The sequence below is a fragment of the Paenibacillus sp. ALE3 genome, assembly GCF_054113405.1.
Genome location: NZ_CM134214.1, coordinates 4,707,516 through 4,757,500 on the forward strand (window position 1 = coordinate 4,707,516; position 49,985 = coordinate 4,757,500).

The 49,985-nt window shown below is 46.1% G+C and carries 55 protein-coding genes, 18 tRNA genes and 2 rRNA genes (2 of these 75 cut by a window edge); 13 read left to right on the forward strand and 62 right to left on the reverse strand.

Annotated features, from left to right (window positions below; translation table 11 throughout):
• The 31 genes from ACXHJ2_RS20990 to ACXHJ2_RS21140 form a co-directional block, all read right to left on the reverse strand.
• Window positions 1-1,547, reverse strand: partial view of a DNA packaging protein gene (locus ACXHJ2_RS20990; RefSeq protein ID WP_165083411.1) — the 5' portion only. The gene continues 139 nt to the left of window position 1, outside the view; 1,547 of the gene's 1,686 nt are visible here — the first part of the coding sequence; it begins with the start codon at window positions 1,545-1,547; the stop codon falls past the left edge of the window.
• A complete protein-coding gene (locus ACXHJ2_RS20995) occupies window positions 1,541-2,425 on the reverse strand; it encodes a phage terminase small subunit-related protein (protein WP_165083409.1) in 885 nt (294 codons plus the stop codon). Before ACXHJ2_RS20995 ends, ACXHJ2_RS20990 begins: the two co-directional genes overlap by 7 nt.
• 66 nt (window positions 2,426-2,491) lie before the next feature.
• Window positions 2,492-2,992 (reverse strand): hypothetical protein, encoded by a 501-nt coding sequence (locus tag ACXHJ2_RS21000; RefSeq protein ID WP_165083407.1) that lies wholly within the window; start codon window positions 2,990-2,992, stop codon window positions 2,492-2,494.
• A 145-nt stretch (window positions 2,993-3,137) separates the two neighbouring features.
• A complete protein-coding gene (locus tag ACXHJ2_RS21005) occupies window positions 3,138-3,356 on the reverse strand; it encodes a hypothetical protein (RefSeq protein WP_102998310.1) in 219 nt (72 codons plus the stop codon).
• A gap of 136 nt (window positions 3,357-3,492) precedes the next feature.
• The gene (locus tag ACXHJ2_RS21010; protein WP_165083405.1) at window positions 3,493-4,797 is read right to left on the reverse strand and encodes a site-specific DNA-methyltransferase; all 1,305 of its coding nucleotides are present in this window, start codon (window positions 4,795-4,797) and stop codon (window positions 3,493-3,495) included.
• Window positions 4,798-5,211: 414 nt separating this feature from the next.
• The gene (gvpU, locus tag ACXHJ2_RS21015) at window positions 5,212-5,619 is read right to left on the reverse strand and encodes a gas vesicle accessory protein GvpU (RefSeq protein WP_165083403.1); all 408 of its coding nucleotides are present in this window, start codon (window positions 5,617-5,619) and stop codon (window positions 5,212-5,214) included.
• A 503-nt stretch (window positions 5,620-6,122) separates the two neighbouring features.
• The gene (locus ACXHJ2_RS21020) at window positions 6,123-6,713 is read right to left on the reverse strand and encodes a restriction endonuclease (protein WP_165083401.1); all 591 of its coding nucleotides are present in this window, start codon (window positions 6,711-6,713) and stop codon (window positions 6,123-6,125) included.
• Between the two features lie 13 nt (window positions 6,714-6,726).
• Window positions 6,727-6,972 carry a hypothetical protein gene (locus tag ACXHJ2_RS21025; RefSeq protein WP_457874339.1) on the reverse strand — a complete coding sequence of 82 codons (246 nt, stop codon included), beginning with the start codon at window positions 6,970-6,972 and terminating at the stop codon, window positions 6,727-6,729.
• A 496-nt stretch (window positions 6,973-7,468) separates the two neighbouring features.
• On the reverse strand, window positions 7,469-8,206 hold the full coding sequence (locus ACXHJ2_RS21030; RefSeq protein ID WP_165083399.1) for a DUF3800 domain-containing protein: 738 nt from the start codon (window positions 8,204-8,206) through the stop codon (window positions 7,469-7,471).
• A gap of 35 nt (window positions 8,207-8,241) precedes the next feature.
• On the reverse strand, window positions 8,242-8,643 hold the full coding sequence (locus tag ACXHJ2_RS21035) for a hypothetical protein (protein ID WP_165083397.1): 402 nt from the start codon (window positions 8,641-8,643) through the stop codon (window positions 8,242-8,244).
• Window positions 8,644-9,015: 372 nt separating this feature from the next.
• Window positions 9,016-9,507 carry a hypothetical protein gene (locus tag ACXHJ2_RS21040; protein WP_165083395.1) on the reverse strand — a complete coding sequence of 164 codons (492 nt, stop codon included), beginning with the start codon at window positions 9,505-9,507 and terminating at the stop codon, window positions 9,016-9,018.
• Window positions 9,508-9,627: 120 nt separating this feature from the next.
• Complete coding sequence (locus tag ACXHJ2_RS21045; RefSeq protein WP_165083393.1) at window positions 9,628-9,867, reverse strand: hypothetical protein; 240 nt, start codon at window positions 9,865-9,867, stop codon at window positions 9,628-9,630.
• A gap of 51 nt (window positions 9,868-9,918) precedes the next feature.
• Window positions 9,919-10,482, reverse strand: coding sequence for a hypothetical protein (locus ACXHJ2_RS21050; RefSeq protein ID WP_165083391.1), 564 nt, complete (start codon window positions 10,480-10,482; stop codon window positions 9,919-9,921).
• An 18-nt stretch (window positions 10,483-10,500) separates the two neighbouring features.
• Complete coding sequence (locus ACXHJ2_RS21055) at window positions 10,501-10,929, reverse strand: DUF5348 domain-containing protein (RefSeq protein ID WP_238791668.1); 429 nt, start codon at window positions 10,927-10,929, stop codon at window positions 10,501-10,503.
• 122 nt (window positions 10,930-11,051) lie between these two features.
• The gene (locus ACXHJ2_RS21060; RefSeq protein WP_165083388.1) at window positions 11,052-12,029 is read right to left on the reverse strand and encodes a hypothetical protein; all 978 of its coding nucleotides are present in this window, start codon (window positions 12,027-12,029) and stop codon (window positions 11,052-11,054) included.
• A 2-nt stretch (window positions 12,030-12,031) separates the two neighbouring features.
• A complete protein-coding gene (locus ACXHJ2_RS21065) occupies window positions 12,032-12,556 on the reverse strand; it encodes a crossover junction endodeoxyribonuclease RuvC (RefSeq protein WP_238791122.1) in 525 nt (174 codons plus the stop codon).
• 5 nt (window positions 12,557-12,561) lie between these two features.
• On the reverse strand, window positions 12,562-12,720 hold the full coding sequence (locus ACXHJ2_RS21070) for a hypothetical protein (protein ID WP_165083384.1): 159 nt from the start codon (window positions 12,718-12,720) through the stop codon (window positions 12,562-12,564).
• Window positions 12,705-12,872 carry a hypothetical protein gene (locus tag ACXHJ2_RS21075; protein ID WP_238791116.1) on the reverse strand — a complete coding sequence of 56 codons (168 nt, stop codon included), beginning with the start codon at window positions 12,870-12,872 and terminating at the stop codon, window positions 12,705-12,707. The genes ACXHJ2_RS21070 and ACXHJ2_RS21075 overlap by 16 nt, the downstream gene beginning before the upstream one ends.
• A 41-nt stretch (window positions 12,873-12,913) precedes the next feature.
• On the reverse strand, window positions 12,914-13,108 hold the full coding sequence (locus ACXHJ2_RS21080) for a DUF6906 family protein (protein WP_013372040.1): 195 nt from the start codon (window positions 13,106-13,108) through the stop codon (window positions 12,914-12,916).
• Window positions 13,109-13,121: 13 nt separating this feature from the next.
• Window positions 13,122-14,408, reverse strand: coding sequence for a replicative DNA helicase (locus ACXHJ2_RS21085; RefSeq protein ID WP_185156546.1), 1,287 nt, complete (start codon window positions 14,406-14,408; stop codon window positions 13,122-13,124).
• The gene (locus ACXHJ2_RS21090) at window positions 14,374-15,387 is read right to left on the reverse strand and encodes a replication protein (RefSeq protein ID WP_165083380.1); all 1,014 of its coding nucleotides are present in this window, start codon (window positions 15,385-15,387) and stop codon (window positions 14,374-14,376) included. The genes ACXHJ2_RS21085 and ACXHJ2_RS21090 overlap by 35 nt, the downstream gene beginning before the upstream one ends.
• A gap of 70 nt (window positions 15,388-15,457) precedes the next feature.
• Entirely contained in the window at window positions 15,458-15,661 is a 204-nt protein-coding gene (locus ACXHJ2_RS21095) for a hypothetical protein (RefSeq protein WP_165083378.1), read from the reverse strand.
• Complete coding sequence (gene recT / locus ACXHJ2_RS21100; RefSeq protein WP_165083376.1) at window positions 15,658-16,572, reverse strand: recombination protein RecT; 915 nt, start codon at window positions 16,570-16,572, stop codon at window positions 15,658-15,660. Before recT ends, ACXHJ2_RS21095 begins: the two co-directional genes overlap by 4 nt.
• A gap of 10 nt (window positions 16,573-16,582) precedes the next feature.
• Complete coding sequence (locus tag ACXHJ2_RS21105) at window positions 16,583-17,530, reverse strand: YqaJ viral recombinase family nuclease (RefSeq protein ID WP_165083374.1); 948 nt, start codon at window positions 17,528-17,530, stop codon at window positions 16,583-16,585.
• Between the two features lie 101 nt (window positions 17,531-17,631).
• Window positions 17,632-17,877, reverse strand: coding sequence for a hypothetical protein (locus ACXHJ2_RS21110; RefSeq protein ID WP_076294482.1), 246 nt, complete (start codon window positions 17,875-17,877; stop codon window positions 17,632-17,634).
• Window positions 17,874-18,125, reverse strand: a complete 252-nt coding sequence (locus ACXHJ2_RS21115; RefSeq protein WP_165083372.1) for a hypothetical protein — start codon at window positions 18,123-18,125, stop codon at window positions 17,874-17,876. The genes ACXHJ2_RS21110 and ACXHJ2_RS21115 overlap by 4 nt, the downstream gene beginning before the upstream one ends.
• Window positions 18,126-18,356: 231 nt before the next feature.
• Window positions 18,357-18,605: a hypothetical protein gene (locus ACXHJ2_RS21120; protein WP_165083370.1), complete on the reverse strand. Its 249-nt coding sequence runs from the start codon at window positions 18,603-18,605 to the stop codon at window positions 18,357-18,359.
• Entirely contained in the window at window positions 18,602-18,838 is a 237-nt protein-coding gene (locus ACXHJ2_RS21125; RefSeq protein ID WP_165083368.1) for a hypothetical protein, read from the reverse strand. Before ACXHJ2_RS21125 ends, ACXHJ2_RS21120 begins: the two co-directional genes overlap by 4 nt.
• A 9-nt stretch (window positions 18,839-18,847) precedes the next feature.
• The gene (locus ACXHJ2_RS21130) at window positions 18,848-19,363 is read right to left on the reverse strand and encodes a helix-turn-helix domain-containing protein (RefSeq protein ID WP_075153628.1); all 516 of its coding nucleotides are present in this window, start codon (window positions 19,361-19,363) and stop codon (window positions 18,848-18,850) included.
• A 134-nt stretch (window positions 19,364-19,497) separates the two neighbouring features.
• Window positions 19,498-19,692, reverse strand: coding sequence for a hypothetical protein (locus ACXHJ2_RS21135; protein ID WP_165083366.1), 195 nt, complete (start codon window positions 19,690-19,692; stop codon window positions 19,498-19,500).
• A 202-nt stretch (window positions 19,693-19,894) separates the two neighbouring features.
• Window positions 19,895-20,149, reverse strand: a complete 255-nt coding sequence (locus ACXHJ2_RS21140; protein ID WP_049817010.1) for a helix-turn-helix transcriptional regulator — start codon at window positions 20,147-20,149, stop codon at window positions 19,895-19,897.
• 170 nt (window positions 20,150-20,319) lie between these two features.
• Between ACXHJ2_RS21140 and ACXHJ2_RS21145 the strand changes: the two genes are divergently transcribed.
• The 3 genes from ACXHJ2_RS21145 to ACXHJ2_RS21155 all read left to right on the forward strand — a co-directional run bounded on the left by ACXHJ2_RS21145 (window position 20,320) and on the right by ACXHJ2_RS21155 (window position 22,858).
• The gene (locus tag ACXHJ2_RS21145; RefSeq protein ID WP_238791115.1) at window positions 20,320-20,688 is read left to right on the forward strand and encodes a helix-turn-helix domain-containing protein; all 369 of its coding nucleotides are present in this window, start codon (window positions 20,320-20,322) and stop codon (window positions 20,686-20,688) included.
• 361 nt (window positions 20,689-21,049) lie between these two features.
• Window positions 21,050-21,550: a hypothetical protein gene (locus tag ACXHJ2_RS21150; RefSeq protein ID WP_165083362.1), complete on the forward strand. Its 501-nt coding sequence runs from the start codon at window positions 21,050-21,052 to the stop codon at window positions 21,548-21,550.
• A gap of 135 nt (window positions 21,551-21,685) precedes the next feature.
• The gene (locus tag ACXHJ2_RS21155; RefSeq protein ID WP_165083360.1) at window positions 21,686-22,858 is read left to right on the forward strand and encodes a site-specific integrase; all 1,173 of its coding nucleotides are present in this window, start codon (window positions 21,686-21,688) and stop codon (window positions 22,856-22,858) included.
• A gap of 94 nt (window positions 22,859-22,952) precedes the next feature.
• Here the strand turns inward: ACXHJ2_RS21155 and ACXHJ2_RS21160 are convergent.
• Together ACXHJ2_RS21160 and ACXHJ2_RS21165 are read right to left on the reverse strand one after the other, a co-directional pair.
• Window positions 22,953-23,024 (reverse strand) — tRNA-Thr (locus tag ACXHJ2_RS21160).
• Window positions 23,025-23,097: 73 nt separating this feature from the next.
• Window positions 23,098-23,445, reverse strand: a complete 348-nt coding sequence (locus ACXHJ2_RS21165; RefSeq protein ID WP_040102273.1) for an MTH1187 family thiamine-binding protein — start codon at window positions 23,443-23,445, stop codon at window positions 23,098-23,100.
• 522 nt (window positions 23,446-23,967) lie between these two features.
• On the opposite strand from ACXHJ2_RS21165, the gene ACXHJ2_RS21170 reads away from it, so the two are divergent.
• The 4 genes from ACXHJ2_RS21170 to ACXHJ2_RS21185 all read left to right on the forward strand — a co-directional run bounded on the left by ACXHJ2_RS21170 (window position 23,968) and on the right by ACXHJ2_RS21185 (window position 29,278).
• On the forward strand, window positions 23,968-26,301 hold the full coding sequence (locus ACXHJ2_RS21170) for a ribonucleoside-diphosphate reductase subunit alpha (protein ID WP_165083358.1): 2,334 nt from the start codon (window positions 23,968-23,970) through the stop codon (window positions 26,299-26,301).
• Window positions 26,302-26,321: 20 nt separating this feature from the next.
• Window positions 26,322-27,353, forward strand: a complete 1,032-nt coding sequence (locus ACXHJ2_RS21175; RefSeq protein ID WP_165083356.1) for a ribonucleotide-diphosphate reductase subunit beta — start codon at window positions 26,322-26,324, stop codon at window positions 27,351-27,353.
• A 171-nt stretch (window positions 27,354-27,524) separates the two neighbouring features.
• The gene (locus ACXHJ2_RS21180; RefSeq protein WP_238791114.1) at window positions 27,525-28,049 is read left to right on the forward strand and encodes a hypothetical protein; all 525 of its coding nucleotides are present in this window, start codon (window positions 27,525-27,527) and stop codon (window positions 28,047-28,049) included.
• Window positions 28,001-29,278, forward strand: a complete 1,278-nt coding sequence (locus tag ACXHJ2_RS21185; protein WP_238791113.1) for a methyl-accepting chemotaxis protein — start codon at window positions 28,001-28,003, stop codon at window positions 29,276-29,278. The genes ACXHJ2_RS21180 and ACXHJ2_RS21185 overlap by 49 nt, the downstream gene beginning before the upstream one ends.
• A gap of 225 nt (window positions 29,279-29,503) precedes the next feature.
• Here the strand turns inward: ACXHJ2_RS21185 and ACXHJ2_RS21190 are convergent, their stop codons facing one another.
• Window positions 29,504-30,340: an HAD hydrolase-like protein gene (locus ACXHJ2_RS21190; RefSeq protein WP_165083354.1), complete on the reverse strand. Its 837-nt coding sequence runs from the start codon at window positions 30,338-30,340 to the stop codon at window positions 29,504-29,506.
• A gap of 170 nt (window positions 30,341-30,510) precedes the next feature.
• Between ACXHJ2_RS21190 and ACXHJ2_RS21195 the strand changes: the two genes are divergently transcribed.
• Window positions 30,511-31,005, forward strand: a complete 495-nt coding sequence (locus ACXHJ2_RS21195; protein WP_165083352.1) for a hypothetical protein — start codon at window positions 30,511-30,513, stop codon at window positions 31,003-31,005.
• Here ACXHJ2_RS21195 and ACXHJ2_RS21200 read toward each other — a convergent pair.
• The 3 genes from ACXHJ2_RS21200 to ACXHJ2_RS21210 all read right to left on the reverse strand — a co-directional run bounded on the left by ACXHJ2_RS21200 (window position 30,989) and on the right by ACXHJ2_RS21210 (window position 33,860).
• On the reverse strand, window positions 30,989-32,635 hold the full coding sequence (locus ACXHJ2_RS21200; RefSeq protein ID WP_165083350.1) for an NAD(P)H-hydrate dehydratase: 1,647 nt from the start codon (window positions 32,633-32,635) through the stop codon (window positions 30,989-30,991). The two genes, ACXHJ2_RS21195 and ACXHJ2_RS21200, sit on opposite strands and share 17 nt — an antisense overlap.
• A gap of 33 nt (window positions 32,636-32,668) precedes the next feature.
• Window positions 32,669-33,301 (reverse strand): NAD(P)-dependent oxidoreductase, encoded by a 633-nt coding sequence (locus ACXHJ2_RS21205; RefSeq protein ID WP_013369130.1) that lies wholly within the window; start codon window positions 33,299-33,301, stop codon window positions 32,669-32,671.
• Window positions 33,302-33,386: 85 nt separating this feature from the next.
• Window positions 33,387-33,860 (reverse strand): GNAT family N-acetyltransferase, encoded by a 474-nt coding sequence (locus ACXHJ2_RS21210; protein WP_165083348.1) that lies wholly within the window; start codon window positions 33,858-33,860, stop codon window positions 33,387-33,389.
• A gap of 143 nt (window positions 33,861-34,003) precedes the next feature.
• On the opposite strand from ACXHJ2_RS21210, the gene ACXHJ2_RS21215 reads away from it, so the two are divergent.
• Together ACXHJ2_RS21215 and ACXHJ2_RS21220 are read left to right on the forward strand one after the other, a co-directional pair.
• Window positions 34,004-34,972, forward strand: coding sequence for a FliJ family protein (locus ACXHJ2_RS21215; RefSeq protein WP_165083346.1), 969 nt, complete (start codon window positions 34,004-34,006; stop codon window positions 34,970-34,972).
• A gap of 275 nt (window positions 34,973-35,247) precedes the next feature.
• Window positions 35,248-36,204, forward strand: coding sequence for an ArsR/SmtB family transcription factor (locus ACXHJ2_RS21220; RefSeq protein WP_165083344.1), 957 nt, complete (start codon window positions 35,248-35,250; stop codon window positions 36,202-36,204).
• Between the two features lie 120 nt (window positions 36,205-36,324).
• Here the strand turns inward: ACXHJ2_RS21220 and ACXHJ2_RS21225 are convergent, their stop codons facing one another.
• The 4 genes from ACXHJ2_RS21225 to ACXHJ2_RS21240 all read right to left on the reverse strand — a co-directional run bounded on the left by ACXHJ2_RS21225 (window position 36,325) and on the right by ACXHJ2_RS21240 (window position 40,279).
• A complete protein-coding gene (locus tag ACXHJ2_RS21225; RefSeq protein WP_165083342.1) occupies window positions 36,325-37,377 on the reverse strand; it encodes a lactonase family protein in 1,053 nt (350 codons plus the stop codon).
• A gap of 224 nt (window positions 37,378-37,601) precedes the next feature.
• The gene (locus ACXHJ2_RS21230) at window positions 37,602-38,804 is read right to left on the reverse strand and encodes an MFS transporter (protein WP_013369125.1); all 1,203 of its coding nucleotides are present in this window, start codon (window positions 38,802-38,804) and stop codon (window positions 37,602-37,604) included.
• Between the two features lie 147 nt (window positions 38,805-38,951).
• Window positions 38,952-39,470, reverse strand: coding sequence for a GyrI-like domain-containing protein (locus ACXHJ2_RS21235; RefSeq protein WP_025676048.1), 519 nt, complete (start codon window positions 39,468-39,470; stop codon window positions 38,952-38,954).
• 47 nt (window positions 39,471-39,517) lie between these two features.
• Complete coding sequence (locus ACXHJ2_RS21240; RefSeq protein WP_025676049.1) at window positions 39,518-40,279, reverse strand: AAA family ATPase; 762 nt, start codon at window positions 40,277-40,279, stop codon at window positions 39,518-39,520.
• Window positions 40,280-40,490: 211 nt separating this feature from the next.
• Here ACXHJ2_RS21240 and mprF point away from each other — a divergent pair, with 211 nt between their 5' ends.
• Window positions 40,491-43,133, forward strand: coding sequence for a bifunctional lysylphosphatidylglycerol flippase/synthetase MprF (gene mprF, locus ACXHJ2_RS21245; RefSeq protein ID WP_165083340.1), 2,643 nt, complete (start codon window positions 40,491-40,493; stop codon window positions 43,131-43,133).
• 106 nt (window positions 43,134-43,239) lie between these two features.
• On the opposite strand, the gene ACXHJ2_RS21250 is transcribed toward mprF, so the two are convergent.
• Entirely contained in the window at window positions 43,240-43,866 is a 627-nt protein-coding gene (locus tag ACXHJ2_RS21250; protein ID WP_013369121.1) for a nitroreductase family protein, read from the reverse strand.
• 230 nt (window positions 43,867-44,096) lie between these two features.
• Between ACXHJ2_RS21250 and ACXHJ2_RS21255 the strand changes: the two genes are divergently transcribed.
• On the forward strand, window positions 44,097-44,573 hold the full coding sequence (locus ACXHJ2_RS21255) for a disulfide oxidoreductase (protein ID WP_058711011.1): 477 nt from the start codon (window positions 44,097-44,099) through the stop codon (window positions 44,571-44,573).
• A gap of 164 nt (window positions 44,574-44,737) precedes the next feature.
• Window positions 44,738-45,235, forward strand: a complete 498-nt coding sequence (locus tag ACXHJ2_RS21260) for a CcdC family protein (protein ID WP_040102282.1) — start codon at window positions 44,738-44,740, stop codon at window positions 45,233-45,235.
• A 230-nt stretch (window positions 45,236-45,465) separates the two neighbouring features.
• On the opposite strand, the gene ACXHJ2_RS21265 is transcribed toward ACXHJ2_RS21260, so the two are convergent.
• From ACXHJ2_RS21265 to ACXHJ2_RS21360, 20 genes are all read right to left on the reverse strand, one after another.
• The gene (locus tag ACXHJ2_RS21265; protein ID WP_090737175.1) at window positions 45,466-46,428 is read right to left on the reverse strand and encodes a glycoside hydrolase family 26 protein; all 963 of its coding nucleotides are present in this window, start codon (window positions 46,426-46,428) and stop codon (window positions 45,466-45,468) included.
• Between the two features lie 1,047 nt (window positions 46,429-47,475).
• Window positions 47,476-47,546 (reverse strand) — tRNA-Gly (locus ACXHJ2_RS21270).
• A 7-nt stretch (window positions 47,547-47,553) separates the two neighbouring features.
• A tRNA-Pro gene (locus tag ACXHJ2_RS21275) sits at window positions 47,554-47,630 on the reverse strand.
• A 7-nt stretch (window positions 47,631-47,637) separates the two neighbouring features.
• Window positions 47,638-47,717: transfer RNA gene (locus ACXHJ2_RS21280), tRNA-Leu, on the reverse strand.
• 12 nt (window positions 47,718-47,729) lie between these two features.
• Window positions 47,730-47,806, reverse strand: a tRNA-Arg gene (locus tag ACXHJ2_RS21285).
• A 5-nt stretch (window positions 47,807-47,811) separates the two neighbouring features.
• Window positions 47,812-47,886 (reverse strand) — tRNA-Gly (locus tag ACXHJ2_RS21290).
• Window positions 47,887-47,896: 10 nt separating this feature from the next.
• Window positions 47,897-47,977, reverse strand: a tRNA-Leu gene (locus ACXHJ2_RS21295).
• 12 nt (window positions 47,978-47,989) lie between these two features.
• Window positions 47,990-48,065, reverse strand: a tRNA-Lys gene (locus ACXHJ2_RS21300).
• 4 nt (window positions 48,066-48,069) lie between these two features.
• Window positions 48,070-48,144 (reverse strand) — tRNA-Gln (locus tag ACXHJ2_RS21305).
• Window positions 48,145-48,246: 102 nt separating this feature from the next.
• Window positions 48,247-48,332 (reverse strand) — tRNA-Tyr (locus ACXHJ2_RS21310).
• A gap of 4 nt (window positions 48,333-48,336) precedes the next feature.
• A tRNA-Thr gene (locus tag ACXHJ2_RS21315) sits at window positions 48,337-48,412 on the reverse strand.
• Between the two features lie 13 nt (window positions 48,413-48,425).
• Window positions 48,426-48,502, reverse strand: a tRNA-Asp gene (locus ACXHJ2_RS21320).
• Between the two features lie 25 nt (window positions 48,503-48,527).
• Window positions 48,528-48,601, reverse strand: a tRNA-Met gene (locus tag ACXHJ2_RS21325).
• 29 nt (window positions 48,602-48,630) lie between these two features.
• Window positions 48,631-48,706 (reverse strand) — tRNA-Val (locus ACXHJ2_RS21330).
• A 9-nt stretch (window positions 48,707-48,715) separates the two neighbouring features.
• Window positions 48,716-48,787 (reverse strand) — tRNA-Glu (locus ACXHJ2_RS21335).
• 19 nt (window positions 48,788-48,806) lie between these two features.
• A tRNA-Ser gene (locus ACXHJ2_RS21340) sits at window positions 48,807-48,898 on the reverse strand.
• A 3-nt stretch (window positions 48,899-48,901) separates the two neighbouring features.
• A tRNA-Asn gene (locus ACXHJ2_RS21345) sits at window positions 48,902-48,977 on the reverse strand.
• Between the two features lie 4 nt (window positions 48,978-48,981).
• Window positions 48,982-49,057 (reverse strand) — tRNA-Ala (locus tag ACXHJ2_RS21350).
• Window positions 49,058-49,139: 82 nt separating this feature from the next.
• Window positions 49,140-49,256: ribosomal RNA gene (gene rrf / locus ACXHJ2_RS21355) — 5S ribosomal RNA — on the reverse strand.
• Between the two features lie 77 nt (window positions 49,257-49,333).
• A 23S ribosomal RNA gene (locus ACXHJ2_RS21360) occupies window positions 49,334-49,985 on the reverse strand (it continues 2,276 nt past the right edge of the window).

Genomic DNA, 49,985 nt, shown 5'->3' on the forward strand with positions numbered 1-49,985 from the left:
TGGCACCCACTATCTGCCTCAGCTCTGCCGTTCTTGTCTATTAACGTCATGCACTCACCGTACAGTTCGGGACAATAGATATCATAAAGCTGGTCCCGGATCGCTTCCTTGAAGTCGCTGATCATCACTGGGCGCGTTGCCTGGTTGGTATTCCAGCCCAAACTCTTCTTATGCATAAACAACAGCGGGTAATGACAAGTATTGAACAGCGTATTCAGCACTGATTCCCCAGTGTTGTTGTTCTCCACGGCCAATAGTGCCGTGTTGTAATACAAACCAAGCGTGTTCATCTTTTTACCATACAAGTCGGTGTCCCATTTGCCGTGCAGAGCCGCACACATTTCCCCTGTGCGCTCCTCAATTACGTAAGCAGCATCATAGTCGCCGTCTTCCTTACCCTTAGCAGTATCAGCCGCTAGAATGTACCTTTTTCCTTGCTCCGGCTGCCGATAGATGACCAGCTCGCCAGCATGCGTCGGGATGATCTTGTCTTTAACAAAATCGATCTCGTATTGACTGCCAATGATACTGATTCCATCCCGCAATTGTTTGATAAATTTGTTATCAAAGATACCTTCACCGGATAACAGAAAGGCATCGTCCGGTGAAGAAGGATATTCTTGGTCAAACTGCCGCGGATCGCCACCGCAGTCGTTCCGAATGGTATATCGACGCCATTGCAATTGTTCATCGTCCAAACTATATTTTGCTTTTAGCTCCCGTTCTTCTCCGGTTAACTCAAAGCCTGGCGGAACTGGCTTACGATAGTCAGGCATTTCGAACCACGCAAAAAAGAGCGGAGTAAAATCACTCTCGCCCTTAACGGCTGCATCCCACATTTTTTTGAACTCTTCCATGCCATTGGCGGTAGATTCAATCACGCCCAAGCTTCCCGGTTCCTTGGACAAGGCTGCCAGTAGGGACAATAGATGCTTCTTTTTCTTCTTGGCTGGCCAGAACGCCACCTCTGAAGCATGAAGATAATGGATCGTGTCCGAACGGGCAAGCACCCGGCTTTCTGCAGTCTGTACAGTGATCTTCGATTTGAGCCCCGGATTCTTACGGCGATCCGCTGTCCGAATCGTTGGATTCTCGAAGGTGAGTTTCTTAGCATTGTTCTTTCGGCTCATCGGCTTGATGATTGCCGGAACCTTTTCATAATAGAACTGGAACATATCATAAAGGTTGCTGGAGGCATCAGAGGACTGCGCAACGATAAATGCGTTCTTGGCTTCCTGCAGGGACGTGAAATAATAGATCAGCGCTTCCGTAACAGTGGAAAAACCCATCTGCCGGGCTTTAAGAATGATAATACGGACAGGCTTGCCGGCTTCGATCTGCCTAAATACTTCACGGACGAATGTCCGTTGAGCATCATTGAGCGTCAGCGGCATAATGCGGCCGCTCTTCGTCTTGATCTTGAGCATTCGCCAGCAGAATTGTTCAAAGTCGGCTAGGATTCCTTTTAGCTCATCCAGTTTTTCAGGTCGATCCCTTAGCCGCCGCTTGGCTCTTTTTCGATGCTCCTTAGCAAGAGTAATTACCATTCGTCGTCATCTTCCTCATCGTCTTCATCGCCTTCATCCCCTTCCGTGCCGCCATAGCCTAACAACTTGCGTTTCTCCAGCTCCAGCCGTTCACGGGCTATCTCCAGCTTTTCTTCTTCCTGCTGCAAGCTGGCAATAAGGTTAATGACCCGAAGCTTTTTATCACGGGTTTTGACCAGTGCTTCTTCCTGTTTCAAAATCTTATCCAGCTTGGAGGTAGTGACGGTCGTAATTTCCGTGACCTTCATCCCTTCGGTTTCAACGGACAGATTGATCTGCTTCCCTGTCTTCGGGCTAGTGTAAGGAACTTTGTCTTTACGCTGGTGTAACTCCTGTTTGATCTTCTTTTCCTCGTCGGTCAGACCAGCTTCAAGCTGCTTGACTCGGCGCATGTGCCGTCGCTCTTGGATAGACAGCATAATAAGCTGTTCGTTGAGCTGTGCCAAAGGGGAAGTATCAATCTGATCAAACAACTCTTGCTCGTCTTCCTCCAAGGCATCCAGAAAGATAGTTTCATACATCCCTGTCTTGAGGGCCTTCTTGTTGCGATAGGGACCGCCCGGTCCACCACTATTCCCCTTGGCGTTTTGGTTACCTGGGGGAGCACCCCCGCGATTGCCGACAGCGTTTTTGTTCCCTTTGGGCGCTCCCCTTGGATTAGGAGCGTTCCCTTTCGTTCCATTTGGAACGTTCCCATTGGATGAATCAAAAACGTTCCCATTCAATTCATCCTGCCAGCGGTCCATAGACTTCCATTTGCGGACCCTTCCCTCAGGAATAGAAAGAGCGGCGGCGATGTCTTTTAGCTTCATCGTCCCGCCGCTCTCCAACCACATCTGTTTTGCTTTGTCCCGCTCAGGACTTCGCTCTCTTGCCATGCTACACAATCACCACCCCCAACAAAAAAAGCGAGCCTCATTGGCTCGCTTTCCCAGCAATTATATTTAAAAATTCGTATTAGTACTAGTCCGAACTCCGAGCTTTCCAGACATGGAGCCAGAACCACTACTTAAACTAACATAAAATTTCCCTGCGGACCACGCCTTGCTTGAATTTAATATTTCATCGAATGTTTTACCCGGTTTTACTGTTCCACTGTACTTTTCCGCACCAGATACACTTCCCTGATTTACGGTAAAGGAGATAGTAGTGTTTCCTGTATTTCTCAAGTACAGTCTTACATATCCATATCCTCCTTTAATGTCAAAATCAGCAGAATCATTAAATCCAGCTACTGGACGATCTACAATTTGTCCATCAGTAGCTTGTGGAGTAATTACATGGTCACCAGTAGGTGTAGTAGCTGGAGCTTGAGTCGCCGCAGACGATGTTGCAGAATCAGTTACAGCAGTTTCTGAATCTGCAAAAATCGCACTGGGTACAGCAATAGCTCCCCCAATTAGACCTAGTGCCAAGGCTGGTGCAATAAAATGTTTTTTCTTCAAAGCTTATTCCTCCTATATTTGTATATTAAACTACCTCCTCATACTACTAAAAGATTCCATGTTTTTAATTTTTCTTACAATATAATCATAATCTTGTTTAATAAATCCATATTTATTCATTAACTAGCAAGATTATTGTATGCTTTTACAAATCATCCTTTTGAAGCTTTATATCCAACTCAATTAGACGATCCAAGTCCTGGACCGTCTGCATTTTTATATTCCCAGCTTGCAGGTCTTTGACCCACTGAGCTATACCAGCTTTAACAATCTTGCGGTACTGCGCCTTGGATTCGAGGATTCCCTCGACGATCTCTATCTCACGTTGTAATAGTGCATCTTGGTGTTCGTTGTCTGTTCCCATTGTCGTATCCCTCGGCTTCCGTTATTATGGAATGCGAGATAGCGGATGTCTGCAAAATGCCACGCGTGGCGGGCCGCTATCTCAGCCGGGGGATACCCTGGGTGAATGGGAGGACGTTAGCGCGTCCTCCTTTTTCCTATGCTACGGGTTCAGCCCGATGCAACAGGACTGGCTCAATACCAGTGCTCTCCAGGAATCGTTTTTTGATCACATCGCAGAAGATCGGGTCCAGTTCCAATGTCCGGCATGTTCGGTCCATCTGTTCACAGGTCATAAGTGTGGAGCCGCTGCCGCCGAAGAAATCGACAACCTCGTCACCACGCTGGCTGCTGTTCCTGATTGGGATGGCCAACAGATCAAGAGGCTTTTGGGTGGGATGAACGTACTTGTTCACATCCCCCCTTGAAACCTCCCATACTGTCTCAGGCAGCGGGTCCTCAACAGGCAGACCAGCCTTCCAGACTGTTGTCTGTGTCCGATCACCGTACCAGTCAGGAGCTTTCCCCTTCATGTGAGCATAAAAGACCGGCTCATGTTTGAAGCGGTACTGTGCCCAGCCGAAGGAAGCCGCATTCTTTACCCAAATACATTGTGATCGGACGACTATTCCAGCAGCCTTCATCGCTTCTTCAAAGTCAATTTGATAGGAGGAAGGATGAAACACATAAATGGCTGCTGTAGGCTGCATCACCACTGCATAGTTTGAAAAAACGGCATACAAAAAGCCCGCGAATTCCTCAGCGGGCATGTTGTCGTTCATTATGCTGCTACGACCATCAGCGGCCAGACGCTCTGAAACACTCTCAACAGCCACATTATACGGCGGATCAGTAACGACCAGCGCTGCTTTGGCTCCATCCATCAAAAGTACAATATCATCAGGATTGGTTGCATCTCCACACACCAATCGATGCCGCCCTAGTTGCCACACATCCCCGCGCCTGGTCTCCGGCTCCTTGATTTCATCTAGAGCACGCTGGACGTCAAAGTCATCATCGGTAACCGGAAGGTCCAAATCTTCATCATGTGGCACAGCAAACTCTGCCGCCAGATCCTCGAACTCTTCCAAATTGAAGCCGGACAGGGCCAGATCAGCTCCACTCTGCTCCAGATCGTCAAGCAATCGATAAAGGGCTTCATCATCCCATCGACCGGAAACTTTGTTAAGCGCCAGATTGAGAAGCTTTTCCTGCTGATCGTCCAAGTCTACAACACTTACAGTCAGCTCCGTATGACCCAGCTCGTTAACCATGATCTTATAGCGTTGATGGCCTCCAACCATGTTTCCGGTGCGTTCATTCCAGATAATCGGATCGATGTATCCAAACTGCTCTATACTGCGTTTCAACTTCTCATATTCAACATCGCCCGGCTTCAGATCGACGCGAGGGTTGTATGCTGCTGCGTTGATTTGTTCGATTGGTAGGACTCTGATTTCCACGATGAACACCTCCAAATATTTTTTCGCAACAATTCTCCTAGATAGACCGATAGTTACGGCGAAGAACAAGAGAAGGGAGGAAGCTACATGCTTACGATTCTGTTGAGTGTAACAATACCAGCTATCTGTAAGGTCCTAATTGCTTACTACATCTATAAAGCAGCTGTAGTAAAAGCCAACAACTCAAGGTAAAACAAAGAGGGCAGACCATGACGGTTTGCCCTGTATTTGTGTTGAGTTGGTTTCCGTTATTCGGGTGGCAGGATAATAGGCTGTCAGACTGTGTGTATGCCCTCTCTCTGCTTTCTTATGCACTTCTTCCGGCATTCGTCCGTATAACAGGAAGAAGGCTCAGAATAGCTCACATATTGTAGAATGAGAGCAAAAGAAAAAGCCACCCGAAGGTGACTCTCATCACTTAATATACCCAAATGAATATCCATCGACTGCGTTAATTTTGCCACGCCATAAATCTACTTCAAGTCTCGTGGTTCCCTGCAGTATAATTGCATCTTTTAGGTGCAAGAACTCAACATCCCATTCCGATGCATCTTCAGATGCATAGATGGTATTCGCATAACTGCGATACATGGAAGCTAACGTCTCACCTTGTTCGTTTATATTCTCAAAGGTTTCAGTTATAGAGTTCATATACTCTTTTCCTGAAATCATATTTCCCGTTATAATGTTGCCACCTACGGTTAAAGTGATTCCAATAATAAGCCCCGCATTCACTATCCGAACCAAATTTTCTAAAGTGAAGTCCTTGTCCAAAGGCAATGCAGTAGCAGATTTGTCTGATACTTCAATTTCGTCGTTCATCCTCATCACCTCCCCTAACACTACAAAAACGCGTCAGGTACATTTTACCTCGTTTAAACATACTGGTCGAGAACAAAACTGTTTAACCCCATCCCATCTACCCCAAACACAACCTTTGCATTTCTTCGGCTGTTTTGGTGGTCCTTTCAGCGGGAGCAAAATTCCTTTCTTTTGCTTCTTCTTCAAGACTAAGATCCTTTCAAGGCAATAAAAAAAGCCACTCAAATGAGTGACTTCTGTCTGCCTATGTATTTATAGCACCAAAGTAACACAGGTGCTTATTTAAAAAACGATAACCACAACAGCAATTGAACCTATGCCCGCTAAGCGGGATGCAAAACGCTACGCTGTTGCACAAAATCTTTACGAACTTTGTAACTAGAGAGGAAGAACAAGACCATTTTACAAATTACCATAAATAGACGTCAAATGAGTCAAACAGAGAATACACTCGGAAATCGAACTCAGTTTACTCATTCTTTGTATTCCTCTCTTTCTCGCTTCTATCCTGCCTTCTTTGTTGTAGAATTCCTTTGCTTAACCTGCAGAATCATTTCAATAAGCTGCTCCCTGTTAATCAAACGAACGTTATTGGATCTTGCCAGTCTGTATGCTTGCTCTGTGTAATCGCTATTTGTCACGACCCATGCTGAAGATGCACGGTAATGAGCTACCGCACCGTAAACTTCCTGAACCGCTTTAAGCCCAACATTTTTACTGTACCGTTTCGCCTGAACTACGATACGCTGACCGTTCTTTGTAAGAACCAGATCGGCACCGTAATCCCCAGAAGCTTGTGTAACCTCAGCTTTGTATCCTTGAGCTCTGAATAAATGCCCTAAATATTTCTCGAATTGATGACCATCCATTTTATCAATTTCAGCAATCCCAGAGTTACGCAGTCTTGTTGCAGCAGCCATTTGACGATAGAAAATAAATGCTATGACTATTGCTACTGCCACAAAAGATGCAAAAACAGAGGTACCGATTGAACCCGTAACTGAGTAGATAAAGAAAAACGGGGCTATTAGTGCAATACCTGCAATAGCCTCTTCGATAGAATTTTTCTGCTTTCTTCTCCGTCTTCTAGCCATTAATAATTCCCCCTTATTCTGTATATATCGTCAATAAAGTAATTGGAATTAATAGGTAGAAGGGAGAAACGCTGCGAAATTGAACCGCACAAGGGTTCTGATCAGACTGTTCATGTTTCCGCTGGTTAACTGGTGCCATGCCGCCTGCGCGTGCCATGTGATTAGGAAGAGAGCAACAAAAAAGGACCGGCACATTCGCCAGCCCATCGTCTGTTTCCTTCATTTCCAGGCTATCAATATACCATGGGAAAACCGTCATGTGGTGCTCAACTTTTAGTCAATAAATGTTCATCCTATGCCCATTTTACAGTCAAAAAACACCGCTTCTATGAATAGAAGTTGCTAAGCAGACGACCAATGATACAGACAATCACTTCTGACTATAGTTGCGTTCTGGTAAATCATTTCATTTTATAAAATGTAAAAACAAAAAATTGAACCTTAATAAAAAACAGAATAAAGTTAGCGGAAACTAAAATTTAAAACCAAGAACTCTTAATAATACGAAAAGAAGCACCCCGAAGGATGCTTCTTTTGAGGAAAGAGCTTTCGCAGTTCCCTCAATTATTGATACAGAAGAGAGCTTTCGCAGTCTCCATGTATCATAGTATCAGTATCATCGACTTGCTCCAAAAAAATACATGTCTTTTAGTACTAAGAAGAGCTTTCGCAGTTCTTATCAAGAAATTTGTGAAGAAGGCTTTCGCAATCACCACAATTATATGGTACCCTTTTATAGCAATGAAGTCAATAATCTATGGTATAATCTTCAGTCCAAATCTGTCCTTTTTATTGCATCCCCCATCATATGCTTGCTTTTCTATGACATCAAGCAAACCATAAGTTCTTTGCGACTTACCGGAAAGTTTTCGATTCCATGTGTTAGGTAATAAATCTGCAATTTGTAGCCCAATGACGTTGTCTGGCTTTAAGCTAAAATTTATCGTACTGAGACGTTTCTGGACAGTTTTATTACTATAAAATAGAGTACCCTGAGCCATAAGGTAATGAAAATGATGTTGTAATTGTTGATCTTTCTGGTCCGGATCAGAATTGGTCGATTCCAAGTAAATAGAACCCTTTGCATCATTGAGTTCAAGAAAGTGAACGAAATTTTCCATAATTAATTGAAGCGCGATAAAATACTTATCCCGACCATTTTCATATAATTTTTTGCAGTTATCTTCATGAATGCTAACTCCGAATATAGGAATATCATATGAATTAAACATATTAGTGATATCATTCCAAAACTCTTGAAGTTTTTGCTTGTCTTGAAATACCTTAAATGGTGTTGCTGTCTTATGCCTATTTATATCCATTTCATGAATTATCACCTTATCATCACCAAAAAACTTCTTTTTCAACTCATTAACATAGGGTATTACTTTTTTTTCATAGTCTTCTTCAGCAATAGCAAGTCCCATTAAGCAAAAATGCTCAAAATGGCCACCAGTTAGAATTTCATCTAAATAAAGCGTATATCTCTTCATCTTTTTCTTTGACTCCCCTCGAATGCTTTCTATATTTAATAGAATTCAATTTCATTCCGCTTTAAATCACATGTAGCTAAATGGACATTAAGCTCTGCTTTTTTCAGTAATTCTTGAGCCTTAGGAATGTGCTCATTCAACCCAAACGTAAATGGAAGAACCATGTAAGTTCTAAATTCAGGATTTTGACTAAATAAACGTAGCTTTTCTATAACAAATCTGCTTTGATATGTGTCTTTTGTTTGTACTTCGTATATAATTGTCTCATAGGCATTAAAAGCGAAAATATCTGGGTGCTGTCCGTTTATAGGAAGTGGTCTACCATATGGCCAATCTATATGATCAGCTAACACGGAGTACCCACTATTAAGAAGTCTTTCAGAAATCAGTTTGATTATGTTCAAATGCTGATGCTCCTGCAAAGAATTCCTTTTCATATTTGTATTACTCCTCATATGTAATAATTGGATGATGTCTTGTGTTGATTATGATATTACAAGTTATCAACAATATCAACGGGAACAAACGTTCTATATTGTTGATAACTTCCACATATTATTAATCTATCCTCTATAGACTCTTTTGAGCTGATACTTCTTCGATTTTTTTCATCCCCCCCCTCCTTGTAATCAAAAAAAGCACCCACTCGAAATTAAGATTTCTCCATAAAATCGATTGATGCTTCTGTAAGTAATTGTTAATGTTCTAGCATTAATTAAACTTGATTGTTATAACTTATAGGATTAAAAAAGCATAATTCTTACTCTGCTCACTCAATTACGTCTTCTTTCACTCCATGGATAAATTACTTAAAGCTCCGTATTATTCATATCAAAGAATCCCATCAATTTCAATGTGTTTGCCATACTCTCAGTACCCTCACCAAGTTTACGTCGGATAGTGCTATCACTGAGACTGCGACGGAAGAAAAGCAGTGTCTCTTTATAGGTATAGCCCTGAATATATCGGTATTCTATCGCTTTACGAGCGTCATCATCCTTAATAAGACCGTGCGCCCGACGAAGCTGCCTCGTATAAAAATCATACCTGCTGTAGACCCAACGCTGCTTTTCAATCAGAATCGTGGCGTTGACTGTCTTGTCTGCATGCAAATCAGTCTGATCGATGCGGCGAGCTGCTTCGCCATCAATACCTACTTGCTGAAGCTCCTGCTCAAACTGCTCAAAGTCCTTCATAAGTGCAACCATATCTGTATATTTTTCGAGCAGGAACTTTGTCCGCTGGATCTCCTGTTTAGTTGCTTTTGCGAAGAGCTCCCCTTGCTCCCATACCATTGCCATTCCCCTCATTCCCCTTTGTCATATGATATAATGTCAGGAGGAATGATTTACTATTAGTGCCCCCGCGAGCCCGGTCAAGGAATGCGGGGGTGTTTGTATTTTTGTGGAGGAAGAATAGCATCACATCTCTTCCTTTGCAATTTTCATCGTTTCTTGCACCAATTGCTTCGCGTAGTCCTCATTTGGTCTCGGAGCATCCAACACATCGTATATATCCTGTAAATGAAGCAACACACGCTCGTTCGTCCCTGCTTGCTGACGGTTCGATGCTTCCGGGTCAAAACCGAGCAATCGTATCGTATCATCCAGCTCCAAACGCATATCCATGAGCTGCTCTATCGCTGCATTAACATTTGCCAAGGTTCACACCCTCCAAAGGGGAAAAGCCCCTATAATCTGACTCATACAAGCTCACCTTGGTCTCAACTCCAAAAACTGCAAATTAGACAGTTCTCCAATTCGATATTCAGCTTGAACCAAATTTAACAAGCCGAGTATTTGGAAGCTATGAGCTATCTTTTTTATCGCTGCCCTTCTGCGTTCAGCAAACGTACTCCCACTAATTGGGTACATGTCGTTCCGGTAACCTTTCCCCATATATGACTGCGCTACAAGGTACCTCGCACCTTTGATATACAAAAGTTCCAAAATGGTTCGCTCGTACGGATTAACTAAGTTGTTAATGGAACTCTGTATAATTTGAGAGAGCGTGTTATACAGGAAGTAAAGCTCCGGGCGCCTATATTTAAGGATCATAGCCTTTGTTTGCCTAACATGACCTTTCTCTCCCTCGTAACTTTTCAGAGAAATGCTGGACTTTACTGCAAATTGATAGTCTCTGACTATCCTTACTATTTGAGGATTTATTGAAAGCAGGTATTCTGTCTTTTTAAATTCTTCAGTTGACACACCAACTCGCTTACCTGCTACGTCCTTGAGGGCTCTATCTAATTCTGCAATTCTTATTTGAGCCAAGATCAACCTCCCCCCTTCTCAGCGTGCAATGTGTTTGTACCGAACGCGTAGCCCTTCAAGCGGTATGCTACAGTCATCGACTAAGTAGTAATCATATCCGTTGTGTTCGATACGCGAGAGTTCCCAGCAAACACCGTCGTCATTTTGGTCCTGATACTCAAGTGTTTGTCCAGAAGTGAACTCCCGTCCATGCAAAGCATATCGGCCGCCCACATTTTTAGTTAGTATACCCTCGTCTACTACCTCAGCAAAGGTCTGGTCAAGCAATCGTTTAGCATCATCCAGAAGGTTGCCTACCCGGCAAAACATCCCACGGAGGTACTGATCATCCGGATTTCCCCTGTTGTAATGTGCTGTCCAATTTTCCTCAGCAGTGACAATCATCTGACTAACGCGCTGCATTCGTGAAAGCAATGCCTCCAATTCTACGGTTATCTTATTTTTCATAGATCCATTCATAGATATCGTCCTTTCGAGTTGAAATAAGATCATACGTTCCGTTTTATAGGTGCAAGTGGCCGCCGTAGCCCGTGAGGGTAGGGGCCACGTTGCTTTATGAAAGGAACGCCTTACGCCGCTCCCCCGTTTCTCATTTGCTTGGCAACCATCTTCTTATAAGCTGTCCATTTGGTAGTGATCTGGCCACTGGTCAAGCCGATGCTTTTAGCAATCTGCATCCACGTCTTGCCTTCTTCACGGCGCTGTTGAAGCAAAGTAGGGAAATCAACAGGAATATCGTCAAAGGTAGGACGGACTTTCAGAATGTATTCTTCCAGCTCCTCCTTATCGACTGTCGTCTCGGAATCTGTGTCAGTAGCAGGATTTGAGTCATCCTTCGGCTTGTTGTCATTCTCAGATTCATTTTCTCCAGTCTGCTCGGACGGATCAGTATTAGCACCTTCTTGCTCTCCCGGCTGATCGCCATTTTGTTGTTCTTCTTGCTGACTGTTTACTGGCTCCCCATCTTTCGGCGGTACCGTATTGACTTGGCCTTTGCGCCATTCATCCCACTTTGCAGCCATTGGCGCGACCCGCTTACGGTACTCATCCACCATAACCACAAACACGCCCACACCCATACCAATATCGGCAGCTATTTTCAGATAGGTGTCCCCACTGGACAAGCGCTCTGTAATTTCCAAAAAGTCATACTGCATGTCGTCAAAGCGCGGCGCCAGCCCGCTAAGTATAAAGTCCTGAATAATTTCAAGGTCAATCTGCTCTGGATCAGCTTTAACCTCCACTTTCTCAGGAGGAAGCCCAAGATCCATGGAGAGCTGCTCTCCTTCCGGCTTCGCTATAGATACCACACCACCATCATCCACGGTGTATTTCGTGATTGGCTTGCCCGTTCTGGCATTCTTCAAAACTTTGTACGTGACAATCTGTGAATCCAGGCCTCCGATAACTTTAAGCTCCAACATGCTTTGAAGCGTATTATATTGGCCGTCCAGCTCAGAAGCTGGGATACTGATTGTAATTTCCGTTTCTTCCGATGACTTGAGATTGATCTTTTTAACCGTACCTTTGAAATTTATATAGCTCATCTTTAAGCCACTCCCTTAATGAAATTTTGATGATAGGCCCAGCAAAGTGCGATAGCGTCTGAAGGATCAAAAAGACGTTCCCTTATGTCCCCGATTTTGTACTTGCCCCGTGGATCGTTTTTCTTGTACAGGACAGGAATGGCGATCTCGTCATAGTCGAGGTCGAACAACATCTGCATTTCCATGGCGACTGTCTCTTTATCCGCATTCCCTTTACCTGTCTGAATTTTGAGCTCCGAAGGACGGATGCCCACAATCGGCTTGTCCAAATGCAGGGCAGCCAAGGAAACAGAAGTATACGCCCCGACAAGTGCTAGTACACTGTTGGCATTTTTAAAGTGAACTGGACGCTCCAGTACAATCAATTCCGGTTCTTCCTGCTCGATCAGTCGGAATGTGTCCTGATAGATGGCGTCCAAAACACTAGGCATTGTAATTGACGAAAAGTCCCTTAATCCAAAGTCTATCGGCTTACCATTTCGCATTGTGGCCCAACCAGCAAAATTCGTGCCATGGTCAATTCCCATAATCTTCAAATCTGCTTCCCCCTCTTTTTACGCTTACGCGACTGCTTGACCAGCAACATACTGTGTTCAAGGACAAATACCTCGCCTATCACCCTACCGCTTCGGTCTCGTACAGTTTGCTTTAACTGAGTTTGATACATCGGGTCCTTTATCTGGCGCTGCATGAGCTGTCACCTCCAGCGATGGGCCAGTCACCAAGAATCAGGCGAAATTCGGCCATCCCCTCAGACAGCTCGCTCCGATTGATGTCCGGCAGCTCCTCGAGTAATTCCGATTCATTCGGAACTTGTCCAGTACGGACAAACCGATGTTTCATGTACTCATAGACGCTCCAGCGCGTCCAGCATGACGGCTGCATTAGGCCCGTACCTTGTAAGGCTGCAATGCTCCATAGTGCTTATTTAGCAGCCACCGCTTTCCTGAGAATTTGTTTAGCAGCACGACCCCATCTGCTGTTTCCCGTTCTGAGACCCAGTTGTCCAGTGTCACACCTGGTCTGGCCTTTAACAATCCAATCTTTTGCTTTTTGGTGAGTCGTTTCCCCTGTTTCATGTCCGTTCCTCCCCTACGCGATTTGTTGTGTGTCTTTCTCAAATTTGAGTTTCACTACTCCAGTAGGACCATTACGTTGTTTTGCGAGGTTGATTTCCAAGATACCCGGGTCCGGTGTATCAGGATTGTAATATTCGTCCCTGTACAACAAGAGGATATCGTCAGCAACCGCGCTGATTGCGGCGCTGCCTGATAAGTCTGAAACGAATGGTCTTTTATTCTGCCGACTCTCCACATCCTGCTTGACCTGAGATAAGCCGATCAGTGCGCAGTCACAGTCTTTTGCCGCCTTCCGTAGCTTCTGACAAACCCGATGCAAGCCAGAACCACTGTTGTCGTTTCGTTCAGCAGGCTCAACCACTTCCTGTAAGTAATCTACAATGACCAAATCAAGTCCTTCTTGCCGCTTCAATCGGCGCATTTCGGAACAAATGTACTCCGCAGTCACGCCCCGGCTATCATCGATATGAATTTTCCGCAGAAACTCCATCTGCATAGAAATACGCTCGATCTGTTCCGGTTTCAGATGCCCTGAACGTATAGCTTGCAGAGGAATACTGCACAGATTAGCGATCATCCGGTTATAAATCTGCACCTTGGACATTTCCAAGCTAAAGTCCGCAACCTTATGTCCCCGCTGGGTGGCCCGCATCTTAATTTCATTGGCAACGGCTGATTTACCCATGCTAGTTCGAGCTCCAATGACAACCAGGTTAGTACGCTGGAACCCTAGCGTCAGTCGGTCCAATGCTGACCAGCCTGTCATAATACCAAGCGCTCGGGAAGGATCTTGCGTTTTAAGTACCAAGTCCTCATACCACTGGATGATGTCGTCAACCGCCGTATCCTTTTGCAATGCTTTAGGACGAATATCCAGTGAGCGTTGTTCAAACTCATCCAGTAATTCCTCAAACCCGCCTGACGACAAATCCAAAAATTTATCACGGTATTCACCGACCAAATCCAGCGCTTTACGACGAGCATCGGTTTCGATGAGCTGCCTGATATTCTGCTCCAGCATTGAAACTGCAACCGCAGAGCTGGCCAGTTTAGACAGGTAAGAAACTCCACCCACCTTTTCAAGATGCTTTTCGAATACCGTCACCAACATAGTCATGGACAGTTCCTGTTCAGTCCGATGTAGTTCTAGTATCATTTTCAGCAGATTACGATGCCAAGGTTGTGTAAATAAACTTGGTTCTAGTGTTACGGCGACTTCCCCAACAAGGGAGGGGTCTCGAAAAAAGGAACCTAATATTTCAGCCTCAAGTAACTCCGTATTCAGCAAGTCGCTGCTCATCTGCCTTTCTCATCAAGATCGTAATAGGGTCGTCTTCCCGAATTTCTGCTTCCGCCGGTGAAGCCCGATCCATTCGGCGTTCTGTTTCCGGTCCCCCGCGTTTACGGTATCCTTCCAGCGTTCCCCGGACGTAAGCCAAACTCTTTTTCTTCTGTCGAACGGCTTCCCTCATGGCTTTCATAAGCCATTCTCCACCGTAATCGTCGAAAAGGGCTCCCAAGTCTTCGGTTTCAAACGGGGTGACTTTCCCTGTATCTGCAAAATTGTTTTCGTAAGCGCGGTAGATATAGCCAAAGGAATGATTCGAAGGAAGCCCTCCTCCTCCTCCACTTTGCTCTGTATCTAATTCCTGTACAGTATCTAAAGATGTAGTAGTGGTTTTTTTAATAATTGCTTTAAATATTGTTTTAGAGAGCTGAAATCCCTTGGTATGACACCAAAAATCGCGCTTCACAGTTACCTTTTTAGTAACTGGCGAGTTACCTTTTTGGTAACTGAACAGTTGCCTTTTGTGTAACTGAGTTACCTTTTTAGTAACTCGGATCGGTTGCTTTTTTGGTAACTCAGTTACTTTTTTAGTAACTGGTTTGCCGAGATTTGGGGTATGAGTTTCAATGTTAATTTTGATTAAATCGTTCATCATTTTGGGGTCATATCGCTCCACCACATCGACAGTCCACATGTCATAGTACTTATTGATCTGGAACACATTCATGTGCTCGTCCCAAAACAGAACATGATTTTCAACCAGCTTTTTTAGTTCCTTTTTAATATGTTCCTTCCGAACACCACATAGCTCAAAATGTTTAAGCATAGGGATTTTAGCCGATGGCTTCCCGCATCCCCAGCTCAGCGTGAGGACAAAATCAATAATATCCCGCTGCCGCTGAGTAAACTTCCGCCGGATCAGCTCTCGATGTATTTCATGTGATATGCGTATATGTGCGTCCGTAGGCTGAGGATTTACATTGGAGTCCACCGGCTTCACCACCTAATCTCTTGCGTTTTATATATAAATACCGTTCGCTTCTTCACACCGCTTGAATCATTTACACACTCTGCTCCCTAGCATCCCGCAGAAATATATAAGGGTACTTAGCTCGAATCACTGTCCAACCTGGATAGCCCCGCGCGAAGTATTCTCGCACCTCGCGCTTAAAGGCTACAGGGTCGGACTCTTTAATCCGCCAAATGTGTTCACCGATCATGCTGCGTAACAGCGGTTTGCCAGTAATCTCATCTATAGAACTCATTCAAATTCCAGTTCGTCCTGACCTGATCCATCAGCAGGCTGCTGCGAATCAGTGTTATTTGGCTGAGTCGCATCACCTGACTGAGGTGTTTCACTGCCTTCAGATTCAGTTGGCATATCAAAAACAAAAGGTTCATCGTTTGGAGTGATATCCTTACGCACCGTTTCATCCTGAGTAACCGCAGAAGCAATCTCTACACTGATAGGAAGCCACTTCCAGCCTGCGCGAACAACGGTCTTTTTGCACATCTCCACATAATCCGTCACCCAAGGCCCGTTATTTGCAGACTTTGAACGCTTTTTATGAGCTTCAATTTCGCTTATCGGCATGTAATGAATGAAATGACCGCCATCGTTGAATATTGCCACCATGTAAGCACCGATAACCTTGCCGGATTCAGCGGGTTTCGCATCTCGACGAAAGAACCAAGGAACATGCTTCAGGTTTTCTTCCAGGCCGTAGGTTAACTCTATGAAGTCATTTTCATATACTTCATGAGCAACAATGGATCTAATGTTGCCTGAGCGACGGGCCAAATCAATCATGCCTTTATAGCCAATGATGAATTGAACTTCCGTTGTGTTCGTTTTGTTGTTTTTGAATGGAATTAGGTAACAGTGTCCCAATAATCCTGGCTCCAACCCCAACTGAGCAGACTGCATAACCGCTCCCATCAAAGATGCTATTGAGCATTCCAGCAGCTTGGGATTCGTGCGAATCGTCGTTAAGGCTATCCGGCTAAGGCGTTCAATGCTCATATGCTTTGGCATAGCCTCCGCAATTTGATATTTCATTTTGTCCATATAAGCTGCGATGGTCTGAGAAGGTGTAGGCGCATCGTTTTTTGCCCCAGCAGCCTTATTTTGAAGCTTTTTTTCAAGGGTTGCTCCGTTACTGCGTTGCCCTGCCATAATAGCCTCCTTACTTCACCAGAAAACGTCTTGAAGACGTGGTGTTTGCGTATTTTTCAAAGATGTGCGGCTGCTCCTGCTTCAAGCGCTTAGTGTCCAGGCGCGTTGTTTGACTAGACTTCCAAGTCACCAAGGGTTCCCCGTTATACGTAGCAACCTCATTTTCACCGATAGCTGCCTTCAGCTCATTTTCCAATCGCTTGACCTGTTCTTCAGCCACTTTCGCGTCTTCTTTGGCAGCAATGAGCTTGTCCACCAGCAATGCCTGATCTTTCCCCAGCGTAATTTCTGTTGCTGGCCGAGAAGCAGGATATAAGCGATTCAGTAGCTCAGTCGAAGCAGCGCTACCGTCTACCATTGGTGGAACCCGCGGAATTACATGCTTGTTCCAAAACTCGTCCTCAATTTGAATAAGGGATTCAATGATACCTTCGTTTCGCTCAACCAGCTTGTACTGAAATTTTTGACCACCGATCAGAACGGCAAAATATCCGTAATCCACACCAAGTACGGCCATGTAATGTTGGAGCTGAATGGCGTATTCATCAGGAACCTGATCGTCGGCCCATTCGCTCAGCTTATATGCGCTGGCTGTCTTGCACTCCAGGATTCCGATACCACGGCCACCCTTATCCATAATGAGCCTATCCACGTTACCAAGCATGAATGGATGATCTGGGTGCTGATACATCTTATTGCTGCGTTGCACACGTAACCCAGTTTGGTTCATAAACTCACGAGCGACTAAATCCTCTAACTGGTTCCCCCAATAAGCTGCTTCGCCTGGTTCGTCCGGCACAATCTGATCCGTTTTTTCTAAAAAGACACCAACGGGTGATTTATACCGATTCAACCCGGATACCGCAGATGCATCAGAACCACCAATGCCGCGTTTACGCAATTTCAACCATTCGTCACGTTCGATACCTTTTGTAACAGCAGTTACATTCATAGCCATATGACTATCGCTCCCTCTTGTTAGGAACAGCCACCCATGATAAGATGGCCGTATTCACATATTTAGTTTTCAAAAGATCAGTGATAGCCCGTTGCCGCGGGCTATTTTTTTATAATGAAAAAGCTAACTCGTTTCGGTACAACTTCGCTATTCGCTATCTTGAGGCCAGTATCAATGATGCTTTTGAACTGCTCTGTGACTTCTCGTTGTCCCACTGTCTTGATTTTCAGCGCAGTATAAAGCCCCACATTTAACGCGATAGCTTCTAAAAACTCAGTAGCATCCACAGATTCGTCGGTGCTAATTTTCGCAAAAAACTCCACCACTTTTTTATGAGTTGCGTTCATGCCGATTCTCCTTCCATGATTTCGTCATGCTCTGCAATCTGTCGATACTCGACGACCACCGGGGCATTTTCAATGCTTACGATAAGCACGTCATCTTCATCTAAAACATGGAATTCCGAATGGACACTATTTTCATACTCCGTACCGACTTGTTTAATCTCAATGACTTCGCAGCCATTTAGCTCCGTTCCAACTTCAAAAATCCTTGTTGGATTAGAGACAACGGTCAAACGTTGAATAACTTGCACAAAGTTTCCTCCTTCCGTATGTAATTTCAAGCAGACTGGATTCGAACCAGCAGTCAGGCGCGCTCCGTCGTTTTCCGCCTGATATTCTCACCATCGCGTGTACACGTACCATCGTGTCGCTGCTTTGTGTGATGCGTCAGCCGCATCTTCCGACGCCGAACGGGAGTAGGTTATGTTACCGTCCGACGCCGGAAGACAAGGCCGACATGGCCTGTCCGTTGCCAGCTTGTCCTATATCACTGGCGACATATTTCCGAAAAACTCCAACCGTTCTACTGCTGGCAGAAGATTTAGGCTCAGCAAGGCGTTATTCCATTGAAAGTAGGCTTCGTCCCGCTCCTGTAGTAGCTCCTGAAATTCAGATGAAAAAGCTGAACCGCCCGCTTGTAGAAAAGCTTCTATTGCATCCGTGTTGGCCTGCGTTCCTGCCTTCTTATCAAGAAAGTTTTGAATGAGACGTTCCTTTAACTGCTGCGTCACGCACCCTCACCCTTGCTTTCTCTCGCAGAAGGAGATAGAATAAGCAACACATGAGACTTTAATCGAGTTCTCAAACCAAGCGTTCGGCCCGCCAGCCGAGCGTTTTTCTTTTGTTCCAGCTCCATAATTTCCTTGTTCAGAAACCAATCCCATTTCCCATCCTCAATTTGTGTCTCCGATAAACGTTGGCGCATGGAAACTAACTCATCTATGCGTTGTTGTACTATGCTCATAGCTAAACCTCATTTCATATATTTTTTTGCCTTCAGGTCAGCTCGGTGTTCTTTCCAAGCACCCAACCAGGAAAACGAATACTCTTTACATAACACTGCCGCGAAATGCGTAAGAGCAGTAATAGCTTCAACCGTCTCCATCAGTAGACGTTTCATGTTCTGGCGCTCAGAATCAGTAAGTTGGTCAGCAGTTTTGCTAATTGGGACCTCAGCAGACAGAACAAGAACTTCCCTCATTTCTTCAACCGTCTTGAACAGTACACTTGCCCTATGTAGATCTACATTGTCCAGCCAGGGCGCAAAGGCACCGCCTGTCACTTCCCCAGCTGCTGCAATGTAAAGTTGGCCGTCATCATAATGCTCCGCCGCTTGTTGCATGAGCTCTTTCGATGGTTTGCGGGAGCCTTTGATGATCTTTCCAATTAATGAAGCATCCACATGGGTAACTTGTCCGGCTGCGTTACGCGTTTCCCCCCGTCGTTTCAGAACCTCTTGAAGATTGGGACCAAACTGTCCAATTGACATGTTTTTTTCCTCTCCTTTGTCCGAATGACACGTTTATTACGGACAGAGGGCTGATGTAGTATTAGGTTGTAAGTTCTTCCCCCCGTATCCCCTCAACCCGCTGGAGCCGGTACAGCCTGGCGGGTTTCTTCTATTCATATAGCCCCTGATTTTTTCTCTCTTAGCCATTCCAAAGGTTCCGGCCAGAGGACTCGTTTGCCGCGAGCACCGCCAATGTTATATATAGGAAAGCCTGGTTCCTCCACCATGTCATAAGCGGCCTGCTTTCGAATTTTCATCCGTCTTGCCATTTCAGGAACCGTGATAATCTCGCCAGAATGCCGATTCAATTTCTGCACCTCCTTTCCGTATCAAACAGACTTCTATGGAACGAATCCAGTAAAAACGCATAGCTTAAACTTCCTATGATGCTTTATCTTTTTTTGACTCGATATGTGCCGCTAATTCTCTACTGTATTTAATCCAGTAGCATGCCAGCCGTTTATGTGTCCGCCGCTAAGCTTTTTCACTCATAGTTGACGGTTTACTCATTTAGCCAGCCCCCTTTTGTGTTCTTGTACTTTTATTTTGGGATGTATACTGAACCTGTACTTTTAGTCCAAAAAAAAGATAGTTGATATCGGCTTTTAAGATTTCAGAAATTTTGAACGCATCTGTAAGGGAAGGATTAGAATAACCATTTTCCCAATTGCTTACCGTAGCCTTTGAATAACCAAGTTTAAATGCAAGTTCTTCTTGAGTTAGACCACTTTTTTTTCTAGCATCTGCTAGGGCATGATTTTTCAACTTTATCACCTCACTTGTACACCAACCTTGTACCCATGACTTTATTATAAGTACAAGATTGGTGTATGTCAACAATAAAATACAAGGTTAATGTACTTATTTTATATATAAGGCATTTTCGATGTACAATATACATGTACTTTTATAATTATTGTTTAGGGGGAAGTTGTGTGTTTCGCGGAGATAGAGTTGCGTATCGAAGAAAAAAGAAGAAGCTAACTCAAGAAGAATTAGCTTCAAAAGTTAACTTAACCAAGGCGGCTATAAGTAATTACGAGAATGGGCATAGCACCCCTTCAAATGAGACCTTGGTAGCTTTGGCGGACACCCTCGACGTTGATACGGATTATTTACTCGGGCGTACCGACACCCCTTGGAATGAACAAAGTGGCTCTAATTCTAAAAAGAATGATTTGTCTCAAGAGACTACAGACTATGTACTCAAGGAGTTGGTGAAGAAATACAATATTGATCTAACCGACCCACAAAATAAAGAAACATTGGAGAAGATGATTAAGTTGGTCTATGAAGACTTATAAGTGTCTATATAATCAAGCAATTTAGTTTCTATGAATGCATAGACTTCTTCCGGCTTTTCTCGTTCTAACTGTTCGATGTTCGACATCATTTTTTTGAATTCGTCAGTCATAGTTGCACTTCCATTCAATATCTGGATTAATTTCATGTTTTGCACAGTATAATTTTATACGTTAATTTCTATTCTATTGTTTCAAGAATATAGGAGATTGTGTTCATCAAACAATAGACAAATACTATTATATATCCATATGCCCTTCCCACGAAGAGTGACTTTTTAGCGAAGGATATTTTTGTATTTTTTCAACACTAATACAAATTAGCAAATTCCCCAGCCGATGGGATCACATGAGGATGGTTTTGGTGGTTATCATAATCGTAGTTATCCTTTTAGCCATATTGTTTGGGAAGGGAATTAGAAATCTATTTTCACTTGCTTTCATAGGTATATTAACTATTTTCTTATGGGAGATTGCTTGGTGGGGAAAAGTTATAGACTTAATTCTAGCTCTTATTTTTTTTGTCCCTATAATCAATGGTCTTATACAGGGATTCCATACACCAAAGGTTGTAGGTACAGTTCCCTCAAAACCCAGTGGCACAAGGCATGTTGCTAAAAGTGTCGAAGTGAAGCCACGTGAAAAAGCTCAGACTTCTTTTTTATCTGACTTCAATTTAATTGAGATAGCGGAGCCATATGGAGACATTGACCTAAGTAAAGTAAATGTCACGATGGTTTCCAGTACCTTGATGAAAAGGGTTCCTTATTTTAGAAAAATTCAGTTGCAAAATCGTGAGTACATACCTGCTCGTAAAGTTACTTCCTCAAATGAATCAGGTATTTCACTTACAAAGCAATCCTGAGTTGAATTAGAAGCTGTACGGAAAAATTTCCATACGCATGAAATTTCGGTACAATATAACCTAAAGCCCTTTTCGGGCTTTTCTTTTGGAACAAAAACAGAACATACATTCCCTATTTCAATTAGGAGGTTCGTCATGAGAGGACATATAGCCCAGAAAGGGAAGAAATACTACATCGTCGTGGATATGAAAGATGAAGTAACAGGAAAGCGTCGCAGGAAGTGGCTTACTGGCCCCACTGGAGGCTTCGATAAGAAAAGAGATGCTGAACGTGCAATGCCTGACATTCTCAGTGCTTTTAATAAAGGCACCTTTGTAGAACCGACCAAGAAAACTTTCGGTGAAATTATGGAGACCTGGCTCAAAGACAAAAAAACCTCTGTTAAACATGGTACTTGGAAGTCTTATGAGTGGCTTGTAAACACACACATTGTGCCGAATCTCGGGAAAGTGCAGATGACAAAATTAAAACCGCAGCACCTCCATAATTTATATCATGAATTACTCCTACCCAAGTTATCTGTAGCCTCCATCAAGAAAGCTCACGTCCTAATTTTAGATGCTTTAACCCGGGCAGTAGCCTGGGGAGTTATCACTCAGAATGTTGCCTCTTATGTAGAATTACCCCAAGGAAAAAAGAAAAAATTCGAGGTCTGGAATGAACATCAATTAAAAATCTTCCTAGATGCTGCATCTGAAGATCAATACTTCATGGCCTTCGAGCTCGCTGCCTCTACTGGCATGCGTCAAAGTGAAATACTTGCGCTACCCCGATCAGAGGTAGATTTAAAGAGGAAAACGGCTTCGGTTCGACAAGCTTATACCATTTCTGAAATAGGACATGATCTTGATGATACTAAGAATGATAGTAGCGTTCGCTCCATCGCACTGTTTGCTAATACCGTTAATTTTCTAGAAAATCACTTTAGAAAGCAAGAACATGAGCAAGCCAGAAATAAGCTATACAATGATTCAGGCTTAGTAATTCAAACGAGTGTGGGAACGCCTCTCGGCCCCCGCAATCTTATGAGACATTACTATCGTATTTTGGACAAAATTGTAAAGGAACATCCCGACTTTCCTCGGATTCGTTTCCACGATCTGCGACACACTCATGCAACACTACTTCTCAAAGCTGGTATCCATCCAAAGATCGTTCAAGAGCGACTTGGACATTCGTCTATCAATGTAACTCTGGATACCTATTCACATGTTCTTCCGAATCTCCAAGAAGCGGTGTTAAAAAACATTGGCGATTCAATCACAGGAGAGAGCATTAGCACCATAGAACCCACTTTACTAGACTAAAGGGTAGAAAAATGGTAGAAGAATGCTCAATTCAACAAAAAAAGCGCGACGTCCAAAAAGCTTGGAAGCCGCGCTGTGCTTGAGTTTTATAAGATGCTGGTGAAGGGAATTGAACCCCCGACCTACGCATTACGAGTGCGTTGCTCTACCCCTGAGCTACACCAGCAGGTCAGTATGACTGACAACAAAAACTATTATACTCTTAGTTACATAAAAATCAATCACTTACATCAACTTTATCAACTAGGATTTGGATTTAATTCTGTAACATTTCCTGTCGTGGTTCCGGATAGTTTATCTGCGACGGATCTGAGCTTTTGGCGACTGGATGAAGGCTTATCACGGCGATCATCAATTTTGACCGAGGTGGAAACACGTTTGGCTCCTGCCAGGAATGGCGCTTCGTGCAGCGCAGCAATAGCGGTGAACACATCATCCAACGACCCCTCAATAATCGTACTCATGGAGGTAAGCTCATAGGTAATTCCCTTTTGCGTCTTCAACACTTTTTGCATTTGAGCAACATAGTCGCTCAGGCTCGTACTCCCCGTTCCAATCGGGATCACAGTCACTTCTGCAATAGCCATCACCAAGTTCCTCCTTTAATTTAAAAAAATCTTCTTTTTTAAAATTCTAAAACCCAGTCCATAAAGCAACCTTGTTTTGCAAGAAAAGTTCCATATGTATACCGCTTGTTTCTGTAGGAAGCATCTATATTATTTATTGTACCGTCCACTCCGTCTCAATTCAAATACGGCTCGCGACTTCTCTGCATATTTTGATTTTCCATTCCTTTTCCTTTACGTATGGCTTCGAATGTTGCTATAATACTCCTTGCACTTATTTGAAATTTTAAGTTTATACACACAATATGTTGGGTTAAATATTCATAACACCTCTAAATATAGTGATGTAGCCGATAAATCCTACGGGAACCATCTTTTTCCCCTTCATTGGCAGACGCATCGCTATTTCTATGTTATTGGATTACATACAGCCCCAAAATGCTGTCTGACCATCGCTTTTTTCATCATTTTCTTTTCTCAGATCATTTTCATGCCTATTCCCTAAGTATGAATTCCAAATCAAGAAAGCGAGGAATTAATCCTATGCCACAACTCGTAACCAAACCAAACAATCGCCAGTTGGCTTTTGATGAAATACGTATATCCGTATATGCTGACCGTGTGCTCAGCGGGCTGGACAAGCTGGATAAAGATCGACTCATTCGCGGTGTAACCAGTAAGCTGCGCCGGGATGAAGTCACGGGGGATGAAATTAGCAACGCATTTGCAATGGCTGCCCTGGAACTGGTTAGCAAGGAAGAACCGGACTGGAAATTTGCTGCTGCGCGTGCTTTGCTCACTTCTTTATATAAAAAAGCAGCTACTCACCGCCGTTACAAATCGTATGCAGACGAGCCTTACGGCGCTTTTTACCCACTGATCACCGATTTAGTTCAAAAAGGAATCTACCGTCAAGAGCTGCTTGACTGCTACACCAAGGAGCAGATTGATGAACTCGGCGATTCCATATTGCCGCAGAATGACCTGCTGTTCGACTATATCGGACTGTTGACGCTGTCTGAGCGCTATTTGGCCAATGATTTTGACGGACGCGTGATGGAACTTCCGCAAGAACGCTACATGATTATCGCAATGTACCTGATGCATCAGGAGCCTGCCGACAAGCGTATGGAGCTGGTCAAGGAAGCATACTGGGCGATGAGCAACATGTACATGACAGCAGCTACACCAACCATGTCTAATGCCGGAAAAAAGGTGGCGGGACAGCTTTCCAGCTGCTTTATCGACACCGTAGACGACTCATTGGAAGGTATTTTCGATTCCAATACCGATGTAGCCCGTCTTAGCAAAATGGGTGGCGGCATCGGCGTATACCTCGGTAAAGTACGGGCACGCGGCTCCGATATCCGCGGACATAAAAATACAAGCTCTGGTGTTATTCCTTGGATTCGCCAGTTGAACAATACAGCTGTTAGCGTAGACCAACTGGGTACACGCAAAGGTGCAATTGCCGTTTATCTGGACGTATTCCACAAAGACATTCTGGCATTCCTGGACCTAAAGCTGAACAACGGTGATGAGCGGATGCGTGCGCATGACGTGTTCCACGGCGTATGTCTACCCGATCTGTTCATGGAGCGGGTCGAAGCACGGGGCGAATGGAACCTGTTCTGTCCGCATGAAGTGAAGAAGGTCATGAGCTGGAAAGATGACAAGGGTCGTCCACTGGGACTGGAAGATTTTTATGATGAAACCTTCGGTTCAGGCTCCTTCCGCGAGAAGTATGAGGAGGCGTCACAGCATCCGATCCTTTCTCGTATTACGGTGCCTGCCATTGACATCATGAAGCGTCTGATGAAATCACAGTTGGAAACAGGTACGCCGTACATGTTCTACCGCGATACGGTAAACCGGGCTAACCCGAACCGTGCCCATGGTATGGTGTATTCCTCCAACCTGTGTACGGAAATTATGCAAAATCAATCTGCAACGGTAGTAGAAAAAGAAGAACTGGTCACCAAGGACGGACAAACACGCATTGTTATTTCCAAAATTCCTGGCGACTTTGTGGTGTGCAACCTGAACTCCATTCATCTAGCTCGTGCTGTTCCGGCAGGTGTGCTGGATCGTCTCGTACCGATTCAGGTACGTATGCTGGATAATGTTATTGATATCAACAACATTGAGGTGCTGCAAGCACAATACACGAACAGCCAATATCGTGCAGTCGGCTTGGGTACATTTGGGCTGCATCATCTGCTCGCACTTGAGGGCATCCGCTGGGAGTCCGATGAAGCGGTAACCTATAACGATCATTTGTATGAAAAAATCAACTACCTGGCTGTAAAATCCAGCATGGAGCTAGCGAAAGAAAAAGGCCGTTATGCCAAATTCGAGGGTTCCGACTGGGCTACTGGGCATTATTTCACTTCCCGTGGCTATACAGATGGTACACGTGAAGGCAAATTCGTCACTACATCCGAGTGGAGCGAGCTTGCGGAAGAAGTCCAACAAAACGGTGTCCGTAACGCATGGCTGTTCGCCATCGCGCCTAATGGTTCCACGTCCATCATTGCAGGCTCTACCGCTAGCATTGATCCACTGTATGAGTTGCTTTCCTATGAAGAGAAAACAACCTACAAGATCGCTAACCCTGCACCAGACTTGAATGAAAAAACCATCTGGTACTACAAAACAGCTTTCTTGCTGGATCAACATGCTTCGATCAACATGGCTTCTGCACGTCAGCGTCATATTGACCAAGGTCAAAGCTTTAACCTGTATGTGCGCCCAGATATTAAAGCTACCGAATTTTTAGAGCTGCACATCCATGCTTGGAAATCAGGTATGAAGTCGACCTATTATGTACGCAGCCGCGCACTGACGATTGAAGAATGCGAAAGCTGCGCATCCTAAACTAAAGGAGAGAGGCTCTCATGCAGTTACAAAAGATTTTTAACACAGAAGCGCCTAACCGCTCTACCCGTATTATTGAAGGCGAAAACTCCGGTATTCTGAACTGGAATGATATTCGGATGCCGCATATGTACAAACTATATAAAGTACTGCTGCTGAACCACTGGATTCCGGATGAAATTCCGATGTCCAAGGATGCGTCCCAGTTCCCTATGCTGGATGCCGAAGAACAGCGCACCTTCAAAATTAACATCGGTCTGCTGGCTGTACTGGATTCCATGCAAACCATGTTTGTCGGAGATGTAAAACGATATTTTACGGATTCCTCGCTGGAAGCCATTTCGGCCATTATCGGACAACAGGAAGTCGTGCATAACCAGTCCTACTCTTACGTGCTATCTTCCTTGGTATCGGAACAGGAGCAGAAAGAAATTTTTGAATACTGGAAAAACGATCCTGTCCTGCTGGAGCGTAACACATTCATCTCGGACATTTATCAAGAGTTCCGCGATGAGCAGAACCCGCAAACCTTTTTCCAGGCAATAGTAGCCGATTTGATTTTGGAAGGCATTTTCTTTTACAGTACATTTGCTTTCTTTTACAATTTGGCCCGTGACCAAAAAATGATGGCCACCAGCCAGATGATCTCGTATATTCAGCGCGATGAAAATCAACATTGCTACTTCTTTGCCGAAGTGTTCAAGCAGCTTTTGGCTGATTTCCCTGAGCTGAACACGAAAGAGAACATGGACTACGTCTATCGTATGATCAACCGCGCTGTGGAACTGGAAACGAATTGGGCACATTACACGCTCAAAGAGGTTCGCGGCATTGACTTGAACGAGCTGAGCGATTATATCAAATACATGGCAAACATGCGCCTGAGACTTCTGGGTATGGACAAAGCATACGAAGGGGTAGATGTAAACTGTATGCCTTGGATCAAGCCATTCTCTGATGAAGCGCTGAATGCAACAAAAACGGACTTTTTTGAAGCAAAATCACGCAATTATGGCAAGGTCGGAGATGACAATGGATTTGACGATTTGTAAATCATAAGCTAAAAGCCTTAACTCGGTATTGCTGAGCTAAGGCTTTTTTCTATGGGGATGAAACTTGCGTAAATATGCAAAAAATTCATGAAACATATGAATTACTATTCATATTTTCCTACTTCAACACGATATTATATGAAGGCGAAATAATACAGTAAGGAGCATATTATGAAAAGCAAAGTCAAAAAAAGAATGGGATTACAAACCAAACTCTACTTCATCTTGCTCATTCCTTTAGTTGTGATTGGCGTCATGATTCTGTGGACGACCAAACTATCTATTCAGAATGCTTCTCTATCAACCATGCAGCTAAACAATGAAGCGTTGGCGGTGAATACGGCTAAGCTACTGGACAAATCAGCCGTCAAAAGCTTAAACACAAATCCATCCGAGCAGAGCAGTGAGTATAAAAAACTTCGGAACGAGTTAAATACGCTCAGGCTGCAAAGCGGAGTCCTGTATATGTATATGTACAATCGTGTTGGCGATGAGTGGAAGCTTACAGTGGACGGAGCTGCTTGGGACGACAAAGACTACAGTCCTTTTGGAAGCCCTGTTAGTTTCACCCGTAAAGAAACGGCAGATAGATTGAAACAAGGGGAGACGGTCACTCAGATATCACAACGGACCCTGATTGGGGAACGTTGTTTTCTTCCTTTACACCCATTAAGGATACAGATGGAACCATCATAGGCTATCTGGGAATTGACAGATCCCTTGCCTCTGTAACTGAAGTATACGAGAAAACCCTGCCTGAGGCCTACCGGCTAGTTATCCCTGTGGTCTCCATCATTCTGATCATTTCCATTGCGGCAATGGTGCTGGTAACCCGTCGAATACTGCGTCAGGTACGATTCATTAAAAATACACTGGAGCAAGTAGCCGACGGCAATCTTACGGTTACATCGCAGCAAGTTACGTATGATCAGCTAGGTGAAATCAGCGGCTTGACGAACCGAATGGTGGAAGCCATGTCCAATATGATTGTGGACATTCAAAGCAGTTCAAGTACACTTCAGCAAGCATCAGAGAATATCGTCGTGACAACAGAAGGAACACTCCATCAGACTGAGGAACTGTCCCGCACACTTCAGCAAATTGCCGATGTATCTACAAACCAAGCGGATCAAACGTTAGAATCGGTTCAGCAATCTGACCGCTTAGGGCAAACGCTGGATGAAGTCGGAAGCCATGTGCACCAGTTTACGGATACGGCGCGCCATCTCAATGAGGTCCGTAACCAGGTAGCCAGTGAACATGAACAGCTATTGGAGAAGGGACGAGAAAGCGCCCTGCGAATCAAGCAAATGCAGCGTATGTCACACGCACTAACTGAAAAATCCCGCGAAGCAGCTAACATCGGGCAGCAGGTACAGGGCATCGTAAAGCAGACGCAGATTTTATCCTTTAATGCCTCGATTGAGGCCTCGCGTGCAGGGGAAGCTGGTAAAGGCTTTTCTGTCGTAGCTCATGAGATGGGACAACTTGCCCAACAATCTGCCATGTCCATTCGTGAAATCGACCAAATCCTAAGCAGCTTTGTCGAGCAAATTGAGCAAATGGGCGATCAATTTGATCAAAATATAAACACTGTCAATGAACAAGAAAAACAAATTGCATTATGTTTACAGTCTGTTGACAAAGTCACCCAGGTTTCAGAGGAAGTTCAGGAACTTGCTGCACATTTGGCCCAATTGACGACAGAAATGCACGAGGTACGTCACAGCGTAGATCAACATCTGAATCACACAGCCAGCGCGGCGCAGCAAACTGCCGGAATGACGGAAGACGTATCCGCAAGCGCACAGAAGCAGGCTTTAGCGGTAAAAGAACTATCCGCAGTAGCACGTAATCTGACTACACTATCAAACAATCTACAGCGTCATGCTGATCAGTTCCGGGTAAAGAGTTCAGACCAATAATGATTTCGGTGAACTGTGCCCCGTAAGATGGACACTTGATCTAAAGTGTCCATCTTACGGGGCATTTTCCAAACGAAAGGGAGTACATTCAAAAGGAGCATTCGCTAACGTAGCGAATGCTCCTTTTGCGCTTAGAAAGCCGAGCTGAGTACACCTTTATCCAGGTAGATGCATACATATAACCTAAAGGTCTATATAAGCACTTAAGAGTTATAGCCGTTATGCTCACGATGGGGGAATCGCAACTGTTTTCATCGGCTTCATATAAGAAGGATAGCCTCCTGTATGCTGGAGCATTTCAATTTCACGCAAAATACGCGGTAAGTCAGCAACCGAGTTCATCACGATGTGAGCTCCTGCTCTTTTCAAGCCATATATACTTTGTCTGCGTCGTTCCTCGGCTACTCTATCGTCCATTTCATAGCTTGTAGTGTGACTCGCGGTCAAAGCACTCTCGTTATGGTTCAACACACCAATCGTCCAAACGCCCGCATTCCGTCCTTCTTGCATATCGGCTGCCGTGTCTCCTACCTTCACAATATCGCTAAGCGGGAATACCTGCAGGCGATGTGCAATTTCATAGATCATCCACGGATAAGGCCTCCCCTGCGAAACTTCACAAGGGGCTACCATACAATCCAGCGTATAGGGTGACTGTGCAGGCGTGAATACGTGACTCAGCATCTCCATCGGGCAGGATGCAGTAGCGCCTGACTGAATGTTGCGATCTTGAAGCTCCTGCAACGCCCTATCTATACCGACAGCAGTCTCAGCCCCTTGGATCAAAGAGCGAAGAACAGGGACAAGCTCAAGATAAATATGCTCAATATCCACTCTGCCAGGATGCGCACCAAAGCACTCCAACCATTTTCTACGAACCTCTGAAAGTCCGAGCACATTCGCAATATGATCCCGGATGGGCAGTCCCCGTCCATGAGATACCTGCTCTTCAGTCACCTGTATACCCTTCCATCTGAAGATGTCGCACATTCCCTGGATTAAGCCCCGACCTCCGGGGTCTAACAATGTACTTTCCAGATTAAAAATAACCGCCTGTATCATGCAATCCCCGCCTTTCCGTACCGCGGCTATCCGCAATCTTTATTCTGCTTAGGAACATGATACACAGCTAACGTAAACTCAAATGTCTCAAACGGTAAGCGGATTGTAATTGAGAATAAATTCCTTGAATGGTTTTGATTTACCGATTGAAATGAGGAGGGAGTCGCAATATGAGACAGCCTTGGAACGAATTTAATTCTAAAATGCCTTGGCGGATGGAGCTTGGTTGTTATGCGCTGAATAAGCTTGCCTGTGGAGGATTGGTTTTTGCTCTGTTATGGGTCTACTGCTATCTGACAGAGGAAATCACGGGATTGCCTGTGAGTATAGCAGGCAATAGCGGTGAACTGACCGCGCAGTTATGGGCCTATGGCTTTGCCCTTCCGGCAGCTCTTGCCGCTGATGCACTACGTGATCTTTTACCCTGGCTTCGCAAGCCTGAGCAGTTCACGCTATACCTTGCCGTAGGGCTCAGTGTCTTTCTTCTGCTAGGATCTTTGATGTCGCCTGCTGGAACGGGCATCTCGTGGAGCAACGGCATGGCAGGTGCAGGGATTACACTGCTCTATTATGGCGGAAGGCACTGGCTGAACCGTGAATATGGAGTACAGATCATGCTGGCCTTCCTCCTGCCACTGCTGCTATGGATTATAGGGCTTCAATGATGTCGCCTGCTACCACTGAGGCGGGATGCTGGCGATGGCGGGCGGCCGTTTCTCCAGCCGCACCATGCAGATACACGCCAAAGGCTGCTGCCTGCGAAGCGTTTAAGCCTTGGGCCAACAACCCTGCGATGATGCCTGTCAGCACATCGCCGGCACCGCCTGTCGCCATGCCGGCATGGCCTGTGGTATTGACGTAGGCCGTTCCATCGGGACACGCGATGACCGTGCGTGCTCCCTTGAGCACCAGCGTGACTCCGCGTGTCCGGGCGTATTCCCGGGCATGGCTAATTCGGTCACGCTGCACCTCTGCTGTCGGTATGCCCAGCAGACGAGCCATTTCACCGGGGTGCGGCGTTAGCACGACCGCCGCATCTCTCAACTTCCAGGCATCCAGCTCAGGCCCCGCCGAGGCAAGGATGTTCAAGGCGTCCGCATCAAGCACGAGCGGACCGCTGTATTGCTCCCACAGGCGGCGCAGCCAGCCAGTGTCCCCTGCGAAGCGGCCGAGGCCGGGCCCGACGGCCAGCACATCGCGCGCCTGCGCAAGCTGGAGCAGCTCAGCGGCAGAGTCAGCGTTCCATTCGCCGTCTCCGCCTGTTGCTGCGGCAGCGAGCATCAGCTCCGGCGCGGCACCAATGACGTGCGGAAGCAGTGCCTCGGGCACCGCCCACGTCACAAGGCCGCTGCCGATCCGCAAGGCGGCGCGTGCAGCCAGCAGGCCCGCACCGCTCATGCGCAGACTTCCTGCTGCGACCAGAACGTGGCCGTAGGTGCCCTTGTGCCCGTCTGGCACCCGGCTACGGCTGACATCCACGTCCAGCACGTCGCGCAGCGTATCGCTGGTCAGGAGCCGCAGCTGTACGCCGCGCTCACGGGCAAGGCTGGGCGGAATACCGATGTAGCGTACCACCACATCACCAGCGTTTCCGGCGCCCGGATATTGGGCGAGCCCACACTTCAAGTAGGCGAGGCATACGGTGACACGCGCATGAATGCACGGCTCGTGCAGTGCACCTGTGTCGGCGTCGAGGCCGCTAGGCACGTCTACCGACACGATTGGCGCGCCGCTGGCATTGGCCTCGCGGATTAGCGAGGCATAGGGTTCACGCGGTGGACCTTGCGTGCCTGTGCCCAGCAGGGCATCGACGATGCCCGAGGCACCGCACAGGTCGAGGTTATCCCGACCATAGAGGATAACCGGGATATCCAGCGCTGCGATGATGTCGCGCTGGTCAGCCGCTTCACCGCGTAGCGTTTCAGGCGGCTCGGCATACACAACAGTGACGCGCAGACCTGCATCGGTCAGATGGCGGGCTGCCACCAGTCCGTCACCGCCGTTGTTGCCTTTACCAACGAGGATATACCAGTGTGCTCGTTCACATACATCATATCGCCCTCGGCTCGATGAATCCGTCCGTATAACACTGCCATGTCCCGGTACATCCCCCGCTCCTGTGTGTGTAACCTCATTTATGCCACCGCTTTTTCCACGTCTCTCAGCACAAAGTTTCAGTACCTCGTCAGCTACTGCTCGCCCGGCATTTTCCATCAAGGTCAGGGCCGGGATCCCCAGCTTATCAATCGTGTACCGATCCAGTTGCCGCATTTGTTCGGCGGTCACCATATACATGCTTATTCGCCTCCCATATAGCCATCCCTGTGATTAATATCCGACGGTAAAGCGGGAATTGACAAATTCCCCTTCTACTAACTCATCAATCAGGGCTACCGCATAATCCTCTACAGAGATGCGACTATGGCCTAATTCGTCCACTACCAAATGATCCAAACCAATACGGAACTGCCCTGTACGTTTACCCGGTTCAATAATTCCGGCAGGACTACAATATGTCCAGTCTACATCCGCAGCACGGTACAACTCCAGTGCATCAGCGTGCGCCGCCGCCAGTGGCTTCACTTCCTCTGGAAACTCAGCGGTATCCATGAGACGCTCACCGTTTTCTGTTTTCAGACTACCCGCTCCGCCAACGACAAGTATGCGCTCCGCACCGGAACGCCGAGTTCCTTCCAGTAAAGAACGAGTCGCTTCGAGCAATTCTTCCTCAGCTCCAAACTTGGGACCATAGGCGCTAATGATAGCATCGTGCCCTTTGGCTACCTCCGTAACGGAATTCGGGTTTAGAATATCCGCCTGAACCACCGTCAAATATTCATTTTGCTCTGTCACTCGTTGCGGATCGCGCACTGCTGCCGTCACCTCATACTTACGCTTGATTGCTTCCTTTACTAACGCTTTGCCAATTGTTCCTGTTGCTCCGAAAATAATCACTTTCATAGTAACGTGCCTTCTTCCTATCTATAATTTTCTTACTTTTATTTATCCGTTTTATAACCAGCTCAAACTCGTGCAAGATTTCAGCTTACAGTCCTCCCGGCTGTCGCCAATACATCCCTTCCGACCTTGGACTGACCAGTTGGAAGCCAAACTGCGCATATAACCGGTCGGCTGGCTTATCCGCAATCAGCGTTGCAAAGCTGCCCGCCGGAACCTCCCGTTTCAAATACTCCATAATCTCTTCCATAAGCTTACGTCCATAGCCCTTCCCCTGATGGGAAGGCTTGACTGCAATATCCGTAACCAGAAAAAACACACCGCCATCACCGCTCACCCGGCCCATCCCGATCAATTCCTGTCCAAGCCGTAGCGTTACAGCAAATAGGCTGTTCGGCAAGCCCTTAGCTGCCGCTTCTTCCGTAATTTGCGACAAACCAGCCTCCTTGCGTAAAGCCTGATATTCCTCGACGGCTGGAATAGCGTAATCTACGCGAAGCAGCTCGTACGGTTGATTCGATGTCTCATGATGTTCTGTTGCAAAATCTATATTTTTATTCATGCCGAATCTCCCTTCCTGCTGTAATCTTGTCTATTTTACCAAAAAATACTTCATAGTTCTTGGTTTAGAGATATACAAGCCCTTGAAATGCCTGTGTGGTCTGTGCAATAGTGTAGAAAGAACAATGGAAGGAGGGATTGCGGGTGTCCCCGACGGACTTCGCGGCATTAGTCGCATATATCTCACCCGGTCTGATCGCCTTCCTGCTGGCGTTATCCTTGCTGGTATGGCTGTATGTTCATAGTGCAGCCCAGCTTCGCAATTCGCGTCAGCAGCGGCTCGAAGAATTACAGGAATCACTGCGTATCTATGGACGGTTAGCTGGTTATCTCCAGACTGCTACCCAGAACACGATCAACAACAGCGAAAAGCAGCAGCACCAGCATGGACTAATCCATGCTCTTCAGGAGGCTAAGGCCGCCCCCTATTTGACCCCTCACCTTCAAGAGCAGGTTCAAGCATCCCTTCGGGAATGTGATCCATTCCGCCGGGAATTGCTTCTCAAGTCACTGGAGCGTGAAATGAACAAACTGATCGAGGAACGGCGACTTGTTCTGCTGGAATCCCATGCTCCAGGCTGGGGAACAGCATTATGGAAGCTATTGCGCCCAGCGGCCGGTCCGCTGACGCTGGCGGGAATCGTCTGGTTGACCTCAAGACTGGTTGTGGAACTGATGACTTACAGTCATGTCGATGTTAGTCTACCCGACACCACACAATCTGTATCATGGCTTATAGGGTATGCATGGATAAGGTTCGTTTCTGGCTTGATCGCCTTGCTGTATGTCTATCGTCTGATGACCCTGCGTAGACAAAATGATCTGGACGTGACGGCATCCCATTTCCCAACAAGCCTGTTATGTATGGTCATTGCCGTTGTCGCCCTGTTTCAGTGGCTCGGGCCAGAAGCGTCTCCCTACATACTGGCTGCACAGCTTGTGCTGTTCTTGATTGGCTTCCGACTTACCCGAGGCCGCTCGCGAAGTGATCGTCCTTATGTGGGTCATCCCAGCTTGATGAAGGCTGATGCTTCGCAGCATCAGGAATTACACGCAACTGACAAAGATACAACCGCTGATTCTTCTTTGGCTGATGAACATATGCGGTCCTAAACACCCGTTGCGCCTGAAATTAGATCCCGTATACATCCCGCAAATCACATACCATCACAGGACATCCCAACACACAAAGAAAGAGTTCATGGGGTGTCCTGTTTTTTGAACAATTTTTGGCTTTTTACGGGGTTAGGCTTGTGCCAACGATCAAGGAAAGGGTATATTGTTTATATAAATGTAAATCATATCGTTTTATATGTATGAATATTGAAAAAAATCCATATATGTTAAACTACCATCAATTTATGATGTGCGTTAGAATTGGAGGAACTATGCAACTGGACATTTCTGAAAAATCACTTCCCGTTTATGAAGCGCTGGCCAGTGAGGTTCGGCTGAACATGATTGTTCTGCTTGCGGAGAAGCCTATGAATATACGTGAGCTGGCGGAAGCCCTGGGACTCAGTAGTGCGATTATGACCATGCATGTTAAGAAACTGGAGAGAGCATCCATTATTTCGACTAAAATGCTGCCCGGACGAGGTGGGGTTCAGAAGGTATGCTCATTGGCTACGGACAAAATTGAAATCGCCATGCCACGCTATCAGCAGGATGTACGGCAATTTCATCAGACGGAGATTTCCGTCGGACACTTTACAGATTTTGAAATTCAGGCAACCTGCGGCCTAGCCACCGTCGAAAAGATTATCGGAGAATTCGATGAGCCTCGTTCGTTCTTAGACCCTGAGCGCTTCAATTCCAAAATTCTGTGGTTTAGCCAAGGGTATATGGATTATAAAGTGCCGAATTTCCTATTGTCCAGTCAAAAAGCTGAGGAACTGGAAATTTCGATGGAATTATCATCGGAGGCCCCTTTTACCAATGATAATTGGCCTTCAGACATCACGTTTTTTCTAAATGATGTGAATTTGGGCACTTGGACCAGCCCGGGGGATTTCGGTGATAATCGTGGTAAATATACACCTTCATGGTGGCCTGATTTTATCAATCAATATGGTCTGCTTAAGAGACTTCGCGTTACATCCGAAGGTACCTTTATGGATGGCAAGCAGATATCCGATGTGACCCTAAGCGACGTGCTGATTGATCAGAAGCAATGGAAATTCCGTATTGCCATTTTGGATGATGCCCAGCATATTGGCGGGGTAACCCTGTTCGGTACTGGATTTGGTAACTACAACCAGGATATCCTGTTCCGCTTGTACTACAAACCTGCCGAAAACCATACCAAAACAGCAACGGTAGAAGCTGGCGATAGCAACAAGTAATAATTAGACCCCTTCAAAACCTGAACACGGCGTTTTGCCATGCCTTTCGTGGGAGACAAAACGCCGTGTTTTACTTTCTCTTCCTCTTTTACTGGCCTCTTTTTGCCATGCGCTGTGTAATTAGCGTACAGGTTCAATACAAACTGGTGAAGGAACCTCCAATACATGTCCCGTTCGGGTCAGCCTTCCATCATCCCCATGAATAGCAAAGGATACGACGTTGTTTCCCTCTTGATTCGCCACTAGCAAATAACCAGACAAGATGTTGAAGTTACGCGGCGTACTGCCGAAAGTCTCGACCCATTCAATCGTCTTCAGCTTGCCGCTGTCTAGATCGACATGGTAGAGTACGATGCTGTCATGTCCTCGATTGGATACATACAGAAAACGTCCACAGGGTGTAATCCGAATATCCGCTGCTGTATTTTCTACATCTATAATGCCTTCTGGCAGTGTGGACAGACTTTGCAGCAAGGTAAGCTTACCATTACGTTCGTTATAACCAAACACAGTAACGGTATTATTCAATTCATTGGCGACAAAGGCATATCGACCTGAGGAATGAAAAACCAGATGACGCGGGCCGGAACCAGGTGGAAAATCTGTCTCACGGTGGGTCACCAGTTTCCCATCCTCGGTCAAACGATATACTATAATCTGATCCAGCCCCAGATCACATACCATGGCATACTGTCCTGAAGGATCAGGAATAATCGAGTGTGGATGTGGCGCATCCTGGCGGTCCTGACGAATCCCTGACCCCGTATGCTGAACCTGCCCTGACATGTCTCCCAACCCTCCTGCTTCTGTCGCAGGGAATACAACGGCATTGCCCCCAGAATAGTTAGAAGCCAGCACATATTGTCCATCTGTTGTTACGGATACATGGCAAGTATGTGCGCCCTCCGTTCCTTTTCGATCCATAGGATGCAATTCCCCCGTCTGGGTGTTCACCTGATACGTGTACAGTTGGCCTGGTTCTGTTTCACTGGCAGCATACAACTCCGCCCCATTCGGATGCAGTGCCAGAAAAGAAGGTCTCTCGATTCCTTCCACACCTCCAACCATACGCAAATCACCATTGTCCGTATGCAAAGCTCCTATATAAATTCCTCTTTCCTCACGAGACGCATAAGTTCCTATATAAAATAACTGCTCATTCCGCTCTTTCATCCGATCTCAGCTCCTTTTAGCGTATTCCTCACAAGTTATCCGACTTTTAAGTTCTACTTTCTAACTGGTTATAAACTTATCATGCATTATTACCCAAGATTCTGCCGTTTCATTAACATTTGGCTATGTATGCAAAAAAATAGCCTCTTCCGCTGTAATCTGTAGTAGTTCATAAGAACGCCACAGTTCACACCAAAAGAGACTATTTTACAGAAAAAATAATATTAAACTGCTGTGGATTGCGTATCTCTGCTTTTCCATTTTACAGCCAGCCCCAAACTAAGCATGAGAATGACCGCTCCAAAAATGTACGGCAAATTGATATGCACCTCAAACAGTGTACCGGCGAGCGCAGGTCCCAGGATATTACCAATGCTCATATAAGCATTGTTCATCCCGGCTGCAACTCCCTGCTCATCCCCTGCCATTTTGGATAAAGCAGTATTAATGGCTGGTCGCAGCAACGACGTAGCGGTAAAGAAGATAAGCGATACTCCGAGTACATAATAGAAGTTCCCTGAGAGCAGCATAAGCACAAGGGAAATCGCGGAAAACAGAAAAGAACCGATAATCACACCTTTTTCACCAAAACGGTTCAACATCGGACTAATGACCACAGCTTGAATTATAGTTCCGACCAACGCACCTACGGTAATAATGATAGCAATATCACGTTCATTGTAATGAAACTTGCCTGTTACAAAGAACGGAAACATCGTTTCAAAATGCGTCAGGCCAAAGGTTAACGTGAATATCATAATCAACAGCATAAAGTACGGCTTGCGGAAAGACAGCGCAAACTGTTTAATCACATTGTCCCGTTTCACCTTAACATTTCGAAACTTCAACTGCTTCTCCAACGACAAGGTTTCGGGCAGTAAAATCAATGAAATCAGTGCCGCTAAACCTGATACCGCCGCCGAAACGTATAAGGGTGTACGAAGCGAGATATCTGCCAGCAAACCACCTACACCAGGACCTATCACAAAACCAAGCGACATCGCGGCCCCCAACAGCCCCATTCCTCTGCCCCGGTTATGGACTGTTGTGATGTCGGCAATATAAGCCATCATTGGAGGGATCATAAATGCCGCTCCTGCGCCTCCAAGCAAACGGGAAATATACAGCATCGTCAATGAGTGTCCAATTGCAAACAATACAGAAGACACCGTCATGATGACCAAACCGATAATAATCATTTTTTTACGTCCGTATTTATCGGACCATTCCCCCGCTAACGGCGAAAATATAAACTGGGTCAAGCCAAACACGGCAACCAGATAGCCTCCCGTTTCACCACTGCCTCCCAAGGAACCCATGAACTTGGGGAGGATTGGAATAATGAGTCCAATTCCCAGCATGGCAATAAACATATTAATCATCAAAATGACGAGCGGCCCCATTTTCAACTGTTGTGAATCCGACATGTTGCGTTTTGTCCTCCTCAGGTTCTTTATTTCGTATACGAAATTCTTATTTTGCAACCATTTCAGCAAAACTCTTCATTATATTAATAGAGCGGGAGGCAAATAACAATCATAAAATACTTCCGATACCCCTGAATGTTACCCCTGTTATTTTTGTACAATAGCAATCGCAATATCATAATCAAATTTCTGAATTTCTGCGGATGGAATATCAAAAGGATTCACCGGCTTTAGTCGATTCGACTCAATCCAATATACCCCCTCTGTCGTATTACGCTCATAGCCATTACGGTCCAACCAAGCAAATAGATCATCATAAATCGTATTTAATCGTTCTCGATCTCCCTGAAAACGGGTCACTGCATACTCTCCTTCGGGCACCTCGATGCGTTCAAGACTATCCGGTACTTCATTCCACGAGGACACTTTAACGCCCACCTTGACCGCAGTACTTCCGTTCTCCTCAACAACTGTCCATTGGGGAGTTAACACATAGCCCATATCCGCGTCCAGACGACCTGAGTGGTTCTCTGGGACGTTCTGTTGCACTTGTTGCCACTGTCTGCGTACCTCATCACCCAATTCGGCAAAAGGGGCTCGCGCAGTCAGCGCTGCTACCTTGAAAGCCGATATCCGCTGAATAACTACACCGAGATTTGAACTCATACGGTTTCCTCCTCATCAAAGTGAATACTACCAAACTTACTATATCCTTATGGTGAATCTTCGAATAGCTCCTGCAATAACCTTTCCTTGTTATTCAGAAATTGTTTGGTAATGATAAAATGATCGGTTTCCTCTAGCGTCCGTGTGTCGATCCCTTCATGTGTCAGATGATACAGGACCGAATCTGGATAAGACATCAAGATGGGGGAATGGGTAGAAATGATAAACTGTGATCCCTGTTGCACGAGCTCATGAATCCGGGCAAGCATGGCCATCTGACGCAAAGGCGATAGCGCTGCCTCTGGCTCATCCAAAATATACAATCCTTGTCCCCCAAACCGGTGCACAAATGCAGCAAAAAAAGACTCGCCATGTGACTGCTCATGCAGCGACTTCCCCCCGTACGAATCTCGAATAGGTCGCCCTCCTCCTTCTCGATCCAGCTCGTCGATATGAGTCGCCACATTATAGTAGCTCTCCGCCCGGAAAAAGAAGCCATCCCTCGGCTTTTCGATCCCTCTCACCAACCGGATATGCTCATGCAGCGCGGAATGCGTGGCTTGTGTAGAAAAGTTGAAATTTTTAGTGCCACCCTCTGGATTAAAACCCCACGCGACCGCGATTGCCTCCATAAGCGTCGATTTACCTACACCGTTTTCTCCAACAATATAGGTAACGGAAGGATGGAATTTGAGTTCGTTCCACTGTTGAAGAGCCTTTAAGTTAAAAGGGTATTGGCTCCTGTCTGCATCTGGAGGCCATAATAGCTCCAATCGACGTATAAAAAGATTACGATCCCATATACTCATGTCCAGTCAGCTCCATTGCCAAGCAATTTACTAGGTATTCCATCATTATATTGGAATTATTTACAGCAATCAATCTCAACTCCCATTTCGTAACCCTTCTGTTGTTATTCAAGCTATTATTACAGGTATAATATAACGAAGCCTTTTATTTGGGCAGGAAGTTTTCGCGCATTATCAGTCTCAATCTTATCCTTTTCAAGCAGGTGAATCTATGAATTCAAATCACAAATCGTTCCAATCCTTTAAAATCGTACAGTACATGATGACCATCTACAGGCAGCGATTGACGCGTATTTTGCTACCGCTGGCTGTACTGGCTTTTATTATATGGGAGGCTGGACGAGAGCTAAAAGACTTTAATCTGGCACGGATGCTTCATGAGCTGCGGCGAATGGATGCCACGTTTCTCATCGAAATTGGCTTGTTCTCCCTGGTAGCCGTGGCTGCTATGAGTGCTTACGATTATGTAATCAGGTATCATTTCAAGCTTCAAGTCAAGCCTGGAACGACATTTCGGTACGCCTGGATCTCCAATACCTTCAATAATGTCTTCGGCTTTGCAGGCTTTACAGGAGCTGGACTACGTACTGTACTGTATAAAAAGAGCGGTGTGCCATTGGGTGTCATCACCTCGGCAGTCGTATTTCTTTCGCCTGTCGTCATTACCGGACTATCTTTGCTAGCTTGGGGTGCTATTGTCCATTTGTATCCGGTGCAGCCTGTGCTTGATGCTCACCCATGGCTTCATTGGGCACTATGGGGAATGGCACTTTACCTGCCTCTATTTCTGATCATGCAGCGCTCCAAAAGGTATGCCACATGGTTCAACAAGGGAGAAGGACAGCTCTCCTGGTTCACCATCTCTGCCTCCATTGGCGCCTCTCTGCTGGAATGGCTGCTGGCTGGTCTTACCTTTGCATGGATCGGCTCGCACTTGCTCCATGAGCTGCCGCTCCATGCTGTGTTCGGTATTTATGTAATAGCCGCAATTGCGGGGTTAATCAGCCTTGCACCCGGAGGAGTCGGTGCATTCGATATTATCGCCCTGCTCGGGCTGCAAATGACAGGAGCCAACTCGGACCGGGCGCTGGCTGTGCTGCTGGTCTTTCGCGTCTTTTATTACATCATTCCGTGGCTCATCGGCTTGGTATTAGCCGCGCTGGAAATGATTCCGCGTAATGAGCGCTTGAGCCAGCTCGCTGAGACAGGCTGGGATTACTCCCTTAATGCCTGGCAGAAGGTATGGGGCTGGCCTGGTCAATTCCGGTTTTTGGCCGATCTGGGGGTATGGGCGCTTGGGAAACTGGTACTCATCTCCGGCGTGGTGCTTCTGTTGTCGGCAGCTACGCCTGGTCTGCTGTATAGGCTCCGTTTTGCTGAACATTTGCTCAGCCTGCCCGTTATGCGCTTATCGCACGAAATCTCGGTCATCATCGGAATTATGCTTGTCGTTCTGTCCCACGGAATCTCTCTGCGTATTCGCAGAGCATTGCGGCTGACCTTGATACTTCTGCTGACAGGAGCCATTTTCACCTTCACTAAAGGTCTGGATTTTGAGGAAGCCTTTTTCCTGCTGTTCGTGGCATTAATGCTGTGGATTTCGCGTTCAAGGTTTTATCGGGTCAGTGCGCCGCTGAATCGGCACAACATTTTAATATGGGGCGGATTATCTCTACTCGTAACCGGCGCTTATTTTATGATCGGGGCAGGCTCCAATACACCATTTATGCGTCATATACATGCCAAGGTCCATCTGGACTTTTTTATGAACCGCAGCGATTACGGAGTTACAGCCGTATTTAGTTTGATTTTGGCATGGGTATTCCTGACGGTGTATTTCTTTCTTCGTCCTCAGCGTAGCATCAGTAATCTACCCGACGCACAGGAGCTGGTTAAGCTAAAAGAATTTTTGGAACGACAGGGTGGTAACCTCGTTTCTCATATGCTTTTTCTGGGCGATAAATATCTGTATTGGACTAAGGACGAACAGGTGGTTCTCCCCTATGCTCGCAGCCGGGACAAACTGATTGTATTAGGTGACCCTCTCGGTCCAAAAGAACGTGTGAGTGAAGCCATTCAGGAATTCCAACGGTTCGCGGATCGATATGCATTGACGGCTGTATTTTACCAAGCATCACCGGAATATTTGTCCATCTATCACGAGAACGGCTATCGCTTTTTTAAATTGGGCGAGGAGGCGCTCGTGCCGCTCGAGTCCTTTACACTAACGGGCAAAAGCAATCAGGCGCTGCGCAGCGCCAAAAATCGCTTTGACCGCGAAGGCTATTCATTCGAAATGGTCCAGCCGCCTCTAGAGGCGTCATTAATTGAGGAGATGCGTCATATTTCGGATATTTGGCTGGATGGGCGCAAGGAGAAGGGATATTCTCTCGGCTGGTTCAAAGAATCTTACCTTCAGTTGGCTCCAATTGCATTGCTTAGAGACTCCGAAGGGAAGGTCATTGCTTTCGCTACGATGGCCCCAGCTTATGATCATGGGCAGACGGTCTCTATCGACCTGATGCGTCACCTGCCCGACACACCCAATGGAACGATGGATTACTTATTCACACGGGTCATTGAGTGGGCCAAGGAAAGTGGATATACGACATTTAACCTGGGCATGGCCCCGCTGTCCCAGGTAGGACAAAGCGAAAAGGCATTGCGCGAGGAAAAGCTGGCTCGACTCGTTTTTCAATACGGGGGACATTTTTACGGCTTCCAGGGGCTTCGACGCTTTAAGGATAAATTCAAGCCGCAGTGGGAGCCGCGCTATCTGGCCTATCCCGCTTCTGTTTTTCTGCCGATCCTGACGCTGGAGCTGGTATATCTCGTGTCCAAACGCTCGGACTAAACAAGGTACGATACAAAAGGATTTTGACAGTTTAAAACGATGTAAAAAAGGGTGTTCCCCGCCACAAATGGTTGCAGGAACACCCTTTTCATATTCACTATTTTTCTTAGAAGCTGCCTTTTACAACAACGTCAGACAGTGGGAAACGTCCTGATGGACGTGCTGGCACTTGTGCCTTACCTACACTAATGAGCATGGTTGGCAGGTATCGTGCTGGAATATTGAATTGCTCGATCAATTGTGCTGGAATAAATCCGCCCATTGCGCAAGTATCGTAGCCCAAAGATTTAGCAGCCAGCATAATGTTTTGTGCTGCAAGAGCAGAGTTCAGGATCGCTGCATCGCGAGCTACCTGCGGGTTTTGATAAGCACCATTGATTTGACCTACCAATGCGTCACGGATTTCCGCTGGCAATGCGCCTGCTTCTACCGCTTGATCATAAATGACAGCATTGCGGTTGGCTTCCAAATCACCCAGTACGGCAATCGTAACAGAGCTCTCTGCTACTTGACCTTGGTTGTAGGCGATAGGCAGCAATTTTTGTTTGTCCGCTTCACTTTCGATAACAAGGAATTTCCAATGTTGAAGGTTCCAAGCGGAAGGAGCTTCTACCGCGGCAGTCAAGATAGCTTCTAGATCTTCCTCTGGCATTTTAAAATCCTTTACATAGCTTTTTACCGCGTGTCTTTCACTAATAACAGATAAGGTTTCATTTTTCCGGCTGCTCGACATTCTGGGCACACTCCTAATTTCTTAATATATATCTTGAATCTTTATTAACTTCCCAAACTACTGCAATTATAAAAATGATAGTGAATGATGTCAATATGTTTAAGTATGACCCCGCACTCAAAATACAGTACAATACGGATAAAGACATGCATATCGGCAAATGCCTGCCGATGGGACAAGACACGATGAGTTCATACTATTCTCATTTGAATTTAAAAAGGAGCGTTACTATGATCGGATCGTTTAAAAAAACGGATATTGCTTTATTTGCCGCCTGGGTAGTAGCTTGTGTGGCGACATTGGGCAGTCTGTATCTCAGCGAGATCTTGGGATATGAGCCTTGTAAGCTGTGCTGGTTTCAGCGCATTCTAATGTATCCCCTGACCCTTCTGCTCGGAATCGCATATTTTCGAGGCGATACGAAAATACGTGTTTACGTTATGCCATTAGCTGTCATCGGTGGTGCGATTTCGGCCTATCATTTTATTATTCAGCGCATCCATGCAGCCGCCAAAGCAGCCACACAAACTTCAACGGCCTGCGGCAGAGTATCCTGTGAACAGGATTACCTGAACTGGTTGGATTTCATCACCATTCCGTTGCTCGCACTCATTGCTTTTATCCTTATTATTGCAGCGATGGTTTATATCATGCGCCAAGAGAAAAAATCAACCGCAGGTGAGGTACAAGCACAAGAACTCGCATAAGATGAAAGAGACCCGATTATAGGGCCGGTTACCACCAAAAGGCGTATAATCCGCTTGCCGGAGGAAAGACTGTAACTAAATATATCCATTGCATATGTGCTATAATGTAAAAGGTTTGCAGTCTGCCCAATAACGCTTATATTCCTTATAGAGGGGGCCAGTCCATGTTTCATATCAGCACCCCATTGCTGCAATATGGCGCAACTTTCGGTATGATCTTAATCGCTATATCGGCTATTTTCATCCGTATGAAGACAGGTCATCGCCCGATTAATGCCAAAAAAATCATCATTCCTCCGCTCGGCATGAGCACTGGCTTTATGATGTTTGTGGTGCCAGAAGTACGGGTTCCCTGGCTTTGGGCGCTGGGCGCTTTTCTGATCGGCTGGTTTATTTTTTCCTACCCGTTGATCCGCAGCACCAAATTTGAGTTACAAGAAGGGCTGGTTTTCGTGCAACGCTCGCGCACCTTCTTTTTTATCCTGATCAGCCTGCTGATCGTCCGATTGCTGCTGCATGAATTTATTCAGCATTACATTACCATCCCGCAAACAGCAGGGCTATTTTTCATACTAGCCTTCGGGACGTTGTTACACTGGCGGCTCCGTATGTATTTTCAATATCGTCAGTTCGTTCCGGATGAGACGGAAGTCCGCATCTGACCAACCGATATTTAACGTGCATACTCGCATGTTGCTGTGTAGACCCAAAAGACCCGTTCTCCTAACAGGAGGTCGTGTCTTTTGGGTCTTTTTAGTCTATCAGGGGCCAATTCATTAAGGTGGTGCTTTTTGTTGTCGTTCTTGAAAACGTCCCACTCTCCCAAGGCTCTGCGGTCAGCTTGGGATTAACGCCTTGATGCCGTGCTGCCTGGACGCCGGGCGCTAGGCACTTACTGGGAGCTCTCCTTTGTAAACAGCACGCTGCCGTTTGTGTTATTCTGCGGGGCATAAGCGCCATCCCAGGTGATAAAGAAGCTTGCTCCAGTGTAGACTTCATTCAGGGCGTTGTTCCAAAGCGAATAATCGAATTCCTTGAGCTGATTATTGTTGCGATCCACATGGTCGCCACCCACGGCTGGTCCAATTTCGCAAAAGCCGTAAGTTTTGCCAAGTCCTTTGATGTCATTGTAAGCCATCTTGATTTCATTGTCATTTGACGGATCATCGCTGTAAGCATCGATGCCAATCCATGTGACATAGCTAGAGCCGGGGTAATAAGCAGCCGCGTTAGCTCCTTTATTTGGGGCATAGACAAAATTGACGTTGGACATACCATTGGTCGTCACGATGTAATTGTACAGATTGATGTACAGGTTCTTATAGTCTGTCGTATTCTTGTTTCCCCACCAGAACCAGCCTCCGTTCATTTCATGGAAGGGTCTGTAGTAAACGGGGGATGAGTTAAACTTTTGCAGACCGGTCACAACATTGTCAACCTGGGCCTTATAATTTTGTAGCCATGCGGGGCTGGACGAATTGATGGATGAAATGTCTGTATTGGCCAAGATATTAAAATCGGAATCAGACATTGGGGCGTTTACATTTCCACCCTGAGGATTGGGCATGTGGGTGGAAACGGTGACAATTTTCCCTAGGTCTTGGATGACGGAGGCGCTATTAGAGGTAATGGAGGCTGCATCGGTGCCCCCCTGGTTCCAGTTCAGCAGATCATAGGAGACAATGTCAGGGTTATAGGTCCAAACAGGGCTGGTGTTTACACTTCCGTCATAACCCAGGAACATGCCTGTATAGTTGATATTGCTCTCCGCGCCTGCCGTCATTGGTAGCGAGAATAATAGTGCAGCCCCGGTCAGGGCGCTGATCAAGCTCTTCGTTTTCTTGAATGAATTCATATTGGTTATCCTCCTAATGTTTATATCTTGCTGCTTGTAATCGTAAGGCTTATGGTCAATCACTTCATCCAGCAACTTTTATCATTCTTTTTGTCCATAACATAACCTCCGTTTTTCCTCAATTCTGAGTTCCGTAATGAGTCTTTTTTCTAGTACACCCCTCCTGTTCAATAAGACAATTCTGATTCGCAACCTACATATTTTTCGTTTTAGCGAGTTGATCTCCATTTGCCTAAAGGAATACACTTTTGTGACCCTCAATTATATCGACATCAAGGGAAAAGGTTGAAATAGTTCTATTAGATCAAAAAATAATTCATATAACAATAAACAAACAACCTTCGCAAAGTGTGGTAGAGACTAAGTGTGTAATAAAAGAAATACTTTTATTTCACTCTTGTGAATTCAGATTCAAATTATTGCTATTTTTGGACTATGTAGAAGATTCATAATCACACACTTAACGTATCCTGTTATCAGTAGTCTAGAGAATAAACACACGTGCAGAATAGTTAGCAACGGTGGATCACTAGCGTTTATCAGAACTAAACTGATCACTCTGAAAACATAGCGTTTATTTTCTTTAAAATGTTGGCTTGGCACTCATGAAACAAAAAAACCGATATTCGGCCTTTGGGCCAAATTCGGTTTTTAGAGGTGAAACAACCAAACAATCAGGAAATGGTCTAACAAAGCTTGTACTCACCAACTCTATTCAAAGTGGGACGGATCCAAAGAAATCAAATCTTCAGAGAAATCATACAACTACAATCGTGCTATCGAGTTATGAGATTGGAGCTCCGAGCGACTTGAATTAGAAAAGGAGGTTTAAAATAGCGGGGAAACCTAACAGGTCATGTCAGCTTAGTAAGGACGATGAGTAGCCAGTCTGTGTAAATCCATGAAGTATAATAACAATTGCAATTTCAGAACCATCATCGATTTAGACTATAATGTTCTAACTCTTGAGCTTTATTGATTAAGGACACGATGGTTTAAAAGCAAAAAAAGAGATGGCATAAGCCGTCTCTTTTTTCATCTATATAAAGCGGGTGATGGGAATCGAACCCACGCTACCAGCTTGGAAGGCTGGAGTTCTACCATTGAACTACACCCGCAAAAAAATGGTCGGGATGACACGATTTGAACATGCGACCCCCTGGTCCCAAACCAGGTGCTCTACCAAGCTGAGCTACATCCCGAAATAGATGCCGGTGAGAGGACTCGAACCTCCACGGTTTCCCTCACGATTTTGAGTCGCGCGCGTCTGCCAATTCCGCCACACCGGCTTATGAAATTAATGGCGCGCCCTGAGAGATTCGAACTCCCGGCCTTTTGATTCGTAGTCAAACGCTCTATCCAGCTGAGCTAAGGGCGCAAATATGGAGCGGACGACGGGAATCGAACCCGCGACCCTCGCCTTGGCAAGGCGATGCTCTACCGCTGAGCCACGTCCGCAAAAACAATATGCGCGTGGAGGGACTTGAACCCCCACGTCAAAGACGCTAGATCCTAAGTCTAGTGCGTCTGCCAATTCCGCCACACGCGCATACAATGATAATGGTGAGCCATGAAGGACTCGAACCTTCGACACCCTGATTAAAAGTCAGGTGCTCTACCAACTGAGCTAATGGCTCTTAATGGCTGGGGATATAGGATTTGAACCTATGCATGACGGAGTCAAAGTCCGTTGCCTTACCGCTTGGCTAATCCCCATTATGTATTTAACAGGGCGATCAATGGGCCTTGGACCCACGAATGCCGTAGCCACAATTCGGTACGTTAATCCATTCGTCACGACCACCATAATAATAAAACTGGTGGAGGATGATGGATTCGAACCACCGAACCCGTAAGGGAGCAGATTTACAGTCTGATGCGTTTGGCCACTTCGCTAATCCTCCAAAATGGTGCCGGCGAGAGGACTTGAACCCCCAACCTACTGATTACAAGTCAGTTGCTCTACCAGTTGAGCTACACCGGCATATTAAGTTAAATGGCGGAACTGACGGGATTCGAACCCGCGATCTCCTGCGTGACAGGCAGGCATGTTAGGCCTCTACACCACAGTTCCAGAGGCATTTCCATCAGGAAATTAATTGCGGGGGCAGGATTTGAACCTACGACCTTCGGGTTATGAGCCCGACGAGCTACCGAACTGCTCCACCCCGCGACATTGAAGGTACTTCTCAATATTATTAATGGTGGAGGCTGAGGGGATCGAACCCCCGACCCTCTGCTTGTAAGGCAGATGCTCTCCCAGCTGAGCTAAGCCTCCATACTACTATGACCCGTAGGGGATTCGAACCCCTGTTACCTCCGTGAAAGGGAGGTGTCTTAACCCCTTGACCAACGGGCCAAATATCTATTATAAGAGCTGGCGGAGAGAGAGGGATTCGAACCCTCGAGACGCTTTTGGCGCCTACACGATTTCCAATCGTGCTCCTTCGGCCAACTCGGACACCTCTCCATATGGCTCCCCGAACAGGACTCGAACCTGTGACAACTCGATTAACAGTCGAGTGCTCTACCAACTGAGCTATCAGGGAATATTGGTGGAGCCAAGGGGGATCGAACCCCTGACCTCCTGCGTGCAAGGCAGGCGCTCTCCCAGCTGAGCTATAGCCCCATCTTAGAAATAACCATTAAAATTCTGATTATGTAGAGGTTAGTCTTACAGGCGAAAAAAAATCCCCAGAGAAGGGGCTTATGCTTGGCGGCGTCCTACTCTCCCAGGACCCTGCGGTCCAAGTACCATCGGCGCTGGAGGGCTTAACGGTCGTGTTCGGGATGGGTACGTGTGGAACCCCTCCGCTATCGCCACCAAACATGAATTTGCCTCGCAAATTCTAACTTCAAGGTTACACCCTGAAAACTGGATCCGAAACTCATTGCGCTTTATCTTTAGGATAAGCCCTCGACCGATTAGTATTGGTCAGCTCCATGCATTACTGCACTTCCACCCCCAACCTATCTACCTCGTCGTCTTCAAGGGGTCTTACATACTGGGAAATCTCATCTTGAGGGGGGCTTCACGCTTAGATGCTTTCAGCGCTTATCCCTTCCGTACATAGCTACCCAGCGGTGCTCCTGGCGGAACAACTGGTACACCAGCGGTACGTCCATCCCGGTCCTCTCGTACTAAGGACAGCTCCTCTCAAATTTCCTACGCCCACGACAGATAGGGACCGAACTGTCTCACGACGTTCTGAACCCAGCTCGCGTACCGCTTTAATGGGCGAACAGCCCAACCCTTGGGACCTACTTCAGCCCCAGGATGCGATGAGCCGACATCGAGGTGCCAAACCTCCCCGTCGATGTGGACTCTTGGGGGAGATAAGCCTGTTATCCCCAGGGTAGCTTTTATCCGTTGAGCGATGGCCCTTCCATGCGGTACCACCGGATCACTAAGCCCGACTTTCGTCCCTGCTCGACTTGTAGGTCTCGCAGTCAAGCTCCCTTCTGCCTTTGCACTCTTCGAATGATTTCCAACCATTCTGAGGGAACCTTGGGGCGCCTCCGTTACTCTTTAGGAGGCGACCGCCCCAGTCAAACTG

Excerpts from the sequence above, each read along its gene's own strand:
- recT (WP_165083376.1), bottom strand. The coding sequence starts at position 16,572 with ATGGCAGGGCAACGCAGTAACGGAGCAACCCTTGAAAAAAAGCTTCAA.
- ACXHJ2_RS21255 (WP_058711011.1), top strand. The coding sequence starts at position 44,097 with ATGATCGGATCGTTTAAAAAAACGGATATTGCTTTATTTGCCGCCTGG.
- ACXHJ2_RS21085 (WP_185156546.1), bottom strand. The coding sequence starts at position 14,408 with ATGAGCAGCGACTTGCTGAATACGGAGTTACTTGAGGCTGAAATATTA.
- ACXHJ2_RS21035 (WP_165083397.1), bottom strand. The coding sequence starts at position 8,643 with ATGAAAAGGAATTCTTTGCAGGAGCATCAGCATTTGAACATAATCAAA.
- mprF (WP_165083340.1), top strand. The coding sequence starts at position 40,491 with ATGAATTCAAATCACAAATCGTTCCAATCCTTTAAAATCGTACAGTAC.
- ACXHJ2_RS21125 (WP_165083368.1), bottom strand. The coding sequence starts at position 18,838 with ATGAGCATAGTACAACAACGCATAGATGAGTTAGTTTCCATGCGCCAA.
- ACXHJ2_RS21070 (WP_165083384.1), bottom strand. The coding sequence starts at position 12,720 with ATGCAGCGCCAGATAAAGGACCCGATGTATCAAACTCAGTTAAAGCAA.
- ACXHJ2_RS21130 (WP_075153628.1), bottom strand. The coding sequence starts at position 19,363 with ATGTCAATTGGACAGTTTGGTCCCAATCTTCAAGAGGTTCTGAAACGA.
- ACXHJ2_RS21005 (WP_102998310.1), bottom strand. The coding sequence starts at position 3,356 with ATGGGAACAGACAACGAACACCAAGATGCACTATTACAACGTGAGATA.
- ACXHJ2_RS21235 (WP_025676048.1), bottom strand. The coding sequence starts at position 39,470 with ATGAGTTCAAATCTCGGTGTAGTTATTCAGCGGATATCGGCTTTCAAG.
- ACXHJ2_RS21030 (WP_165083399.1), bottom strand. The coding sequence starts at position 8,206 with ATGAAGAGATATACGCTTTATTTAGATGAAATTCTAACTGGTGGCCAT.
- ACXHJ2_RS21240 (WP_025676049.1), bottom strand. The coding sequence starts at position 40,279 with ATGAGTATATGGGATCGTAATCTTTTTATACGTCGATTGGAGCTATTA.
- ACXHJ2_RS21040 (WP_165083395.1), bottom strand. The coding sequence starts at position 9,507 with ATGGCAATGGTATGGGAGCAAGGGGAGCTCTTCGCAAAAGCAACTAAA.
- ACXHJ2_RS21250 (WP_013369121.1), bottom strand. The coding sequence starts at position 43,866 with ATGTCGAGCAGCCGGAAAAATGAAACCTTATCTGTTATTAGTGAAAGA.
- ACXHJ2_RS21220 (WP_165083344.1), top strand. The coding sequence starts at position 35,248 with ATGCAACTGGACATTTCTGAAAAATCACTTCCCGTTTATGAAGCGCTG.
- ACXHJ2_RS21195 (WP_165083352.1), top strand. The coding sequence starts at position 30,511 with ATGAGACAGCCTTGGAACGAATTTAATTCTAAAATGCCTTGGCGGATG.
- gvpU (WP_165083403.1), bottom strand. The coding sequence starts at position 5,619 with ATGAACGACGAAATTGAAGTATCAGACAAATCTGCTACTGCATTGCCT.
- ACXHJ2_RS21105 (WP_165083374.1), bottom strand. The coding sequence starts at position 17,530 with ATGGCTATGAATGTAACTGCTGTTACAAAAGGTATCGAACGTGACGAA.
- ACXHJ2_RS21155 (WP_165083360.1), top strand. The coding sequence starts at position 21,686 with ATGAGAGGACATATAGCCCAGAAAGGGAAGAAATACTACATCGTCGTG.
- ACXHJ2_RS21200 (WP_165083350.1), bottom strand. The coding sequence starts at position 32,635 with ATGTATATGGTGACCGCCGAACAAATGCGGCAACTGGATCGGTACACG.
- ACXHJ2_RS21025 (WP_457874339.1), bottom strand. The coding sequence starts at position 6,972 with ATGACGGTTTTCCCATGGTATATTGATAGCCTGGAAATGAAGGAAACA.
- ACXHJ2_RS21095 (WP_165083378.1), bottom strand. The coding sequence starts at position 15,661 with ATGAGTTCTATAGATGAGATTACTGGCAAACCGCTGTTACGCAGCATG.
- ACXHJ2_RS21225 (WP_165083342.1), bottom strand. The coding sequence starts at position 37,377 with ATGAAAGAGCGGAATGAGCAGTTATTTTATATAGGAACTTATGCGTCT.
- ACXHJ2_RS21020 (WP_165083401.1), bottom strand. The coding sequence starts at position 6,713 with ATGGCTAGAAGACGGAGAAGAAAGCAGAAAAATTCTATCGAAGAGGCT.
- ACXHJ2_RS21060 (WP_165083388.1), bottom strand. The coding sequence starts at position 12,029 with ATGAGCTATATAAATTTCAAAGGTACGGTTAAAAAGATCAATCTCAAG.
- ACXHJ2_RS21110 (WP_076294482.1), bottom strand. The coding sequence starts at position 17,877 with ATGAACGCAACTCATAAAAAAGTGGTGGAGTTTTTTGCGAAAATTAGC.
- ACXHJ2_RS21165 (WP_040102273.1), bottom strand. The coding sequence starts at position 23,445 with ATGGCTATTGCAGAAGTGACTGTGATCCCGATTGGAACGGGGAGTACG.
- ACXHJ2_RS21180 (WP_238791114.1), top strand. The coding sequence starts at position 27,525 with ATGAAAAGCAAAGTCAAAAAAAGAATGGGATTACAAACCAAACTCTAC.
- ACXHJ2_RS21205 (WP_013369130.1), bottom strand. The coding sequence starts at position 33,301 with ATGAAAGTGATTATTTTCGGAGCAACAGGAACAATTGGCAAAGCGTTA.
- ACXHJ2_RS21055 (WP_238791668.1), bottom strand. The coding sequence starts at position 10,929 with ATGAAAAATAAGATAACCGTAGAATTGGAGGCATTGCTTTCACGAATG.
- ACXHJ2_RS21265 (WP_090737175.1), bottom strand. The coding sequence starts at position 46,428 with ATGAATTCATTCAAGAAAACGAAGAGCTTGATCAGCGCCCTGACCGGG.
- ACXHJ2_RS20995 (WP_165083409.1), bottom strand. The coding sequence starts at position 2,425 with ATGGCAAGAGAGCGAAGTCCTGAGCGGGACAAAGCAAAACAGATGTGG.
- ACXHJ2_RS21190 (WP_165083354.1), bottom strand. The coding sequence starts at position 30,340 with ATGATACAGGCGGTTATTTTTAATCTGGAAAGTACATTGTTAGACCCC.
- ACXHJ2_RS21075 (WP_238791116.1), bottom strand. The coding sequence starts at position 12,872 with ATGAAACATCGGTTTGTCCGTACTGGACAAGTTCCGAATGAATCGGAA.
- ACXHJ2_RS21210 (WP_165083348.1), bottom strand. The coding sequence starts at position 33,860 with ATGAATAAAAATATAGATTTTGCAACAGAACATCATGAGACATCGAAT.
- ACXHJ2_RS21065 (WP_238791122.1), bottom strand. The coding sequence starts at position 12,556 with ATGGGAATTGACCATGGCACGAATTTTGCTGGTTGGGCCACAATGCGA.
- ACXHJ2_RS21260 (WP_040102282.1), top strand. The coding sequence starts at position 44,738 with ATGTTTCATATCAGCACCCCATTGCTGCAATATGGCGCAACTTTCGGT.
- ACXHJ2_RS21175 (WP_165083356.1), top strand. The coding sequence starts at position 26,322 with ATGCAGTTACAAAAGATTTTTAACACAGAAGCGCCTAACCGCTCTACC.
- ACXHJ2_RS21170 (WP_165083358.1), top strand. The coding sequence starts at position 23,968 with ATGCCACAACTCGTAACCAAACCAAACAATCGCCAGTTGGCTTTTGAT.
- ACXHJ2_RS21080 (WP_013372040.1), bottom strand. The coding sequence starts at position 13,108 with ATGAAACAGGGGAAACGACTCACCAAAAAGCAAAAGATTGGATTGTTA.
- ACXHJ2_RS21230 (WP_013369125.1), bottom strand. The coding sequence starts at position 38,804 with ATGTCGGATTCACAACAGTTGAAAATGGGGCCGCTCGTCATTTTGATG.